Raw genomic sequence first — 57671 nt, forward strand, 5'->3', positions numbered from 1 at the left:
GATCGTCGGTTCGTCATTGTGAAGATCTAGTTTGGTGTGTAGCGATGGAGCAATATAGATTCCAATGGCAATTCCGAGCGCTATCCCGACGAGAAAACTACGGCCGAACACGGTCAGTATCCATTATCTTTAAGATATTGATCAATGGCATCACGAAGAATGACCGTCATCTTCAGACCATTGTCATGAGCAGCGTTCTCAAGCCGGCGTTTGGTTTCATAATCAAGCGAAACATTGACGAAATGTTTGCTTTCGCGTTCACGGGCTTTGCGAAGTTCGCGCAGTCGGTTACGGGAGTCTTCTCGACGGTTGGCATTTTCAATTGCACTTGCGCGGTGTTGTTCCGGCGTTGTCTCTAGATGCTTATCCTGCTTTTTCTGACTTGCTGTCGCGCGCGCCGATTCATTTCCAACGTTTGCAGCGCCATCTTCTTGCACGTGAGAAATAGGCGGGATGGCAGTGTCTTTATCCAGATCAACTGAACGTTTTCGACGTTCCGCGACAGGGAAATCAGAAAGAGAGATTTTTCCCTTAGCCATTGATAGTCTCCCCGCGGTTTTCGTTTTTAAGTTGCTCCAACTCCTCGACGAATGCATTCACCTCCGCTCTGGCCTTGAGAACCGGTTCACTCGGTTCCAGCATTTGTAGTGTGCCAAGACCGCTGCGGATTTCTCTATAGCAATTTCGTTCGATTAATTCCGTATCGAGAAGTACGGAATTGTATCCGTGTTCGCTTAAATTTTGGACGAAAGGGCGAATGATCCGGTATTCTTCGAGGTGCCGGTTGACGATGGTGATGCGCGTTCGCAGAACTGCTTGAGGGATACTACGGTCAAGAAGGTCCGTTCGTGTCGCAATTGCCTCTGCTGCTTCACCAACTGCTTTAATCTCATCCTGGGCGGGCTGAATGGGCGTGATGACGATATCTGAATGGTCGATTATCGTATCCATCACAACACTATCGACGCCCGGCGCGTCGATCAAAATGGCGTCATAGTTGTCCTCCTGTGACGACATTAACTTTTCTATATTGTTCTGACGAAGTGCCGTCGCCAGTGAAATCGACGCCGGTACATTGTCCTTAGCCTCGCACCGCTTCCACCACTCGGCTAAGTTCTGTCGTGGATCGGCATCTATTAGCAATACCCGTCGATTTTTGAGTGCGAGTTCACCTGCAGTCAAAATGACCGCGGTCGTCTTCCCCGCTCCGCCTTTGCCGCTTACCGAAGATATTCGCAGTGTCACGCTGGCCCTCCAGTACCTGGATAATGCTGGTTATCTTTGTGTCGATTTATTGCCCGAAGCGTCGGCAAATGCAGCCCACACGGCGCAAGAATAGATGTTAAGATAAGGTAATTTCACACGATGTGACAACACTCAATGTAGCATGTGACACACCATGTGTTCACATCAAATTATCACATCACTCGATGACTGGAGTTTGGGAACATATTTCTCCCAATCGAGTGTGAACCCCGGAGCCGCGCAAGAGCCGTCTGTGCCGCTCGCACGCAGTCCGGCAAGGGCGAAGAGCGAAGCGTCCCTTGCTGGCGAGTACGAGGGGTGCAGAAAGGCGATAAAGCGGTCTGGAGGTGAACCTTGGTGAGCGTGTTTCCTTTGAAACGCCGGGGCGTAGCCTCGGCGTAAGGGGTGAGCGGAGCGAGGCCAAGTTAGACGAATATTAAATGGTTCTGCTCGTAATTGGTTAGGCAGGATACGGAAAAATGTGCTACACTTTTCCTAATCAATCGCGAAACACGTCCGCGATCATCGATTGCTGCGCTGAATTGGAGCTAACAACGCCTATGAATGAAGCAATTTCAGAGGATATGAGGGGCGCTAAACCCAAGCCGCAAACCATTCATAGCCGTGTTTCGGCGGACGAATATGACGCGATCGACGACGCCACGAAGGCGGCTGACATGACGATGAGCGCATTTTTCAAGGTCGTTTTGCTGCAAGGGGCGGGGACAAAGCCGATCTTCAATGACGAAGATAGGGCGCTTTTGTCTCTCATGCTTGAGGATATGCGCATGATTGGCATCAATCTCAATCAGGTTGCTCGAGCACTGAATAGCGGCAAATCGGTTTCGGATGGCGAAATCCGCATGGTGGTGGGTGACGTGCAAAAGATGCAGGTTGCGGTTCTCAGTGAACTGAGACGCGTTACCAAGCGGTCAGGGTATAGGTACCGCAGCAAGGACTAGCGACCATGGAATTTTTTCTCGGGGCTTTTGAGAGTGAGTGGGAGCATCGCCGAGCGGCGTTGCTGCATGAGCTTTCGCTGGGTTCGAGTGCTGCAAGCAGCGCCGAGGAAGAAATGCGCCGGAGGTTGCGCGAATTACAGATCGCAGGTGGTGCCGCTGCAGCAAGTGGCGGTTCAGTGCCAAAAATGCGCACGCGATCCTCGAGAGCGCTGACAAGCGCAGGTAGTGCGTCAAACAAACAGGTTGCTATCGCGAGGCCGATGGAAACACGTTTGGCCGCAGTTGCAGCAGGTAGTCAACCGGCTGTAGTCAAAATGGCGTCGTATGGTGGCGGTGCGCGGTTCGGCGCGATGGTCAATTACGTATCGCGCAGCGGGGAAATTTGCGTCGAAAAGGAAAACGGTGAACGCCTTAAGGGTCGCGAGGAGCTGGCACGGTTGCGCGGTCATTGGGAGCCATTGTTTCAAAATCGGGCCGAGAGCAGGGATATTGGAACTTTCCGGGTGACGATCGAAGCTGCCGGGTTCGCAACAGAAGAAGCTTTGCACCAGCACGTGCGCGATAGTTTGACTAGCGCATTCGGTAATCGCAGCTTTGCTTATGCCGTTTCGCAACCATCACATGGCGTTTTAAAAGTTGACGGTGTGGTGGTGTTGCGCAGCATGGAAGGGGAACGGTTGACCGGCGACCCGAAGGCGGCGGACATTATTCAGAGGCGTTACAACGAAAGCGCAGCGTCCGAGCTCGGGAGGGCGCGGTTCCGTTTTACCGGGTATGGAAATGGCGTTGAATATGGCGCCGCCAAGCTGAGAAGTCTGGTCGAGGATCATAAGGGCGACGTTCGTGATGATAAGGGGCGCGTTGTCTCAGATGCGCGTTCCGCCGGCGAGCTGGTGCAAAAGCAGTGGCGTCGGGAGTTGCACAGCCGCAAGGGCAGGGATGTGATGCATGTCATCATGTCTGCCAAAGCTGGCACCAACGTTCAGGCTTTTGAAAGTGCTGTTCGGGATTTTCTGGCCGCGCAGTTCGAAGGGCATCGCTACATATTTGCGATGCATGATCCGTTCAGCGACCCGAAGGAGAGGGGGCAGGGTGGAAAGCGACCGCATATACATGCTCATGCCATTATCGCCATGCGTTCAGATGCCGGTGATCGGGTGGAAACCTCGCCACTGGTTTTTCGCCAGTGGCGCGAACTTATGGCCGAAAAGGCGCGCGAACACGGAATCGCAATGGAAATGACGGACAGGCGCGAGTTTGCAAATGCCCCAGCCTATACGCGCAATCAGGTGCGGCCGGTTAGTTGCGATGGACGAACGGAACATGAGGGGACGAGTGCAGCAGCTCAGTCGCGTTATGATGCCAAGCGGTCGGGTCGGCGGAGCATGGCGCGAAGCGTCCGAAGTCGTGAATATATCGTAAAGGTAACTCAGAGTTGGGAGAAAATCGCAATGGCTAGCGGCGATCACCAGATTGCCTCATACGCCATACAGCAAAGAGATATAGTTGTATCAACCAGTTCACCTCAATCGGAAGCTAAAACTTCTAACATCGTTCATGCAGATTTCGGGTCACATTACCACGCCAATTTGGTAAGGTTGCAGAACATCATTTTGGAGGGTGAAAAAATGCGCGAAATGTCGAGAAGCGATTTCGAGGCATATGAGAAAGAAGTTGAAAAAGCTTTGTTCCGGCTTGGCCGCAATCTCGGACCGGAGGAGAAAGCCGATCTGGATCAGATAGCGCAGTTTACGCGCGAGCACGTCAATCTAATGCGCGAGCATATGGAATTGACGGAACAGCGTGGAATGACCGCTGAAGCGCCTTCTCGTGAAAGCGAGCAGGATAGCCCGTCGATGCAGATCGCTCGGGAACCCGATTCAGAAATTGCAAAGCCAGCGCATGTTGTCGCGGAAGCGGAGCAGGGTCGGTCATCGGCTGATAATGCGAACGATCCTCATTCCAGCATGGATGACGAGGAGAAAGCGGCGGCAGCATCTTATCAGGCCGAAATGGATCGTTCATTCCCGAATGAAATCACGAGCCGATATTACATTCGTGAGGATCACGGGGGGACGCAGCGAGTCTTTGCCGATTCAAAGGGCGAGCGCGAAGTGTTCCAGGACAATGGAGAGAAGCTGCGCGCTAAATCGTTCGATGCTCAGGGCGTTCGATTGATGATCGAAACAGCAGTGCATCGAGGCTGGACGAGCATCGAGATCACGGGGAGCAAGGAGTTCCGCCGTGAAACCTGGCTGGAGGGCCAGGCCCACGGTATTTCGGTCAAGGGCTATCAGCCGACCGAACTGGATTGGCAAGATCTGGCTCGCCGGGAGCAGTCCTATTTGCGTAATGAAATTGTTCCAATCGAGGGAAGGGCACTGGATGCGGCTCACCGGGATCAGGAGCAATCTGCAGGTTCGGATCAGTCGAGCAAGGTCGATAAAGAGAAACAGAACGCAGATAATTTCGGAACGCCGCACACCAAAACCGTCGACTATAAGGAGGGTGTTCAGGGTATCCTCATCGAGACAGGCGAGAAGCCCTATCAGGATAATGAAAAAAATGAGCCTTCGCCATTTGTGGTTATTGAAACTACCAATGGCACTCGCACGGTATGGGGTGTCGGACTGCCGGATTCGTTGCATCGTGCTGGCGCTGAAATCGGCGATGAAATTCAATTGCGGTCCACTGGTACGGAACGCGTCCTGAAAACCGTTATACAGGAGATTGACGGTCAGAAGCACCGTGTCGAACAAATGGTCGATCGCCGGGCATGGGAAGCGAACGTGTTTGAAGGACGGGATCGGAAAGATGGAAAAGTTGACGGTGCCAAACAGCTCGACGATCAGGTTAATTTGGAAGTAAAGGGCGTCGTTCGGGACGGAGAGACAACCCGTGCAGATCTGCCTCAGCAACAGGTTCCACGATTGCAGGAACTAGAACAACAGCAGCAACAAAAGAAGGAACGCGACGAACACGAGCGTTAGAGGACGATGCGACACGATTATATCTATAATTCACCTCCCGATCCGAAGGCTGACGACGCTTTTGCAAAATTCTTTGCTGTTCTGTTCTGGCTCGTCCTTGGTTTGGTTGCGATCGTGTACGTTGCTACTGTTGTGAGAGCCTGGTTCAACGCAGCCGTTGCGTGGGCAACGGATATGTTCGCTTACGTTGCGAGCTTTTTGCCGTTTTGATGGGATCGTTAAAATGGCCGAAGCTTTGTAGTCGGCCGTATTTTAGGTTAATGCTTCGATGCAGCTAAATTTTTGCGCGCCGCTTGAGGGAAGTTTGGAGCAATTCGACTAGACCAGAGCGCTGATCAGGCTTGAGTTTGTCGAGATTGCGCTGCCGCCAGCGAATTGCGGGAAGCTCTGCGACATGACCGATCTTCAGCAAGGACCAATTTGGTTCACCACGCTCGAACTCGATCAGAAATTCGCGGTGCTCATCCGGCATTCCGCCGATCAGTTCCTGAATCATCTGCTGCTGCGTTTCGATCAGTTCTTCAATGTGAACCACCTCCTCGGTCATGCCTTCGAAACCATTGCGGTATTCATTCGCGAGGTCTTTGACGCGGCCCGAAAGTACCTCGCCCATGGGGCGATTGTGGCTGAGGAGATAAACAAGAAAAACTTCGCGCAACTCGTCGCTTAGCCCTTCATGGGCGAACAAACTGCGCACATCGAAGAGATCACGTGGATGCTGGCGATCAAGCGCTGCAACCAATTTTCCTGCAAACAGGTCTTCAAAGGAAACGACGCTGGTTTCGGCAAAACCGAAGACCTCTTCGACCGCTTCGGTAACAGGGATCACAGAAGGTTCGTGCACTACACCACGCAAGACAGGAGAGACCTCAATCTTCACCTGTGTTCCCTCGGCCATGATAAGAAGTCGCAAGATCGCGCCATCGTGGACGTTTTCGGCGACGCGAGCGCCAGGCACTTGCGCTAGAACTTCCGCTCTAATCCGCTTCATGGCTGTATCAATCTCGGCCAGTGCCTCTGGCCTGTCGTTGACAGGTAAATACATGAGGTCGATGTCAACGGAGAGGCGTGGCAGATTGCGTATAAATAAATTGATCGCAGTTCCACCCTTGAGCGCGAAACATGTCTCGCGCGCCACAATAGGAATCAGGCGCATAAGCAGCCTGACCTGGCTCTGGTACTGATCACGAAATGGCATCGATGTCCCCCGGTACGGTGATGAGATAGACGGGATCGAGCTTGCCACCGGGCACAAGCATGCGCTTACCCTTCCCGAGATCGATTGCGGTTTTGTCCAGTCGCTTAAGCCACGCATGGCCATGTCGATCAGCGAAATAAAAGAATAGACGTTTAACCTTCACGCTCGCGCAACTTAGAAGCAATTTTTGCAGCCGCCTCGGGCTGAAATTTGCCGCACTTTGCATAATCATATCCGCCTGGTGGAAACTCTCATGGCGCGGTAGTTCATCGAGCATTTCGAGATAAGCGCGCTCTGGCTGTGAAAGCGTCATAGGCCAGTCCCACTGCCCCCATGCGACGCTGCCAAGCCCTTGTGCGGTTGGTTCATTACGAAACAAGGTAGCGCTGTTATGATAGACAAAGCGCTGTGGCAGTTGCAGCTTGTTTAGCCATGCAGGCGGTTTTTCTGGTCCGTAAAGATGAACAATTCTTGTCTCGTTAGTAAGGTAATGCGCAAAGCCCTGCAATTCTAACGCCGTGCGTCCGCCGACATAGAGCGGTGCTCGTAAAAGCAGGGTCTGAAGCGATATGATGACTTGCTGCCAACTCAGAGTGCCGCGCGGTTTTTTATAGATGCTACGTACCGGCTGTTCCAGCCAGCCGTTCTTAACGTAGTAAGCGCGCAGGTTACTGGCTATGCCGCGCTCTTGCAGCCAGGCAGCATCCACGATCAACCCTTCTGGCAGGTCTCGCTCGAGTCGGTTTAACAGTGAGGTTGTTTGCTCAGCCATACTGAGTATAATAGACAACTCTTAAACCATTATCAAGTTTGAGTGCGCCATCATTTACTCAGCAGAATTGAGTAAATCCAGATAAATTCAAACCATTCCTTCAATCGTCCGTCGCTACCGAGTAAGCAGGGCTCATGTCACAAGTCAACCTTAGTTCTCCACCAGCATGGCCTGCAAATATCCATTCTACGCGGCAATGGCACAAAAAATGAGCTCATCATCGACAGTTCTCGCGCGGTTTGCAGACACCAGCCGGCCTCCTGCGCGCCGCGGTTATTTTCACAATGTGACATTGCTCATCAGTCCAACATCCTCCGGGTCCGGGACAGTAGCGTTGAATATGTCGAGATAACTTTTCCGCTTGCGAGGCGATGCGCCCGAGGCTTCGACTTTCTCATTAACAGCCTGCAATAATCGCTTTGCACTTGGTTTAAGCTGCGCTTCGACCTCTTGAAGACGATCATTGATTTCATCTGGTGAAATTGCTGTCTTCGTGTCTTGACCCATTGTTGGCAATTTGACGCTCAGATTGACCGTTCTGATATTTGCTTGCTTCGTGACAGCGGCTTCAGGAACTGGCGCGGAGTTCGCTGTGCTTGCTTCTTGCGAAGGTTCCTCATGCTGTTGAGGGCGATAGGGTAGGGGGCTACTGGTCTGCTCAATGACCGGTTGCCCGTCGTTCGCGTATTCGCTCGTCAGTGCTGGAACTGGCTTATGAGGTAGATATTCAATCACCGGCACATCAGGAACGTGCGATTGCGAATAAGCTTCAGCGGATTTAAAGGGTTGGGTGTTGAAAAATCTCAGCTTGTCGCCATAGATTGGGCGTTGTCCTTCAACGAGCAAGATCATCTTGTTTTCCGGCATTTGCCGCACTTCTTGCGGCATCATCAAATCGCGTTCTCGGATTTGCTCAACTTTTGTGCGCCGAGGTAAACCGAGAATCTCGATGGTGCGGGATTCCGACTTGTAGCGGATGGTTCTTTTTCCGAGTGCACGGGATGCATATTCCGCCGTGGCCTGATCGTTGGCGCCTAGCACCAGCTGATAACCACAGTTGCCGAGAAGGGAGTGGCGCGAAGTCTCGCCATAAATCTCGTCGAGATTTTTGACATCCTGAATAATGATAGCTAGCTTGATATTATAACCAGCCACATAGGGAAGCTTCGTCATAATCTCATCCATCTTTTTAAGCTGTCGAAATTCATCCAGCAAAAAATAGACGGGAATTGAATTGGGATCGTGTTCCAGAGTCAGAATGTTCATGACCTGCTGCACGAACAATGTGAGAAGTGGGCGCAGGATCGTAATATCGGTGATATTGGGTGCGAGATAAATCGAGATAGGCCGCCGTTTCATGGCGGCTATGTCCATGTCGGTTACTTCTGTCGCGGCTACAATACGTTCATTTCGGAAGGGTCTAAGCGCGTTCTGGATATCCAGCAGCGCGGATGCTGCCGTCCGCTCTGACAATGCAAGAAATGCGTTAAAGCTTTCGACCGTATATTTTGAAAGGTTCGGCTCTTTTTCCTTGATGAACTTGATCTGCGCCTGAAGATCAACACCACTGTTCACGAAGGAAACGACTTCGCCGAGGTTGCGCCGTCCGTGATAATAGGGGCTTTCCAGAACATAGCTGATAATCCCGGCTACGACTTGTTGTGCCAAACCCTGCCAAACTGAATTTTCAGAGCCCAGATTCTCAGGGACGAGAATGCTCGCAATATTCTGAATATCCATCGTACGATTGCCGCGCTCGGGGCGCACAAAATCGAGAGGATTATATCGATTTGTCCTCTCAGAGCCGGGGGCAAAGAGGAAGACCTGGCTACCGTTCTTCTTGCGATACCCTGCTGTGGCTTTGAAAATTTCGCCCTTCAAGTCGGATACGATCATTGACCCTTCATGCATGAGAGCGTTTGGAATGACATAACCCGCTCCCTTTCCCGATCGTGTAGGGCCGATTATCAGATGATGGCGACTGTCGGCCGCTCGTAGCACATTTCGGCCGAACCGACCGAATATGTGCCCTTTCTTGCGGAACCACTTGCTGCGACGAAGGCCCATGACGTCCTGGAAAGCTGCATCGCCCAAGGGGTTTTCGTAGCTTCTGAGACCAAGATAGCCAGCAAATACGGCGGCTGCGATGGCAGGCAACAGGGCCCCGATGGAAACGCGCTGCAGAGTGGGGTTTGATACATAGGCCCAGACTTGCTGAAGCGGAGCAAAAGGATTCTCGGTGATGGTAATATTCAAAATTCGGCTGTCTTTATAAATGACCCCGAGGACGACCCCATAAGCCAAGGTCCAGACCAAGAATGCGATGCCGGCACAGAATATCAGATAAACCGCTTTGTATCCCTTGCTCATGGCACCTCGTTTCGTGCAAAAGATATCTCCGATACGCCTCGTTTTCCGCCGTCTCGGCGTAACTGGATGACAATGGGGATGACCATTCGAATGTACGACATGAGGTCATGCTTCGAATATCCGCCCGATAGCCCGGCTTGTTGCATCATCATGGCAAGCTGTTCATAGGCTCCTTGCGGAGTATCAGCATGAACAGTCGACATAGAACCTGGATGACCGGTGTTAATGGCACGAAGAAATGAAAACGCTTCGGCGCCGCGGATCTCACCAACGAACAGACGGTCAGGACGCATTCGAAGGGACGATTCAAGCAAGTGTTGAATTGTAACATCAGCCGTGCCCTGCCCACCTTTCGAGGCTACCAGATGAACGCGGTTCTCCTGGGGCGGTAACAGCTCGCGGGTGTCTTCCAGCGTGATAATCCGTTCCTTTGGATGGACAGATTTCAGGCAGGCATTCAGAAAGGTTGTCTTTCCCGATGATGTACCGCCGCTAATCAGGATCGAAACCCGTTGCGTGATGGCGGTGTTGATGAAATCGAAAATTCTGTTTTGCTTCAGATGCTCGATCAGCAGTCGATCAATGTCACGAAGCCCACCAACAGCCACGGAAACCTTGTCCAGCGAACCGCTATCCCTGTATTCTTCCAAGCTGAAATTGCTAACGACCTGCCTGCGGATCGATATCGAGCCGCCATCCGGTGCAGCAGGTGGAAGAACCACCTGAATGCGCTCGCCAGTCGGGAGTGCTGCACTCAGGATTGGCGCGGATTTGCTGACGAATTGATCCGTTGCACCTGCGACGCGCTCACCGATATTTTGAATCTCTGCCGCTGTGAGCGCATGAATCTCGTGGAACTCCATGTGATCAGCACCTAGCCTCTCGATATAGACGTGGCCCGGTTTGTTGACCGCTATTTCTACGACCTTTGGATCGTTGAGAAATGGACGCAGTGGTTCAAGCGCCCGATCCAGAAAGTAATATCTGCTTTGTGTGGCCGTTGCCGCACTATTTGCCCCTGCGTTCACGTTGAATTTCCTTCATCGCCTCTGTTACGGGATCGTCGTACATCGCCGAAAAATCGAGGTCCTGACGCACGAATATGAAGATACGTTCGCCTTGATGGACGCTGATTGTTGGTTTGATACGCAAGTTCTCGCTCAGAGCGGTATTTGCCATTTGAGAGAATGTTTCGGCGATGGTTTCGCGGGCTAGTTCTTCACCCCGTTTCGCATCATCGTTGTTACGACCGAAGGCTTCCCCGCTGCCGAAACCAGTCAGATAGCTAGCGCCGGCGCCCACCACAGATAACATGATGGACGCGCCGAACCGTTCACGCCATTTTTTGTCGACGATGCCGGTCAGGCCGGAACGGCCAAGGCTGTCAGTTCCCACGGAGTTCAGGCGCACGCTTACACCATCATCCCTAAGCAAGCGGGTCCAGACTACGAAAACGCGGGTCTGGCCCGTCATGACGTCGCTTTGATATTCACCAATGAGGCGGGTGCCGGTCGGAATCAGAATGCGACGACCATCAAAACTGTAGACGTCTTCTGACGTGATGGCGCGAACCTGGCCTGGCAGATCGCTTACAATCGAGGTTTCAAGAATACCCGGGATCAATGTCCCTTCGGGAACGACCGCATCGATGCGCTTGATTTTCGTAGCCTTGGCATTACGGTCGGCCATTGCCGAGGCCGTCGCCAGAAACTTGCTGTTTCTGTCTTCGCCAGCAACAGTCGGTGTTCCTTCGCCACTATCGCCACCAAGTCCCCCATTTGCTCCGCCTGATCGCGCTTGATCCATCTCAATCAGTTTTGATTTGAACCGGTCTGGAAATTCTTCAACGATCTCCGGCGTGGGTGCCTGATCGGGTTCCTTCACCGCGACTGTCGGCGGAGGCGGGGGAGGGACATTAAATGTCGTGGTGTCGACTTTCTCCGGCTCCGGTGGCGGTGGCGGCGGCGGGATATTGATGATGTTGGGCTCGATTGCTGTAGGAGGCTGATCCTGGTCGCGCACGAAAGACGGCGGTCTGAACGATGTGGTGCTGAACTCCTCGTCACCGCGCACGAGATCGCGCGGTTTCTCCGTAGGTTGTTTGAGAACAAAATAAGCCATAGCAACACCTGCAAGCAGAAATACCGCCATCGCAGCCGTCTGATTCCGCTTTGCATTCTTGTTACTGACTCCGGTGTCATCGGCAGACGCCAGTGCTTCCAGTTCGGGAGACTGTTTCATCAGTTGCCGCTCCTTCTCCGCTTGGTTGCCACTTGATCAGGCGCAGGACCCATGATGTCGGGATCGGGTGCGCCAAAATCCGGCTTTCTAAGGTTGAAGATGCAGATCCACTGATCACCGTCGCGGAGGGTGTATTGAGTTGCCGTGCCATCCACGACCAGATATTCGCCTTCCTTGCGGAAGTTACGCAATGTTTCGGAAAAATCGCTGTTCACAGCAAAGATTGCTGGCGTCCGACCAGTGAATTTGAAGAAGGTTTTCTTGCCATCATCGAAAACCCTTGAGGGTTTGAGTTTCGTATCGCCCGTAAAGGAATAGTCGATATTGACGTTTGCCTTGTCGATTGTAGAGATATTCGGGTTGGCAGCGCGATATTCAGCCTCTTTGCGCATCGCTGCATTCAAATCCTTCTCGGGGTAAATGAAACGGACGCCAAAGACTTGTCTGCCCGCATCGGGCGCATAATCGTGCAGTTCCAAAAAATAGATGCGCTTGGTCGTGACAACGTTCATGTTTGTAACGACGTTTTTAGCCGTCGGCTTCACAAACAGAATGTTGCCTTTTTCGGTTGGAGCAACCTGCCAGCTCTCTGTATCGCCGAGTGAAATCGTCTCAAACTTTTCATCTTCATCGAAGATGATCATTGTCGATATGCCATAGGTTGCAGAAATTTTGACGACATTGTTGGGCTGATAGACGACACTGGTCACACGTGAATCCAATGAGCCAGCCCTAGGCGTCTGGGCAGCGTGGGCGTGCAAAAGGAGGACGGTCGAGAACGCCGCCGCGAAAGGCAAGCGGTTTCTCATCCCTTGCTCCCTTCCGTGACGGTTTCCTGATCCCGCCTGTAATTGTAAACCTGGAAGCCGAGGGGATTTTCAAACCGCCATTCATTGGTGGCGGGTTCGTCCGTGTAGCGATAGCGCACGACAGCTATGTAGTGTCTGGTAATGGCATCGGTATCGGATTTTTCAGTGGTTGAGAAACGAACAAGAGCGGTTGAATCGTTGGGGAAGGTGACAGACTTCACATCGACAAGCACACGCTTGTTTTTCCCGTAGATCTTTGCCGGATTGTTCGGATTCGCAGCGCTGTATTGCTCTTGCAATTCGCGAGCGGCATCACCTGTCGACAATAGTGCCGCCGTGCCAAAGTTTGTATCGATCGCGTAAGGATCATAGCCTTCGCGCGTCCTGATATACCGAACGACGTTGGCTTGCGTGATTGCGCGTGAATCGGTCAGATTTTGCGCTTTTGTCAGTCCGCTTTTGGTTTCGATGTAGCCGGTAGCCTTGTCTACGACGACAATCACAGGCTCGAAAGATTTTAGCGGAACCAGCATAACGAGCGCGAGCAATGCGAAAAGCGCGACGAGCCCGAATATGATGGTTACGAACCATGCCACGGCCTTTGAACGTTTTGCTTTCCGGACGATCTCGTTCTCCCAACGATCACCGTCCTGAAAATAGCTTCTCAATGCAGCTTCTCTGGAATCCGTCATTATCTGGCCTTTGACCTCTTATGAACCCGCAGCCTCAGCGAGGCAGGCTGTTGCTACTTATTCGGTTTTGCATTGCTTCTTTTGCGCCTTGGCTTGTTGAGGAAATTGAGCCCCCGCCGCCTCCGCCAAAACGATTATAAAGTGAACGCCCGCCACGGTAGCTCGCACCGATTCCCTTGAAGCCAGCTCGCGCAATCTGCATTGGAGCTGTCACACCCGCCATTCCAGCAATTCGTGTCGCGGCAGCACCAATGCCGAGGGCCAGCCCTCCAGCTATGCCTTGTGCAAGGACCTGAATATTCAAAAGGACAAATGCCCCTGCGAAACAAAGCAACAGGAAGGCGGAAATATCACTGAGAGTAAGGCGTCGTTCCGTAGCCGCCGCCGACACCTTCGTCAGTTCGGGGTCCATTGCGGCAATAAGGAATGCGGCCACAACAAACACGAATAACGGGATTAGTGCGTATAGCAGCACTTGTTGAAACCACGCCTGTCCAAGGCTGCGCGATTGTTCAAACAACATGCATGCGATGAAAATCGGCGCAGTCCCGATCAGGACCCACAGCATCACCTTGGCTAGTACGAGAATGGCGAGAGCTACGGCAATGAAGATTGCCACGCAGGCCATAATGAGAAAGCCGACCATAGAAGGCAAAACGGAAAAATAGCCCGATTGCTCTGCAAACGCGGAAGCCGCCTCGTTTGCAGTCTTCCAGATCATGGAAAGTCCATTTGTCGGTTCAGTAATTCCCGTCCCGGTGGCGGTCAGGATGGCGCGACCTACATCTTCAGGAGTATTGTTCAGCCACTTGTAGAAAAAATCGTTGAAATATCCCCAGTTGCTGATCAATGCCAGAATGAAGACCATGCGGAATACGCGTGTAACAATTTCGGCCACGCTAATCCGTGAAGTCCCCATTATTACCTGGATACCGTAATATCCAACATAGGCGATAAACATCACCTTGAGCAGCGGCGTGATTTCAGAGCCAATAATATTGTAAGCCTGCGATGAAAAATTCTCGCCGGAACTATCAATTCTCTCCAAAAGATCGCTCAAGAAATCATGCATAGCGGCCCCCGATTATTCCGTTGCTATTGAATTGATCGCAGCAATGGCAGTCGCTGGATCGCCATTAACAAAGGCCATAGGTCCGCAGTCTTGCCGAATGTCTTCGGCAAATGACGTGAGATTTGCGGGACGTTTGCAAGGAGCAGTCTTTTCCTTGACCGTTCCGCAGCCGGCAGCGCCGGCTGCGATGGCAGCAAAGATAAAACACTTCAGGAAGTTGTTAGCGATGTTAGTTTGCACTGTACGTCAACACCTTCTTGGAATTGGAAATGTCAGTGAGGCGGCGCTGATTGTCGGCCTGCAATGATGACACGGCACCGTTCATCACGCCGATCAGTTCGTTGATGGTCAGCCCTGCTTGGACTTGCAGCTGCGTGTTCTGGTCGATGGAACCTTTAATGTCCTTTGCCTGACCGATACTCTGCCCGGCCTGCTCAAAAGCGCTTCGGCGCGTCGTTACCGCCTGTTGCGAACCATTTACGAGTGCGGCGACACCAAGCACAGTGTTGACCATCTGTTCATAGGACTTGTCTCCGCTGAAGCTGCTATTTGCTTGCCCCGACAAGTTCTTAACGAGCTGAAGCCCGTTGATGAAAGTGGACGCCACCTTGGCGATGTCACCCCCCATGCTGCCAAAATTTGGCACTCCACCGGACATAAGGCTGTCAAAAGAGGGCATTGACGATACGCTAAAGCCATTCCCGACGGCCAGGTTTTGCATCTGGTTCGCATCGCCGCCGCGATCACCGGTAACGGCCTTCAATGTTTCCTCGACGGTTGTGAGAATTTCGTTGTTCGTCCCAAGGATTTTTTCCGTTGTTTCGGATGTTTGCTTGGCCACTTTATAATTTGTTTCATCGATTACCGGCACACCACCTGCAGCATAAGCTACAGTGGGAGTGAACGATGTTACAGCCAAGGCAATCGCTGACGCCGATATGATCAGTCGTTTCATATTAATCTCCCTCATTGCGGATCGAGGCGCAGTTTAATATTCGCCTCGCGTTCACGTCGTTGAACGCAAGTTTTTTCTTCCGAATTCCATTCGAGGCCGGAACGAGGATCGCAGACGCCGGTCGTTTCTCGTGGCTTATCGTCTTTCTTCTTGAACGAAGCCGATTGGGAAGCGCCCGAACTGGCGCTGGCTGAAACTGCATTGCGGCTGTTGAGCAGGTCGGCAAACGAATTGCCCAGCAAAATCGCCTGATTGACCATTTCGAGGTTCGCGTTTCGAGCGGCAGCGTTGTGATCCCAGCTGTCTTGAATGGTGTCGGACTGTACACCGCCGAGCTGCGTGAGCCATGAGGCGACGTTGGCGGAACTTTCCTGTGTTGCTTGCGTCGTTGCCATCGAAATGATGGTCGAATCCCGCATACCGGAATATGCGGTGTCACCGCCGCCGTAATTCATGGGCAGGTCCTTTGACCCACCGAACGCCGGTGTCCATTTCTGCGTGATATTCCGGACGTACCCCTGCGTTTCTTTGAACGGCGGAATGCCGCCGTATTTTTTAACGTTGCCAGCGCCAGCATTGTACGCTGCAAGGGCGAGGTTGGCGTTGCCGTTAAAACGCTTGAGCTGCTGTTTAAGATAACGAGCACCACCGCGGAGGTTCTGTTCAATGTTATGCGGATCTACGCCCAACTCTTTTGCGGTATCAGGCATCAACTGTGCCAAACCGATAGCCCCCACGCCCGATTTCGCGCATGGATTAATGCGGCTTTCCTGATAAACGAGCGCTAGAAACAGATTTTCGTCTACACCCTCTTCGCGTGCCACTCGTTTGACCAACCCGGAAATTTCCGGATTGGCTTTGGCGGCTGCAACGGGATCATCCTTGCGCCCCGGACGATAGACAGCGCAGGTCACACTTTTGTTGAGCGAAAACCGGTCTTTATCCGTTTTCTCGATTTCCGATGTTTTTTGATCCCGGACCGTTCGTTCGGACAAATTAGATCCGTCAATGACAGGAACGCCACCAGCCAATGCTGACAATGGCATGGTTGCTGACGCCAAAAATATGCATAATGCAGACTTCTTATGCATCATTCCTCTCCCATCCGCAGAATTCAGCCAACCAGTTTTCAGGCTCATCGCCATATCGTTCCCGCAGCGCAGCACATTCTTCGACGGTTTCTTTTCGACCCGACAGCACTTTGACGAGATCAGGCATTTTCGAGAGATCGAGACGGGCAATGACCGAGTCATTCCCGTGCTTGACGAGAAACGTGCGCTTTTCAGGCGGGGTGTTTTTGATGAAATTGAATTCTTTAACGCTCAATCCAAAGCGTTTGATGTAGCTCTCTTCGTCAGCACGCGGGTTCGGGAAATGGATATTCGTGGCCGATTGCTCGATAAGGGTGTGAGACGCTTTGGCTTTGGCAATATCGGCGGCTGATTGTGTTCCAAAGCCAACAATGCCGTTAAGCTTACGAATGGTTTTCATCTTATCGATGATGAAATGACTGAATGTTTCTTCGGTGAGCAGTTGCCAGCCTTCGTCCATGAAAAACATGACGGGATCGCCGTTTAGAAGCTCATCCAGACGGTGATAAAGGTACATCAATGCAGGGGTTCGAATATCCTCGTTGCCGAGGATGTTGGTCATATCGAAACCGAAGACACTATGTCCGGAGAATGAAAGCACATCATGTTGTGCATTGAACAGCCATGCTTTTTCGCCGTCGATCCAAGGACGCAGTCTTGATGCGAGGTCATTCGCATCTGCCCGCGATCTGCCTACCAGGAGGCCCGAAAGGTTTGGTAAATTGCGCTGAGCTGCCGGCTCTTTCATGATACGGGCAATCGCCCGTTCCAGCGTATCTGCGTCCTCCTGGCTGAATTCGCGGTGATCGCTTGATCGCAACATCGATTTCAAAAGGCGGAGCAGAAAGTCACGATTAGAGGCGGTATTTTCCAGCTGAAGCGGGTTGAAACCAGTAGGCGTTCCCGGTGAGAGGACTTCGTAAACTCCTCCCATCGCACGCACGAAAATCTCGGCACCTCTATCTTTGTCAAAAAAGACAGCTTTCGGCGTTGGGCTGACGCGCATTGCCTGTGCCAGAAGGAATGTCAGAGCAACGGTCTTGCCGGATCCAGTCGGCCCGGTGACCAAAAAATGGCCGATATCGCGACGGTGAAAATTGAACCAGTACGGAGTTTGCGAGGTGGTTTCTAGTATGGTGATAGGCAAGCCCCAATGAAGATTGTCCGATTGCCCGGTCGCGAAATTATGCATCGATGACAGGCCTGAGAAATTTGCCGATGACAGCATGGCCTTTCGCGCACGATAGCTATGATTGCCGGGCAATTGCGCCCAGTAGGAAGCTTCGAGGTTCATATCCTCGCGAAGCCAATTGATGTTCATATCGGTCAGGCAACTACCGAGTTCAGAAACTGACTTGCTCAAACCATCAAGGTCGCGCGATAGACAAAGCAACGAGAAATGGTGGATGCCAAAAACAGCCTCCTGGTTCATGAGACTATTTAGAGCAAAGTCGATATCGTTCTCGACTGCACTTCCGGATTCATCGGAGGCGGCAATCTGGCGCTGAAGTCGGGTGATACGCTCCTGCGCTATCGGTTTGTCGGAAATTGTGAAGCTCTGCGTGAGGATGAATTCATGGTTCACCTGCAGTAGTCCATCAAGCATTCCCGGACCGGTGTATGGCGGATACTCTTTGATGGAGAGCATCGCGCCATAGCGATTGTCTTCATCGATGGCAGCTTGCGTTTGCATTGCTCGCTTGCCGAAATGCAGGCGTGATGTTCCGACGTAATTTCGAATCCCCATCCGCGGCAGGCGCATTTTGCGCGGTACGCCGCAGGTCAGGATTGTGTTGATGAATTCGCACGATTCAGAATATGGCTCCCCATCGCGATAGGTTATGCCGAGCTCGCGCGCGCCATATTTTTGCAGCTCCCGCGTCATATTTGAAACGAGCTCTTCGAGTTCGGTTACCGCTTCACGCGTTTGCTGATCTCGGACGTCAGCGCCTCCAAAACGTGTGAATGCACGACCTACTATGTCGCTGAGGCCAAGGGCACCACGCATATTGGTTCGCACTATGGAGAAGTAGATTTCGTTGGCGAACATGCGCTTATGGCGCAACTGGCTCATATACCGGCTGTTTAGTTGATCGCAAAACGGGTCATCGAAAGCGCCACCAATTTCGGAATCGACCTGTCGGCGAATTACAGTCGACCAGACAGAAAAACGGCTCGATCCAAGCGCTCGAATGATCGTATTCTGAACATTCGAGCGCATATTGAGTTCGGCTTGATCTTCCGTTTGGAAAAAGAGGCCGTCGAGTTTGATGACCGACATTAGAGCGCCGTTTTCCAAGCCAATCACAGTATCGGACAGATGCCGCAGATATGGGATATGCGAAGCCATAGGCCGGTCGTTATGAGCGACCTTGCCAAATCCAAGTTCTTCTCTGACGATTTTCAACATTCGCTATGGTCCGTACGAGTTAGTTCCCCAAAAGGACTTGTTGCGTGTGCGGGACGTTTTTCGCGCCGTGACTTCGAGAACTTCGAGGATTTTGTTGTCCCAGGCGCAAAGGGAGAACAGAACCACATAGCTGATCGGAGCCAGAAGCAGCGTCCAGAACGACTTGCTGACCAGCCATGCTATGATTGTAATGCCGATAACACCGACGACTGCCATATACGGAACGCCCCACATGGTTGGAGATCGGGTCAGCCCGATTACCAACGGGGTCAGTTGCGGCTTTACATCCTCGTATTCAGCCATCGCTAGTTTCCGACCGTGCTGATTAATTCGTCGACTATCGAAGGAGCGCCGAAGACCAACCCAATGCCGAGGATTACACCGCCAGCGAGAAACCAGGAAAGGCGGCCAGCAAATGCGAGGAAACCGAGCGCCATCACGGCGATGATTGCAAACAAACGGCCAATAGGGCCGCTGATGAAATCGACGATAGCTTGAAATACTGTCTGAACCGGCGCGAAGGCACCACTAACGCCACCTGACTGTGCTAATGCCAAATCCGCACTGACAATTTGCGCGGCAGCGAGCAATCCAAGGAAAATTGCCAGCTTTGAAGCGCTGATATGCCAAACCTTATTCTGTGCATTGATCATCCTTCTCTCCTTAAAAATGCATCACGCCACCAACGAAGGTGCCGGATTTCTTGACTTCGATGACCCCGGATTGAGTTTTACTCGCTACCACCGGCGAGGATTTCCGACCACCACCAACGAGCTTCTTTCTCAGTGCTGGCATAGTTACTCCAAGCTGGTAATTGACGACCTTAGCGACGTATCCGACGGTTTCCTTGAACGGTGGAACGCCGCCGTACTCATAGATGCGGCCTTCGCCTGCGTTATAAGCAGCCGCAACAAGCAGGGGGTTTTGGAACTCGTCCAAAAGCACCCGGAGATACTTCACGCCGCCTTCAATATTTGACGCCGGATCGCAGACGTCGCGGACGCCGAAGCGCTCAGCGGTTCCCGGCATGAGCTGCATAGGCCCGCGTGCGCCTTTGTCTGAATTGCGAGAACGGTCGAATTGGCTTTCTGCCCAAGTAATGGCGGTAGCAAACAGAGCATCAACTTGATGTCGACGAGCAGCCTGTGCGACCAGAGTTTTGATTTCCTCTGGTGTTAGCGGGGATGGGCCGCATTCGGGAGATGCAGCGGCCTGCTTAGTGGAACGTAAATCACCTAAACGGGCAGATTCATTCAGAACCAAGTTAGCCGTATTGGTAATATCAGCTAATGAGCCCGTGGATATAGAGGCGCTCATTGTATTACCAATATGGTTATCTACTCTAGTATCGCTTTCACTTTTATCCTCAGCGGCAACGACGCCATCAGTACCCACGACAAATTCTTTGTTTTCGCTTGGCCAGCGGCGGTTAAATACTGTCACACCCGAATGCGAACCGGATAGGTTCTGGGTCGTGGAATTGCTGTCGCTATTATGGGAAAAAGGCGCAATATTAACTGTTTCATCTGCGCAAGCGGCGGTAATCCCAATTGGGGCGAACAGTGTGGCGCTTAGCAATAGCGCTTTGATTGATAATTTTTCCATTCTAGTCCCTTAGCGCCTGTCGCAGGCCTCAAAAACGCTGTTGAGGTCGCAGCGAAAACAGATTAAGTTCGCAAGAGTATAATACCGATTTGGCTAAGTGATACATTCTTTTTTGAAAATCATAAAGCCCTTATTAATAGGGTAAGAGAATTATCAATATGGTGAGGGTTAGAAATTGAAGAGAACCATCGCAATCGCAATGAGCAGTTGTATGCTGGCAACAGCCGCAATCGCAGCGCCAGCCATCAACAAGGATTACATCAAGTCGTTGGCGTCGCCGGGTAAGACCGTGCTTGTCATTGAATATTATGACGGGGACGGGAAGGTCACAGCTCGAAAGGGATTTGCATCAGCTTCCGGCTACAAGGCGACTTCGCCAACGGAATTCCGTGTTGATGACAAGACCGTACTTAATCTGTACGGGCTAGAAGCCTGCAAAGGCGACATGGTCAACCGCAAGGATGATTTTGCTGGTTCTTGCGCTGACTACGCCACGCAGCAGCTGCAGATCATGTTGCAGTCGCCGAAGGTTCTTTTTTGTCGGGCATTTGTAAGTGAAGAGCGCGCGCCCAAACAAAACGTCACGTGCTACGGATATTACAATTATCCCGGAAGCCTAGACACGGTTGATATGCTTGAGGAGCAGATGCTTTCTCTCGGCGCGCTCCGCATCGCAAAAACGAAAGATGGGAGGCTAGAGCGTCCGAATCTGGAGAAGGCGCAGAAGATCGGAGAAGACGGCTCTTATGGAATGTGGGCCGATCCGCGGGTGAAAGGCCAATGAGGCACGCGCTTATAACGCTAGGTCTGGCCCTATTCTCGCCAACGGCAATTGCTGCGCCAGAGGGATATTTCGACCTCCAACCGGGCGTTACATTAGAATCTGGCGATACATGGGTGGCAGAAGGTCAGCGCTATCGTCTCTACGGTGTTCAGTCATGCCTTCGGGGAACTACTTTCACCGACAGGACTGGGTATAAGAAGGACTGCGGTGCGGCGTCGCTTGCCGTATTCGCCGCTTATATCAAAGACACCACACCGGTGTGCGCTCCCGTAGCGCAAACTGCCGATACTTCTTATGTCATTTGCTACGCCACAATTGGCGGAAATCGTCTCGATCTAGCGACGGTGTTGATAACGAGCGGTTATGCCTTTGCCGCGCTGAAGGCGGGCGGTCTTCCCTATTATCCAGCATACGCAGTGGCCGAACAGGAAGCTCGTGAGAAGCGGGCAGGCCTCTGGCAATTCGAAGACGTTCAGCATCCTGCCATCCTGTTGAGCAAATCGGCAAACGAACGGACGAGGAATGCCCAACAATGAAATATCTGATTATAGCAATATCATTTGCCCTCGCATCGACACCAGCATTCGCAGCTGATGCTATTAAACGCGCGCCCGCTGCCAACTTACCGGTTCAACCTAGCCAGCCGGTACCGCTTCCAATCTTCAAAGGTCGTGTCGCGGTTATTGATGGTCGAACTCTTTGGTTTCCCACTTATGCCCAACGAGTTCGGCTCGCGGATATTGACGCGTGCGAATTGCCTCAATGGGCACTTGATCCGAAATGGACGAACAGGGAGGTCACGAAGGCACCGCCGCCTGTACCATGTGGCCCCTTTGCAAAAGCCTGGCTCAAAAGAACGATCGGATCTTCCGCCGTCACATGTGCCGTCGTCGGTTATGATGATGAAGCCATGCCGAGAGCCAGGTGCACGTCACGGGGACATGATCTGGCTCATGAAATGCTCCGCGTCGGTTGGGCACGGGTGGATTCGCCCTACCTCACTCATCCTCAATATATGGGCTATCAGCGTGCCGCTATGTCGGCGCGATATGGCATGTGGGCGACTTATGTTCTGGACATGAACGAATGGCGGCGAAAGGCCGTCGATAGGACGCTCGATCGTCAACCAATTGCGGATTTCAATTTGCTCGCCGAGCGCAAAAGCGAGATTTCCCCCCCTTTCGCCGATGCGCGCAGAAAGCCAAAAAGGACAGACCGATAGTTGTCGGAAATCGCTCATATTGCGCTCAATTTCGCGCGCGATCCCATGGCCTGTCTGTTGCTGGCCATCCTATTATCGTTTTTGCTTATCATCCCTTCGTCCAAAATCTGGTGGGTCCACGGCACAATCGCGGCGCTGTTACTGACGACGTCGCTCTTTTTCCACGAGCAGCGGCAAATGTCGTTCGACGCATTCTTGATCGGCGTTTTTGCTGATCCCGCGGTATGCCGCGACATTCCAAATCAGCTCCTGGTCTATCGCGTTGGAATCTACTGGTTCTGCGCATTCACACTTATCGCCCTGTGCAGTTATGCGGCCGGATATCTCGTCACAGGGTCGCCCTTACACGATCAAGCCATATTGCCCACTCGGCACAATTCAACCGCTACAGTATGAGGATGACCTGAAATGAAGCAGTTTCTGTTTGCACTCGCTGGCCTTGGCACTATCGCCGTGATGCCATCCGCTGCAATAGCGCAGGACACGGGAGGGACGCCATCTTGGGGCTGCCAGGTCCTTTTTTGCGCAGCATCATCAATCCCTTCGTGGCATGGTGTCCCTTATTGCGTCCCGCCAATGACAAAGTTGATCAAGGCCATGGCAAAACCGGGTTTCTCATGGCCCATTTGCCATGAAGCTAAGTCTGGCGAACCCGGATATCAGCCTTACGAGGATTGCCCATCTGGATTCAAGGAAGCCAGCAATATGAGCGATCGCGGCGCAATGCTGTCCAACCGCTGCGAAAAGACAATCAACACCTGCACCAACAAGATCAGGGAACAGAACAAAGAGCTTCAACAGTACAAGGATGTTCAATATCGAGACATTGGCAACTCGGATCGCGGAAATAGTTGTCGAAAGGTCGTCTCCATTGCTCGTCCAATGCGAAAAGACCCTTACTTTTTCGACATTCCCGATTATCAAGGTTTGAAGGGGCGCTATTGGTTCAATTTGAAACTTTAAGGAGCTCTAATGAATCAGAACGCACTTCTCGCACTGGCAGCAAGCGCCGGCATCGCTGTCGGCGCGGGCGGTACTTGGTTCGTAGTCTCCAACGCTTCGAGCAACCCAACAGCCATTGCAAAAGCCGATATCATTGCAGCGATCAAGGCCGACCCTACACTTTGTCCCGTTCCCGATGAGCCAGCGGCGAGCGCCAAACTCAATGTGCCAACTCAAGCTGAAGCACTGCTTGCCGTGAAGAAAATGGAAGAAAAAAATCCGCTCTTGTGGGACAGAAGTGAACTCGAAAACCTCTCTGTCACGTTGGCGAATTGTTGGCCAGTCGACGGTGCGACCGGCACGGTCGAATGCGTAACCAATGTCAAAGAAACCCCGTCGGCGCAAACTATCGCGAGAACGGTTGGATTTGCCAAGGATCAATCATCCGGCGAATGGATTGCGACAGACCGTAAATAGAAGAAGCCCGCTAGCGGGCTTCCAAAGCAATCATATTTTCTTATCGACGCTTTTCAAAACTGACGCCATTTCGCCCTGTGCGAGCGTAATCCGCCCGGAGATAAGAGAAGCGGCGAGATAGACCAGTTTTCCGATGGCGTCATCCACATCTTGCGGCTCATAATCTACGATCCGGCGCGGATCTTCCGCTAGCGATGACATATCCAGCAGTCGTTTTGTCGGGCCATTGTCGCCTAGGTCAACGACATTGGTTTCATCCCGCCAATCCAATGCATTTGCAATAGCATCCATAATGACCTCCGAAATTCATTTTCAGAAGATGGGTGATGCTCGTAAGTGCAATCCTCGAAACTGATGCCTAGTTGATAGCAGCACGATACACGATCATTAGTAGATCAATGCTTCTTACTGTCCGATGCACAGTTTCTCGCCTCCATACACCAATTTTCTGACGAAACAGTCATCCCAAAATCAAAGTGATAAAAATGTTGATTAAGGCATCCCACACGATAGGATAAGAAACACTGCGAAACGAAACGAAATCTGAGCCGCTAAGCTATTGACAAAGAACGGAAAGTTTTTTCTCCCGCCACCGAAGGATGGGAGCAACTTCAAAGAATTGTTCAAGCTCATTGTCGCCGCCGGTGCTGGTCGCCCGCTAGGATCCGATGGTCATACGGCAGGTCCATGGACGCCAGAGCTTCTGGCGGAGGCCATAACGCATGTAGATCCTAAGCGGATTGGCGTCGATCTTCGAACGGTTCAGCTCTGGTTTCAGGAGAATGAAAAAGGCATAAGCACGACTAACATCGGGTTGCTGGCAAGAGTTTTAAGTTGTGGTGATACGGTTGCTACAAGCGAATGGAGTATGGAACTCAGCGCTGCACACTCTCGGCTTGTCGCTAAAAGACGTGAGCAGAAGAAGACTGAAACAGCCGAACCATGGGAGCCAGCCCAAGTTGAACCCCGAATTGCAACATCGGACTCAGCAAACGATAACGATGGTAAGCGACGGAATCTGACTAGATGGTCAGAGAAGCTTTTCGGCGAAGGGTCTCCACTGAATCTGTCTGCCTCGGTTTTTGCTGGAATGTCGGCTCTCGGGTTCCTTTCGTACATCATTGGCATTCACAACGTAACATTCACTCGATCGGATGGCGTGATCAAGCAGGTCGGATTCCTTTGGGCGGCGAACTGGACCCTCGTGTTCATGGTGTTTCTTCCGGTCTTCCTGGCCTTCGTTTCCGAACTGGTGCATTCGTGGAAGCACGAAGAACGTCGTCGGTTTTTCGATGGCGCGCCCGAGGACAGCGACCGCGCATGGCGACATATTATTGACGCCTCATCGGGTTCGTTTTGGGCGGTATTACTGATTTGTTTGCTATTTGCCGGTGTGTTCCAGTGGATCGGCGTTTGTCTGGTCCCCCTTATTAATGGAGGAGGAAATTACGCAACCGATTGGGGCACAATCGCGATAGTCCGGCCCGAAATCGTCACGATACCTGTTGCGATCGGTTTTACGGCATTTGCCTATCTTTATATGAGCTTTTCATTTTATCTCTTCTTCGCAGGCCTCATTCTGCTTTACTCGGTCATCAACGACCTTCGAAAGTTAAGCGAAGGTGCAACAGCGCTGACGAACGCAGGTACGGGCTTTAGAAGCGAGACCGCAATCTGGGTTATGCAGGGGGTTTTTCGCTGCACGGTTTTAGGCATATTGATCGCTACCGTGATGAAGCTACAAAGCTCGTATTTAGCCTCTAACGGCGCGAGCATTGTAGCTTGGGTGATCAACGACCTTTCCTCTATTTTGTACGATCAAGCGACGGCCCAAAGCCGTATTAGCTATCGAATGCCCACACATTACAGCAGTCTGCTAATCGCAATATCTACCTGTTTTGTTTTCCTTTATGGAGTGACCCGCACTGGAGCGGGAAATCATTTTAAAGTCACATTGTGGAAAATGAGCGCCGTTGTGATGCTTCTATTTGCAAGCTATCTGTCAATCGACACGTTTTCTGGCTTTACGGCCTTGATGTTTGTCGGGCTCCTAATCGCTATTTATGGCTTAATTGATCCGGCCCTTGGGTCCCGGCACGCGAGTGAGGTGAGTAATCAAAGTGTTTCATAGTTGGCTTGATCAATGGGATGAGAAACGGGCACGACGCGGAGAAGACGCTAAAAAAGCAATGATCGTCAGCCTTGATGCAGAACGCGCGTTTCCGGGCGCTGCGAATGTTTCCAATATCGATGAATTCTGCCGGCTCGGGGTGCAGGCCGCTGCCACTCCATCGTACTTCAGAGCGCCACTCGGTAACGATAAAGATTTTGAGCGGGCAGGGGATTTCCTCAAATTTCCATCTGATATTTCGACAGACGTTGAAGAAAATAACCTGGTCTGGTCGAAGATCACCGATAGCGGCACGCGGGGCAAGGCACTGGTGCTCTTTCATCATTGGAATGCACGATCCCGCAATCGACAGATAGCAGGTTACTTGTCGAAAAGAGGCATTACGGTCGTCCAGATCGCTATGCCTTATCATTTCGAGCGGAGCCGTCCGGGGGCCGAATACGCCGATTATATGCTTAGCGCCAATCTCGGCCGAACGATTCAGTCGCTACGACAGGCCGTGTGGGATGGACAGAAGCTCATCCGCTGGCTGAAAAGCGAAGGGTATCGAGAAATATCTGTGCTCGGAATGAGCCTCGGTTCATGGGTCGCAGGACTGGTCGCCGCTCATGATACCAACGTTGAGAAAGCGTCGCTGTTCCTCACAGGCGGAAGTCTTGCCGGTATGGTTTGGACCGGGCGCGCAACGCGAGCCATACGCGAAAGCTTTGAGCCTACGATAGACCTGTCTCATCTGCACAGGGCTTGGGCACCGCTCGATCTCGGAAATTACGCCTACAGTCTCGCCCGACCGGCATTGGATATTCAGATTGTTTTGGCAAAAAGAGACAAGGTTGTACTGCCAGAATTGTCAAATGCTCTGTTGGAAAGTCTGAATAATGCTGGCGTAAATCCGAATGTTTTGCGATTAAACTGTGGTCACTATTCACTAGCAATTCCTCCGTACATTCTCAGGGCTGGAATCAAATTAAAGCGATTTGTTGCCTCAACATAGACCTGCGGGTTCCATAATTAGTATTATGCCGTCGGCGTGTATAACGGCAATATACAGATGCGACACATGGGCAATTTAGAGATGCGACATTTTTTGCATCACTTGCCCTTTTCAAATCGAACGCGGAAAGGAAGACTGGGCTTTCAGCAGCAAACAGCGGATGGGAGCCGTCATGTCTTGTTTGATCACGATGTCGCAGAAAGAACTCAACCGGCTGAAGACCGTTCAGCAAATCAGAGATAATCAGCTTCGTGTGGTGGAGGCAGCGGCGCTGCTTGGCCTCAGTCGCAGCCAGGTTCATCGGATGTTACAGGCATTTGATCGGCTTGGTGCAACGGGCCTTGTTTCGGGCAAGCGCGGTCGCCCGAGCAATCGCCGTTATGGAGAGGATTTCCGGAATAATGTTCTGGATATTGTACGGACGTATTATCGGGACTTTGGGCCGACACTGGCCTGTGAGAAGCTGATTGAACGCCATCAGCTTTCAGTCAGCAAGGAGACGCTGCGGCAATGGATGACAGCAGCGGGATTGTGGACATCGCGTCGCGAACGCAAGCGGCAACTGCATCAACCGCGCGGCCGGCGTGATTGCTTTGGTGAACTGATACAGATCGACGGTTCGCATCATTGGTGGTTCGAGGAGCGGGGTCCCAAATGCGCCCTCCTCGTTTATATCGACGATGCCACTGGCAAGCTCCTGCATTTGCGCTTTGCGGGCTCAGAGAACACGTTTGATTATTTTCAGGCGACGAAGGCATATCTCCAGCAATGGGGCAAACCACTAGCTTTCTATAGCGACAAACACGGCGTTTTTCGTTCGCTTCATCCGTCGAAGCAAGACCGAACAAGCGGCCTGACACAGTTTGGTCGGGCACTTTATGAGCTCAACATCGACATTATCTGTGCCAATACTCCACAGGCCAAAGGCCGTGTTGAGCGGGCAAACAGGACTTTGCAGGATCGTCTGGTCAAGGAATTGCGGCTGCGCGGCATCGATACGATCGAAGCAGCCAATGCATATGCGCCGGAATATATTGCAGATTTCAATGCCCGTTTTGGCAAGGAGCCACGCAATCCCAAGGACATGCATCGACCACTGGCCGCGCCTGAGAACATTGATGGTGCGCTGTGCCGGAAGGAAGTACGAACGCTGTCACAAACACTGACACTACGCTATGATAAAGTGCTGTTCATTCTGGAGCCGACCGAAGTTGCAAAGCGGCTTGCGCGTCAGAAGGTCGTTGTCTGCGACTATCCCGACGGACGTCTGGAGATCATGCACGGTACGGACACCCTGCCCTATACGACATTCGACAAGCTTCGTTCCATTCATCGCTCGCCTGTTGTCGAGAACAAGCGACTGGATGACATGTTGTCGATCGTCGCTGAGATGCAGGCGGGACGGGAACAGCAACGTAGTAAACATGGTCTGCGTCGCACCGGTCAGACCAACCATATGTTTGGTATCCCTGATGGCAGCACTGCCAATGGCTATCAGAAGCGAGAGCGTAAATCGCGTACAGCTTACATGAACGACCCTGCCGTCATTGCCCGGCGAGAGCAAGCTTTATTGAGACAGCCAGCGCCGGAATAGAGGGAGTCAATGAATGCCGATATCGCTTTGCGTATCCGACTCCAATTGCAGGCAAGCGGTCCAGAGCGGTGTTTTGTGGAAGGTTCCGTCGTCAAGCAAGCAGAGCCCTTCTCTTGTCTCAAAAAGCAGGCCGAGCCAGCATAAGCGTCGCAGGACACCGTACTGAAGCTCGAATTTCAGGTCCCACGCATCGACGGTTATTTCAGTGTCGGACAGATGAGCGATATCCGGATAGAGTATCTTTACAATGTCCATCGCCGGCATTGCCAAGTTGTTTGATCTAGTTGTTTCCGGTATCGATGAGGCATGAAATTACCGAGTTCTTTTCCCCGGTTGAAGGGATTTCGTTTTCCGCGTGAGATTGTCGCTTATGCAGTATGGGCCTATTACAGGTTTGCGCTGAGCACGGCCGATGTGGAAGACCTGCTTGCCGAGCGCGGCGTCATTGTCAGCCGGGAAACCATTCGCCTCTGGATTAATCGCTTTGGTCGTCATTTTGCGGACTGTATCCGCAGGGATCGACCAAAGCCAAACGACAAATGGCACATTGATGAGGTCGTCATCACGATTGGGGGAAAGAAGTATTGGCTTTGGCGGGCCATTGACGCAGATGGCGATGTTCTTGATATTCTGGTTCAAACACGCCGTAACACAAAGGCTGCCAAGCGTTTTTTCACCAGACTGATCCGGCAATACGGTCAACCACGTGTCGTTGTGACGGATAAGCTGCGCAGCTATACCAAGCCAGTACAAAAAATCGCGCCAGATGCCGATCATCGTGCTCATAAAGGCCTGAACAACAGAATTGAAAACTCGCACCGCCTGAGCCGAAAACGGGAGAAAATCATGGGGCGGTTCAAATCGCCTCGTCAAGCCCAACGCTTCTTGTCAGCACACGATCAAATCAACACCATCTTCCGTCCTCGCCGCTATAATCTCACTGCTATCTCCTACCGCCATGCACGTACCGATGCATTTGCATTATGGCGTGACTACACGACGGAAATGACCGCTTGAAAAACACAGGCGAAAGCTGCTCAAAACCGTATTCAAACAACTTGGCAATGCCCTCCGCAGTCCTTGACGTATTGCCGCCTGGGGTAAGGACGATTAATGGAGCAGTCTTGCTTGACGGCAAACAGGTAAGCGCGAAAGAACTGCGCGGAAATCACGTTGCAAGCATCATGCAAAATCCGCGTAGTGCCTTTAATCCGGTACGTACGATGCGGCAGCATATTGCAGAAACGCTAACAGCACTCGGTCGCAATAGTCGTAATGAAAAGGCCGAGATCAAAGAGGCTTTGCTCGCCGTCGAACTTGATGATCCTGGTCGGATACTTGATCTTTATCCGTTCGAAATGAGCGGCGGCATGTTGCAGCGCATGATGATTGCAATCGCTTTGCTGAGCAAATCAGAGTTTCTTTTTGCTGATGAACCGACGACCGACTTAGACCTTGTAGTTCAGATAAAAATTCTGAAGCTTCTCGAAAAACTGGCGCGAGAAAAAGGCTTAGGGGTTCTGCTGATAACGCACGATATGGGCGTCGTTGCAAAAATAGCAGATGAGGTCTCTGTCATCGAAAATGGCATATTGGTTGAGCAAGAGCCAGTCGAGAAAATCTTTAACTCGCCCAAAGACCCCGTCACGCGAATGCTGGTGTCTGCCCACTTATCGTTATACGGCATGGAGTTGACTGTCTGATGCTCTTACAAGCGAAAAATATCAGTAAATCATACCAGACGCATTCTCTGATGGGATCGAGCCCTGCGCGCCTCATTCTTGATGATGTATCGTTGAGCATTCAAGAAGGTGAGACTATTGCCCTGTTGGGCCGCAGTGGCTGTGGTAAAAGCACACTTGCAAGGCAACTTTGCGGATTAGAACATCCTGAAACGGGCGAGGTGTTTTACCAGGGCACGTCGACCCGAAAGCTAACGCGCGAGCAAACACGCTTATTTCGCCGCGATGTACAAATGGTCTTTCAGGATTCACCCAGTGCCGTAGATCCACGTATGACGGTCGGGTCCATCATTGAAGAGCCGTTGAGGCACCTTACTGAACTCAAAGGAGAGCAGAGGCTCACGCGCATCGTTGACCTTCTTGTCATGGTCGAGTTGCCGAAAGACCTGCTCAATAAGCTACCTTCGCAGATTAGCGGTGGTCAGTTACAACGTGTCTGCATCGCTCGAGCGCTTGGGGCAAATCCTAAGCTCATCATTCTCGACGAGGCTGTTTCAAACCTTGATACGCACTTGCAAGCCTCTGCGCTAAAACTGCTCACAAAATTGCAAGACAGCCAGAAGGTTTCTTATCTCTTCGTCACGCACGATTTGAGGCTCGTTGAGCGCTTTGCAGACCGAATTCTCGTCATGGAAGATGGCCGTTTTGTAGAAGAGCAAAATAACGGCGATATACAGATGCTTTCTCATCCAGCATCTATCGAGCTCAAGAACGCAATCCTGCCCGCCCTACCCCAGCGAAAACTGATAATAGAACCAGCTTAAGCGAGCTTGTGAAGACTTGCGGCATCCCGACGAAATTACAAATAACCAGGAATTCGACTTAATGAGATAACTGATCTCATTAAGTCGCCCGTAAATTCAGTCCAAGTCCATCTACGAATTTTTCGGCAACGCGATTAAATCTCGCATTTTTTGCAGAGCGACATCGTGGTCTTCCTGATACTTTATTATATCATGAAAGCGGCCTCCCTTTTCTAACAGAAATATGGAGGCAGTGTGGTCCATTGTGTAATCACCGTCCTGAAGCGGTATTTTAGCAGCGTAAATTTTGTAACTCTTAATAGCGTCTTCAATGTTTTCTTCGGTACCGCTTACGCCCATAATATGCTTGGAAACATTGCTAACATAGGTTTTCATAATATCCGCTGTGTCACGGCGTGGGTCGACTGTGATGTAGTAGACCTTCAACTTGTCCCGATTAGCTCCCAAATCGTTCATTAAACCGTCGAGCTCGTACAACGTTGTTGGGCAAACCTCCGGACAATGTGTAAAGCCGAAAAACACCGCAGCTGGGGTCGATCTCAAATCCTGCTCTGTGAACGCGTCTCCATTCATGGTGACAAGTTTGAGAGGGCCACCAAATGGCTCTGTTGCAGCTTGTTTGTCTATATAGTGATTGATCGATGCAGCAGCCACTATGACTACCATCGATAATCCAATTAAGATCGGAAGTAGTTTTTTGATCATGATTTTAAGCCCGTAAGAAATAACAACATTCTGTTATTTCTGAAAACTTTGAAAGTTGCGGACATTCCAACGCGCTGATGGTTTCGTTTCAGCCTTGCGACGGCGGTTCGGATTTAAGTCCGTCCGAATGCCGCCGTGCGAATGTTAGAATGTCAGCTGATTAATCATTCAATGGGAAGAATGATCGTCCGAACTATGACCCGATTTGCTGTGATCATGTGCGTCACTCTTGGCACCGCCCATTGCGTTGACTGCATATTCAACGTCCACAGTGCCAGCTTTTTCGAAAGTCAGTGAGCCCTTGAACTTCTCACCCTCTTTGAGACCGTGTTTCAAATTCATGAACATGATGTGATACGAACCAGGCTTCAGCTCTGCCTTCCCATCTGCAGGAATTTCAAGACCATCGGGCAAAGGTCGCATGGTCATGACACCTTTATCATCGACCTTCATTTCATGTATTTCAGTTTTTCCCGCGATTTCGCCTGTGGCAGCGATTAGTCTATCTGCTTGCTTGCCGTGATTGTTGATCACGAGGTAACCGCCTGCGACCTGGGCTCCTTCAGGGGTTGCGCGCGACCAGGGATGAACGATCTCCAGTTCCCCTTTTTTGAACTCATGCGCAAATAAGGGCTGCGTGAAAACAAACAATGCAAGCAAGGCCAAGGAGGCAATACCAATTTTTTCTTCAACAGAACGGAAACGAAGTGCTGGGTGGGCTTCAAGAAAACGAGCGACTGGGTTTGAAAACGAACGTGACATATTGATTGCTCCGATTGAGCGCAGATCAAATTGAACTGCGCGTTCTATAATTAAGTCTGGCGATTTAACTTAAATATCGATTTGCGGAGGTGCTCGAGGACGACCGGGGTCGCGTGTGGTTGGATGACCAAAGAACCGTGTTTGATGAAAGGAAACGGCTGCGTCATCAAAACGAGCAGTAAGAGCAACTATCTGACCAATGTCTGGCGCGGGTAATAGGGGTGAAACGCTGCTACATCCAAAAGTGCAACAATTTGGCAGTTTCGAATGAACTGGCTCTTTGCCATCCGGATCTGTCGACGAGCTCGTTATACATAAGGGATTACCAAAAGCGTCCAATATTGGTTGGGAAGCAACGCCTGCACTCGCGTAAGCCGCGAAGAAAGACTGCAGAAAAAGTACGCAGGCAGCCATAAAAGCGACGTAAGCGCTTAGATGATGCTTCCTCCGTTTCATTGCTCCTCCACAACGCTCCGCATCAGCTATTAGCCACTGAACTGCGATTTTGTCGAGCAAACACTAACGTGAGAAAATCGCAACAGCAAGCAGAACTCGTCTACTTGTTTGTTCTGTCGCAGTGACATTATGTCGATACTGTGGCAGAGCGAACCTTATGCGAGCATTAAGGCATTCATTACGGGACAATCAGATAGCGACAACATTTGTCGCCATTATCTGCGCGTTCCTGATGCTCCAGGGCATGCTGTCTGGTTTCAGCCGGAGCGCAATGGCCAATACTGAGTATGAAAATATATTCGGAGTGATTTGCTCTACCGATGGAGCGGGGCACGCTATTACCCAAGGCGATGATGGCCAGTCTCCGCAAAAACTGGATGATTGCCCCTGCGCCTCCTTATGTCGATTGGCATCTGGAACATTGCAGGTTTTGCTTACGCCGGATTTCATTCCCATCGTACAACAGCCGCTGATTTCCTCGGGCGTCCGATATTCATTTAAAACAATTACTGCAGAGATATCGGAAAACCATCACTCCGAAGCGAGAGCACCACCATTTTTTCCTGAAGTTTAAATCACCTGGCGCGATGCGCCTCATGATGTTCAGGAGAATACTATGTCTGAAGCAACTCTTTCTAGAGAAGGTGCTGCACGTTCTGCGTCTGCATCATCTGATCTTTACCGCGCCGTTTGGCGTTGGCATTTTTACGCCGGCCTGCTTGTTCTGCCATTTATGATTACGCTTGCAATCACAGGCGCTCTTTATCTTTTTCGCGACGAACTTGATGCAATCATTCACGCCGATCTCAAACGCGTTGAAATTCAGGAAAACGTCGCAAAGGCCTCCCCATCTGCAATGGTTGAGGCAGCCTTGAAGGCAGTTCCGGGCACGGCGATCAAATTCACTGATCCAGCGACGCCCGACGCTTCTGCCGAAGTTACAGTCAACACGCCTGAAAGTGGAAAGATCGCAGTTTACGTGGATCCTTACACAGGAACCGTTCTCGGTTCTCTTCCAGATCGCGGAACAGTGATGTGGACCATCCGATACTTCCATAGTCTCAAATATTTTGGCTCCTATGCCCGCATGGCTATCGAAATTGCTGGCGGATGGGCAATACTTCTGGTCGGCACCGGCATTTATCTTTGGTGGCCACGGCAGCAAAACGGCGGCGTCGTCAGTGTACGCGGTACGCCATCAAAGCGGGTATTCTGGCGGGACACACATGCTGTAACTGGTCTCTTCGTCGGCTTTTTCATCGTTTTTCTGGCGATCACAGGCATGCCCTGGTCGGGTGTTTGGGGTGCAAAAGTCAACGAATGGGCCAATGGCAACAATTTTGGATACCCAGCGGGCGTTCGTGTTGCGGTGCCGATGTCAGATGAGCACCTTGATCATATCGCAAAGACAAGCTGGTCGCTTGAGCAAGCCAAAATACCGTTATCCCCTGAGAATAATCATGGTGCCACTTCGATCGGACTGAATAAAGCCGTTGAGGAGTTTGATAAACTCGGTCTTCACCACGGCTATGCGGTTAACATCCCTACGACGTCGACGGGTGTTTTTACGGGATCGGTCTACCCGGATGATTTATCGCAACAGCGCGTTGTTCATCTCGATCAGTATTCAGGAAATGTGCTTATTGATATGAGCTATGCGGATTATGGTCCTTTGGGCAAAGCGCTCGAATGGGGCATTAATACCCATATGGGACAGCAATTTGGTTTGGCTAATCAGATCGTTCTGGCAGTTGCCTGTGCAGGAATTGTTCTTCTGGCGGTTTCCGCCGCCATCATGTGGTGGAAACGCCGCCCTGCAGGATCTCTGGGCGTGCCTCCCATGCCTAGCGACAGACGCGTATTCAGGGGTCTTCTGCTGATCCTCATCATTGGTGGAATAATTTTTCCATTGGTGGGTGCCTCTCTGGTCGTGATGCTCGTTCTTGACTGGCTTTACACGCAGACGCGTGATCGAGCGCGGGCCAAACGTAAATCGCGGGCCTGAATCCAGTCCACCACGAGCTCTCTGGCACGGCAGAAATCTCTTCGAGAGTGAACCCTTCAGATAATCAGATCATCCACCTGCATTTCGCGCGTTTTACAAAGCGCTTTGAGGAACCACAACCATGCGACGGATTAAGTTTATACTCGCTGTATCAACAGCGCTCACCACACCTGTTTTTGCACAAGAGCAAGCAGAAACAATTTTAGAACCAATCATCATTGAGGCGACAGGCGGCAAAGGGGTAACGGAAACGACCGCCGGTGACGTTCAGGGTTATCGTGCTCTCACCGCGGCGTCTGCAACTAAGACAGCTACACCGATTGAGCGCATTCCACAGAACATTCAGGTCATTCCCAGAAAATTACTCGATGACCAGAGCGCTAATTCTGTGAGCGAAGCGCTCAAAAATGTTAGCAGCGTTCAGCCGCAAGATTCACGCAGTATAGGAAATGTTGAGCAAGTGCCAATGCGCATTCGCGGCTTTGGCGCGGAACGATTGACGGATGGATATCCGGGAAATCTATTCGGCGCCGGTGATCGGGACGGACTGGTCAACGTCGAGCGCATCGAAGTTCTAAAGGGCCCTAATGCGATCCTTTATGGCGGCGGCGCAGGAGCGCCCGTGGGTGGCGTCGTTAACGTTATTTCCAAGCTGCCTTCCAACACGGCAAGCTATGAAATTGGAGGCAGGATGGGTAGTTACGGTTATTGGAGCCCGTATTTTGATGTTAATCAGCCATTGTACAAAGACGGTACTGCGCTATTCCGTATGACGGGCGAATATACCGGAGCCGACAGCTTTATCGATGTCCTGGAGAGCAAGCGCTACAGCCTCAATCCCACACTGACACTGACAAACAATGACACGACTTCGCTGACAATCCAGGCATTCATGTCTAATCACAAGCAACAGGCATATCCAGGCGTACCCGTTTACGGAACAATCCTGGGCGATGTTCGCTTTAATGATCGGTTGTTTTTCGGAGATCCCGACATTGAGCCAAGCCACGCGAAGCAGCATGGTGTAACCGCAACGTTTGACCATGAATTCAACGACGTTTGGTCTACCAACATAAAAGCACGCTGGAGCAAGTCTGAGATTAATCAGCTGGCACAGGCAGCACTGATGGACCCGACTGGTACCGGGGGCTTTCCAGCGATTCCACCGTCGACATTTGACGTCAATAATATGGAGCATTTCGACGAGCAGCGGGAATTTAGCTTTAACCCCACAGTCCAGGCGAAGTTCAGTGCTGGACCAACTGAGAATGTGCTGCTGTTTGGTGCCGACTATGCACGTACAACCGACAAAGGCTTCATGACGATGGGGCTCGTACCGGGTGTTGTCGATCTGGAGAACCCAATCTTCCCGAGATATACGCGGCCGGTAATCGGTGTCGATGGAATGGCGTTCTTTGACTTTGACGTCAACTATGTCACCAAAGGCGTTTATGGTCAGCTTCAATCCTCAATCTATGACCGTGTGCACGTTCTGTTAGGCGGCCGATTTGGTTCATTGGATGTCAGCTATGATGAATTGTCGAGCGGCACGCCGGTCAACTACAAAACCGAAAAGACAAAGTTTCTTCCAAGAGCCGGCGTTATGGTTGACGTACTCGACGGGCTTTCGGTCTATGCCAATTACAGTGAGGGAATGAAATGGGTACCATTCTCAACCTTCGTCAGCCAGCCAGAACCTGAGCTTTCCAAAAGTCTTGAATCTGGAATTAAGTTTAATGTGAATGACGCGCTGACAGGCACTTTGGCTGTCTTCCAGATTGATCGTGAAAATGTTCCTTACCAGATTTCTCCCGGCGTTGGAGGAGTGTCAGAGCAAAGATCTCGTGGGTTTGAAGCGGATATCCTCTATCAGCACACCCCAAATTGGAGCATTCTCGCGAGCTATGGTTATACGAATGCGAAGTTCGTTGATGCGACCAGCACTGTGGCAGCAGATACGCGCGTTCCGATGGTGCCGGAACACTCCGGTCGGCTTTGGGTAAATTATGAGTTTGGTCCTAACTTCATGCCCGGTTGGAGCGCAGGTGCAGGAATCTATGCGGCCTCTGATCAGACCATTAACGCTCAATATGACTGGAAGACTGACGGCTATTTCACAATCGACGCCAAGATCGGATACGAGAACGAGAAAATGCGTGCCTCACTTTCCGTTCAGAACCTGACCGGTGAAAAATACTTCACTCCATACACCTGGTTTGGTGGTCAGGTTGCACCGGGCGCACCGCGCACAGTATACGCCCAACTTGGCTTTAAGCTCTGAGGAGTAAACCATGACTTTAACACGTCGACAATTTGCGGCAGCAACCCTGGCCGCAGCTTCGGCAATCGTTTCAACATCATCGGCATCTGCACAGGAGCTAGAAGCTACTCCCCACAGAGACAAGCAACCAGAACCAATTCCTCATGACATGTCTTCTATGCCTGATGGCTGGGTAAAGAACGATCAGATCGCAATTTTGATCTATCCAGCAATGACCGCTCTCGATATGGTCGCTCCGCACTACGCTTTCGCATCCCTCATGGGTGCGAAGGTGCATCTTGTTGCCAAAACACGTGATCCGATTGTGTCAGACAATGGTTTGACAATCATGCCAACGGCAACGTTTGATGAATGTCCACAAGATCTCGATGTAATATGCATTCCCGGTGGATCATCGGGAACACTCGCTGCGATGAAAGACGACAAGACGCTGGACTTCGTCGCAGACCGAGGAGAAAAAGCAAAATTTATAACGTCAGTCTGTACAGGCTCTCTGGTTCTTGGAGCTGCAGGCTTGCTCAAGGGTTATCGCGCAACGTCCCACTGGGGCGCACGGGAGCTATTAAAAGAGTTTGGAGCCGTACCAGTCGATAAGCGTGTCGTCATAGATCGCAACCGTTTAACGGGTGCAGGCGTCACGGCTGGAATGGATCTCGGTCTGACAGTCGTTGCGCAGCTTCGTGATGATTTCTATGCGCAAGGCGTGCAGCTGATGGCGGAATATGCACCAGAACCGCCCTATAATGCTGGGACGCCGGCTACCGCTCCTGAACCCGTCCATCAAATGATGGCAGACATGTTTGCTGGCTTCGTCAGTGAAACATCTCAAGCAGCTAAAGAGATTGTCGCGCGACGATTTTAACGAGAATTTTATAGTTATGAGTTGAATTCAAGACTGCTCCCTGTCTCAACAAAATGCAAACTATCCTTCAAAAGATAGCTCAGGCTCCCCTTACGAAGGGAGCCTTTCAAGTTGCGTATCATTTCTGGTTTTGTGATCGTTCAGCGATATCTTTGAAACGCGCATGCGCGCTTTTGGGCAACTTATCGGGAAGAGTTAAAGTTGCTATCGGGTGCTCACCCACCTGGATCAGCATCACCATACCCATATCGTAATGAGGAGTGCACTTTATCCCATAAAAGCCGCCTTCCGTGAAAACGACTTCGATTTCCTCGTTGATCTTTCCTTTAAACGGTTCAGCACTTTCCGGATAAAAATCTGCAATACTGGCAGCGTTATGTCCCCGCTGCGTTGCGACAAATTTCACACGGTCGCCTGGTGTAATGCGCAGGTAGTCCGGCTCGAAGACCATTCCGCCTGTGGCGTTTCCGTTTAACATTTTGACCTCGAAGGTCTCAGCCCCCGCAGAAAGTGCGCCGCAGGTAATGAGGATTGCTGCAAGTGACGCCTTAAACAATATCTGTTTCATGGGCGCATCAGTTAAGCTTTTCGATCGCGTCGGCGACTGCTTCAATGCCATCTGGTATCCGGATACCGGCATGAATTGCATGGGCATCCACAATAACAATCCTGTTATTCTTAACTGCATCCATTTCCCGCGCAACCGGATCGGTTTTCAGAAAATTGAGCCTCACCTCATAATCATCTGCCTCAAACCGGCGCCGGTCCATCCGTGCGAGAACGATGATTGAGGGGTTCGCCTTAGCAATTGTTTCCCAGCCCACCGATGGCCACTCCTCATCCGTTTCAACAACGTTGCGGATTCCAAGGGTCTTCATGATATAGCCCGGTATGCCTTTCTGACCGGCCACAAACGGATCGAGTTCAACGTCAGGGCTTGAGAACCAAAAAACTGCCGAGATATTCTTGCCCTCAGCAACTTTTGACTTCTCGCTCGCAGCAGCAATCCGATCCTGAAGTTGTTTCTTCAGCTCAGCGCCGCGCTCCTGAACGTTGAATATCTCCGACAACTCATCGATAGCCTGATAAACCGTCACGATATCAAAAGCCGTCTTTCGCGCGCCATCTCCACCGATTAGGTTGTCCTTGCCCACACAGTCAGCAGGCATCGCATAAACATTTATGCCGAGCTCATTAAACTGATCACGATTGCCAACCACACCCTGAGGACCAACATGCACTTCGAATTGTGTCGTTACGAGATCCGGCTTCCTGGAAACAACATTTTCGAAGCTCGGATGATTGTCGGCGAGACGTTCGACTTTGCTGTTAATCGCCTTGTAAGCAGGCAGAACTTCGTTAAACCAGACTGATGTTCCAATGACCTTGTCGCTAAGTCCGAGTGCATACAACAGCTCGGTGGTTGACTGCCCGACAGTCAGCACACGCTCAGGCGCAGCTGTAAAAGTTACATCCTGTCCGCAATTGCTTAGTTTGAGGGGATATTGTGTTTCATCTGCGTTCGCGTTCGATAACAGAATATAGACAGCTGCTGTGAAAAATGCTGCTAAACGTAATGACTTCATTGGCTCCAGTCCCGACCAGTTGAGCCGGAAGAGCGCAAAGAATGGTACGGGCCGGCGATCAGACCGATATGTCAGGTCTGGACAGGCCCTCCATCCCCCGGACACCCCGCCGACGGTAAGTGCAGTTCTGTCGGCAGGTCTCCTGACTGGCGGATCACTGTCCTGCTCTCCTTCCCAGGCTGTACAACCCAGTGGATACTGATCAGGACTAGCCGCTTACAGTTGCGGGGGCAGTTTCTTTAAGCAGCAATTACTGCTGTGAATTCCCTGTTCGTCCCATTTGGGAACCGACACGCTGAGGCTAGTTCATTCGCTCGCTACGGGCAACAGCCTGGTGCATTTCATTCGGGTTTGATCGCACTGAGAACGAAGAATTTAATCAGTTGGGTATCATCATCGTAGACTGGGCCATATGGATGTTGTGGAAAATGATCCTGCCAGGACTTTGTCTGGGCAAACCCGGCAAGAGAGAGCAGTTTGAGCGCATTATCCTCGGTAACGCCATTATAGAAAGGCAGTTTTGCACCAAACAGCTCGTAACTATTGTTCTCGCGATGCTCAAACCAGACGCCGTCAGATACAACGATTTTTCCGCCTGGGCGAAGAATCCGATGGGCGAGCGCAATGGCCCCTGCCGGGTTCTCCAGTGTCCACAGTACGTTCCGGAGGGTGACAATGTCCGCGCTTTCATCTGCAAGGGGAGCTTCATCCATTGTCGATTGAATGAACCAGATATCAAGCTCCTTGTCGTTAGCTGTTTCCGTCGCAAGGCGCAGCATCTCGCGCGAACCGTCCACTCCGGTAACCCGATGGCCAAGTTTTGCAAGTAAAAGCGAACAGGCACCGGTCCCGCATCCCAGATCAACAACATCGAGAGCATCTGCTCCGATTACATGTGAGAAAATATTTGTCCAGTCATCTTCCAGCCGGACATGCGATGCCGCGCCATTGAACCGATGCGCCCGGGTATTCCAGTGTTCTGACATTGCTTCCGCAACCGAAGGAGATGATGCGCGCATTGGTAAGCCTTATTCTGGTTAAGTGTGTTGGTCTGTCGTGCGATAAACATTATTGCGGAGGCGGATAAGACTGATGTTTCGGTTCTTTGAGATAAACGGTGCCGGGGGCGAACAATGCCAGGAGAGGTACCGTAAGAACAAGCAAGCCTGCCACAGTCAGCGTCTTACTCTCGCCGGCGAACGTTATGAAAGCAGGCATCAGTGCGAGTGCCAGAGGAGCGGCGGCGTAAGACACCAGAAAATCGATTGACGTAACACGTCCCAGCAATGGCCTCGGAATCTCTCTTTGAATCGCTGTAAACCAGGGAATATTGAACAGTTCGATGCCAAACCCACCCAGAAAATAAGCCCCTATGATGAGATAGTCAATTTGTGACAACAAAGCGAGCGGCACGAACCCATAAAGCGCGAGACCTGTGAAGGCCGATAACCCTGCATAATGTGGTCTCCATTTCGCCAGGATCAGACCACCAGACAGAGCGCCGATCGCGTAGGAGCCAAGGGCATATCCGATAAATGAATTCCCACCAAGTGCCTCGCGACTGATTACCGGAAGCAAAAGCTGCTGAACACTGCTACCCACACCCAGCCATATCAGCAAAGCGAGAATGCCCGCCAGAAACCATCGATGTTTCCGTGCCTCAGCGATACCCTCCGCGAGCGAAGAGAAGAAACTCTCTGAACGCGCGCTTTTTCCACCGCATACAGGCTGCGCAGGAACACACGTGAAAGCGATGATCGATGCAGCGATCCAGCAGATTGCGGCCAGCGTTATCACAATTCGGACACCGGTAGTGGCATAGAGCATAACAGCCACCATCGGGCCAGCCGTTTGTAAAATGCGGGCGCTCAATGTTGAGAGTGCGTTCCCGGACTGAAGGAGATCCTGATGGAGGATATCCGGCATAATCGACTGGTAAGCACTCCGGAATGCACCTTCACCACCGCCAGCCAGAAAAAGGCACGCTGTCACTGCCACAAGTTTATTTCCCGTCAGCCATGCAATAGTAAGGGCCGCGCAACCTCTGACGGCACAGGCAATGGCGAGCACATTGCGGCGATCAAACCGATCTGCCACGTTTCCGCCGATCAGTGCACCCGCCAGAAATCCGAACGTACGCCCAGATAAGGCTATCCCCAGCGCCCCAACGCCCTGGTTCCAGTCCAGGATCCATAGCGTTAAGACAGTTGGCAAAACTGTCGTGGCTGCGATCGAAAGGCTATAGGCGAGCCAGATAGAGGCGAAATCGCGATTTCGCAACGGACCGAGAATCGTCATCGTCCGGTTTCACCTCAGCAAGCAGACAAAAGCCTGCGGAAGACACGGACGCCAAACTTCAGTGCATCGACGGGAACGCGTTCATCGACAGCGTGGAACAGACCCCATACGTCGAAATCTGCGGGAACTTTCATTGGCACAAAACCGTATCCGTTGATCCCGATCTTTGAGAGAAGCTTGTTATCGGTTCCACCAGGCAGCAGATAAGGAATGATAGTGCCGTCAGGATCTTCCTGCTTAATAGCTGCGGCCATTTTTTCCATAAGCGGCGTGTCGACCGGTGATTCAATCGTCCAGCCAAATGTCCATTCGATATCGATGTCTGGTCCAACGAGTGCCTCGACTTCTTTCACAAAAGCGTCCTGTGCGCCAGGCAGAACACGGCCGTCGATCACGGCTTCAGCAGACGAAGGAATAACGTTTCGTTTGTAACCCGCATTTAGCATGGTGGGATTGGCGGTGTTTCGAAGTGATGCTCTTAAGGTTGACGCGAAAAAACCTAATGGTTCAAGCTGAGCGTCGATGTCATCGTCACTGAACTGCAACCCCAGGAGTTCACCCAGACCATCGAGCATTTTGTTGAGGTGCGGTGTGCGAACAATCGGGAAGACATGATTGCCAATCCGCGCCACAGTCTCGGTGAGCCTTGTAATAGCATTCTCAGTGTTCACCAGTGCCCCGTGCCCCGCCGTTCCGCGAGCGGTCAGTTTAACCCGGGCGACTCCCTTTTCGGCGGTTGCGAGCGGATAGGCCCGCTTCCCGTTCGGAAGGGTGATCGAGAAGCCGCCCACTTCACTGATAGCCTCAGAAGCGCCGTCAAACAGGTGAGTTTCTTTCTCAGTCAGCCATTGGGAGCCATAGACGCTGCCGTTTTCTTCATCGGAAAACCACATAAAAATGACATCCCGCTCGGGAATAATCGCTTCTCGTGCAAGATCGCGGGCGACGGCCAGCATCATCCCCGCCATGTTCTTCATATCGACCGCGCCACGGCCATAAAGCATTCCGTCGCGGATCTCGCCTGAAAAAGGTGGCACGGTCCATTCCTCATCATTGGCGGGCACGACATCAAGATGAGCATGCAGGATGAGGGCAGGAGCAGATTTATTGCTCCCTTCCACACGATAAACAAGATTGGCGCGTCCGGGCACAGGTTCGAGATAAGTCGACTGAAGTCCCAGTTCACCGAGCTTATCACGTATAAAGGCCGCGGCTACTGCTTCACCATCACCGACCGTTTCAGGGTTTCCAGTATTCTCAGACCTTATCCGGATGAGAGTTTGTACAAATTCAACAACTTCCCGCTCAAGAAGCTGCGTGCATTTTCCGTCGATGGCTTTCTGCATCGTTACATTCCCTGCAGTGTCAGATTTCTAAAGGACTCTCGAAAGAAAAGCCTGTGTCCGCGGGTTCTGAGGTTGATCCAGAACTTCGTGCGGAAGACCTCTTTCAACGATCCTGCCCTGATCCATAAACACCACCGTGTCAGCGACCTCTTTTGCGAAACCTATTTCGTGCGTGACCACGACCATGGTCATCCCGCTTTTCGCAAGATCTTTCATGACTTCCAGGACCTCGCCAACGAGTTCCGGATCGAGTGCAGAGGTGGGTTCGTCAAACAACATGAGATCGGGCTTCATTGCCAGTGCGCTCGCTATGGCGACGCGTTGTTGCTGACCACCTGACAACTGTGCCGGATATTTTAGAACCTGTTCACTCAGACCCACCCGATCGAGCAGGGATCTGGCGAGCGGTTCAACGTCGCGTCTCTTCAGCCCTTTCACGAGAAGCGGGCCCGACATCACGTTTTCAAGTGCGGTCATATGCGCGAAAAGGTTAAACCGTTGAAAAACCATTCCGATGTTGCGGCGCTGCGACGCTATTGCAGCTTCCGTCAAACAATAAAGGCGGCCGTTCTTTTCTTCGTACCCGATGACGTCGCCATTAACACTTATTGTCCCGGCGCCAATCGTTTCCAGATGATTGATGCATCGCAGAAGTGTGGACTTCCCCGAACCTGATGGACCCAGCACGACACAAACCTCGCCTTTACTGATGATGAGATCCACATCATGGAGAACCTGAAAGGCGCCGTAGAACTTATGGACACCCATAATCTTCACGCACGGGGTCGCGGATTTAGAAAGATCGGGGCTCATTGGCTTTCCTTCGCTGCTATTGTCGTTTGCGAACGGTCAACGCCTCGACCGAAATAGCGTTCAAGATACGACTGGCCCCACATCAGCAGCGACGTGATAGACAAGTACCAGATGCCTGCAACTATAAGCAGCGGTATGGGCATATAGAGTCTATTGGAGATGGTATTTGCTGCGAAAGTAAGATCATATGCAAAGGGTACAGCTAGAACCAGTGATGTGGTTTTCAACATGCCAATGGTTTCATTGCCAGTCGGTGGAATAATCATCCGCATTGCCTGTGGAATGAAGATGCGGAACATTGTTTTCATGCGTCGCATGCCAAGGGCTTTCGCGGCTTCTGTCTGCCGTTCGTCAACGGCCTTAAAACCAGCACGGAAAATCTCCGCCAGATATGCCGATTCATTGAAAGCCAGTCCTGCAATCGCCGCGATCGCCGGAGTAAAGACGTCTTTGGTCCTGACGTCGAAAATTGTCCCCACAAATGGCAGGTCTAATGAAAACCTTGGATAGAGCACAGCAAGCAGCCCCCAGAAGACAAGCTGGGTGTAAACCGGGGTTCCGCGGAAGAACCAAACCCACAGCCAGCTCAACGTGGATAGGACTGGATTGCCTGAACCCCGCATGATGACGAGGATGGCGGCGATGGCGATAGATACAGCCATCGCCACGACGGTCAGAACCAGGGTCCAGCCGACACCCCGCACAATCTGTGGATCGAAAAGATACTGCCCCACAATGTCCCAATGGAAGTTTTTATTCGTCGCCAGACTGCTTGCTATACCAACAGCTAACAATACCAGGACTGCGGTTAGTGCCCATCGTCCGTAATGCCTCACAGGCACAGGGCTATTAAGCACAATTTCCGGTCGCAAATGTGGAGAGGTCATTTCGATTCCTGCTTAACTGATCAAAGGTCTCGTTCGTCCGAACGGTTATTCGTCCACCTTCGGATTGACCTCGGCCTTCTCCAGAGCTGCGGCCTGAATGCCCCATTTTTCCATGACCTGACCGTACGTACCGTCCTTGATCAGCACGTTCAGCGTATCCGCGACCAGTCCGGCCCACTCAGTCTGGCCTTTCGCGACCGCAATCCCGTTGGGAGATGGATAAGTGATCTCACCGATGGTCTCGAGCTGCCCATTCGTCTGTTTGACGGCATATCCGATATTGGTGGAGCCGGCATAAATTGAGTCAACAGCGCCATTAATCAGTCGCGTTATGAGATCGGTCTGTTTGGGCATCGATACAATTTCGATTGTCGGCTTGTGTGCGTCTTCACATGTCTTCTGAAATTCTCGTACAGCTTTTTCACCGGTTGATCCCGTCTGTGTTCCAACAATCTTTCCACACGGATCGTCGGGATTAAATTTCGAAGGATTTCCTGCCTGTACAGCCCATTGCTTGCCTGCGTTGAAATAGCTCACAAAATCAACGGCATTATAGCGTTCGTTTGTAATCGTGAATGCGGAAATGCCCAGATCGTACCGCGGACCAATAGCTGGCAGGATGCTGTCAAAATGCGCGGTTAAAAACTCAAGCTTGACGCCCCATTTAGCTGCCATTGCTTTGGCAAGATCAACATCAATTCCTTCAGGCGTCTGGCCATCGGGACCGCCCAGGAATTCAGCTGGCGGATAAGTCGTATCTGAACCGATTGTCAGCGTACCTTTCGATTTGATTTCAGCAGGCAGCCTGCTTGCGAGTGCCTCGTCTTTATTTATTGAAGCTGCATCGAAATCAGCTTTTGCGACGATTACAGAAGCCATGACCGCGAGGCTTGCCAGCAGCGATGTAGAAACACACAGTTTTTGAATGCGTCTGATTGTGAACATTCAGTTCCCCTTTTTCTGTCACAGGCCAGCAGCGCGATACTCGTTTCGTCGGAACGCGTCTTAGGCATAATGAGATCGTAATTTTCGATCACATACAGAACAAGGGAACCTGCATCATAACTTCATGCTCAGATGTTATGATCTGTCTACCTGCTCTCCATGAGAGCCGTTATGAAATCGCGCACGAGCAAAGACTTCGGCTTTGCAGGCGGTAAAATCAGTAAGCTTTTAATCTGAACAGCTGGTTCGAAGGGTTTCAGAACCACTTTGTTCCTGTCAAGCGATCCGAGCACGTAGGGGCTGACCAGTCCGATCCCGACGCCCTCTGCGACCAGTGAACAGACCGTGGATGCATAAATAGTTTCAACGACAACATTCGGCTTAACGCCTTCACCGGCCAGGATCGCTTCAAAGCGTTGCCTCGCCCTGTCTTCAGCGACATAAGCAACGAAAGGATGCCCTGATATGTCTGTGGGGCGGATCGTCTCTCTGTTCGCAAGCGGATGATCCACAGGCATCGCAATCATGGTATTGGGGGATAAAAACAGTTGGTGTGCCACACCCGTAACGTCGATTTCATCCGCCGCCAGTCCGACGTCGAATTGTCCGGACGCAACCAGATCGCGCACATCCCGCGATCCTAGGACGTGGAGCGTTACATTGATATCCGGATGTCGCGCACGAAAACGCGCAATTGCTTTGGGAACCAGGGTTGATCCGAGCAGAGAAAGGGACGCGACCCTTAACCGACCAGAGCCCTGATCACGGATGCGGGCAGCTTCCGACTTAATGGTGTCCAGACCCCGAAAGGACGCATCCACGGACTTATAAAACTGCCACGCTTCAGGCGTTGGAATTAATCGCTGACGAACACGGTCGAAAAGCGTGAATCCCACATCAGTTTCGAGATCTGACAGGGCGCGACTTGCAGCGGGTTGTGTGATTCCAAGGAGTTCTGCGGCTTTTGAAGCAGTTCCTGCCCGCATCACGGCGGCGAAAATTTCGATCTGTCTAAAATTCATATTGCCCGACATTATCTCTTTGGCCCGGCCATTTCGATACAGGCAGCAATACCATGCGAGACTAGCCACAAAGCGAAAGATACCCGCTTTGTGTGTATATGCAAATTGTTATCGAAGTACACTTACTGGAGTTTTGAAAGCATCTCCGAAAGATCCTGCCAGAGCTCCTGTTCGTCTTCCAGGCCAATACTGATCCGCAAAACTGTGCCCTTTGACGTCCAGGGATTGACCGTGCGTTCTTCTTTAAGAGCGGTCGTCGCAATCAGACTTCTCGTTCCGCCCCAGGATGCACCAATTGCAAAGGTCTTAAGTTCGGTCATGGCGGATTCGAGATTTGCCTCTGCTCCTGATTTTAGCACAACACTAAACACACCAGCAGATCCTGCAAAGTCGCGCTTCCAGAATTCGTGGCCCGGGCAGGACGGCAGCGCGGGATGCAAAACGCGTTCAACCACACTGCTTTGCTGCAAAGCCTGCGCAAATTCCTCAGAGACCTTCCCAACATGCCGTAGACGAACGCCAAGTGTCTCAATGCCGCGCAAAGCGAGTGCAACCTCATCCGGAGACACCCCGATACCCATATCGCGCAGCACCAGCTTAATTTTTTGACGCAGTTCAATATCTGCCACAGTAATGGATCCGAGCAGCAGATCCGAGTGGCCACCAATATATTTGGTCAAAGCCTCAACCGCAAAATCTGCGCCATGGGACAGCGGCTTAAACAGCAATGGTGAAGCCCAGGTATTGTCACATGCTGTTAAAACCCCTCTGGATTTCGCAGCTTTGATAATTGCTGGAACATCCTGCACTTCCATCGTGCCCGAACCTGGCGATTCAATCCAGACGAGTTTCGTGCGATCGTCAATTTCGTCTGCGATCCCTGCGCCGATAAGTGGGTCATAGACGTCGTAGTCAATCCCGCGTGGCTTCAGATAATCCTCGCAGAAATAGCGCACAGGCGAATAGACGTGATCTGGAATGAGCACCCGGTCCCCGGGTAGCAGGAACGTCAGTAAAATCAGCGATGCGGCAGCTTGTCCGGATGGGACGAGAATTGAGCGGACTCCGCCATGCAGCAGCGTGAGCTGCTGCTCAAGCACACGGGCGGTCGGCGTTCCGTGCAGACCGTAGGTATAGCCGTCGAAGCCTCTTTTGCCGCGTGCAGAAAATGATTGAGCATCGGGGTAAACAATCGTGGATGCCCGATAAGTTGGCACTGCGAGGCTTTTGAAACCTTCGTGCGAAACTTCCGGATGATGAACGCAACGTGTTGAATCGTGCATGGAATTTCCTTCCTCAGTTGAGAAATATTTTAGGCGCTTCATAGCGTGTTCATCAATCCACGCTCAGGCATGACATCATAACCAAATCTTATATAAATAACCGTTCCGCTTAATCAGGACCAATCCCCTTGGATATCTGCCGACATGCAGATGAGAAGCTTAATCCGACGCAGGTGGATGGGCTCGTAAGATCTCAGAACCACAGTTCAATTGAGGGTTATTTTTTAGTAGCGGCGTCTTACATCAATAATTTCTTGCCGCTTTCAATATATGGTCGCTAAACTACCGTGATGGAGATTGACTGTACTCTTCGCCTAGGACAGCCAGTTAGCGGAGCAAAGCAGTTGGCTGCGCCGGATTTCAGGTAGTCGGAATTTTCAGCTTGATGTTCCCTATTCAGATTGTCGGAACTGTATTCTGGGTGTGTCCTCTTGAGCGATGCTAAAATGGTGTCCGTATTGCAAGGGCCGCATGCATCAGGAAAGCAAGCGCATCAGCAGACAAATCGGTTTGGCCGTGTCTGTGAAAAAAACGCAATGCCGCGCCCGATCTCTCGATAATCCCGGCAGACTTGATGGCCGGTTGATATTATTGACGTAGAGTCAAGAACATTCGTGCTTTAACACGCCAGCTTTTAAGCGGTTGTGGTTCCAGGCCACCAGTCAGAAATTTGCACCTCGTATCAGCCATTTTCGAATGACTGTTAGTTCATCGTTGCGACAAAGCACAATGAATGTATATGAATAGGCAATTCGTGTGTTTTGGATTACCAAACCGTCGGTCGTGTGAGGAGCTCTTACAACTTGGCTAAATATGAGTGCTCATAAATTCTGTCGCGACGTCTGTCTGGAGCGGGGTGAACCTATGCCAGGAGTTGGTGGGACCGCCCCACGTTACGCGCTCCTCCATTGGCCGCGACGCCACTGGCGTGTTCCAAGAACGAATGCGTTTGACATGCCTGAAGCACTTTCACAGGCAATGATAACGGCTAATCAGGCTGGTATCCATGTGGCGCTCGTAGAGGGAGATGAAATTGCTCTCTCATGCGACAACATTATTCTACGCACAGCAACGACTGACATTCTCACCGAGCAATTGCTGGTACTGGCCTCGGGAGGGGAACTCTGCGGAGAGCGCGATGAGCGCATTACCATCCTTTGCTGTACAGATGGAAAGCAGGACCCTTGCTGCGCACGTTATGGTTTTGCTACCTGGAAAGCGCTGCGTGATCAGGCCGACCCGACGGTTTTCCGGGTTCTACAGTCAACGCATATCGGCGGATGTCGCTTTGCCGCGTCGCTGCTCATTTTGCCACAGCGCGCCAGATATGGACGTCTCGAGCCAAAGGACGTTTCCGATTTCCTGTCCTGCCTTAGCAAAGGTGTTCCATTCCTGCCAGCGTACAGAGGCAATCCGGAAATCGACGCCTTAGAACAGGTCGCCGAGCACGCCGCACTTTCATTCTGGAATGATATTGGGCCACAGGAGAAAGTTGTTCTTGAGCGCAAAGCAGGGAACACGAATGAAATTGAAGCGGAGATTATTGCCTCCACTCAATCTCAACAGTTGCTCATCCAGTTGAAGCTGGATCAGTTTGACGTCAATACACGCTGCAGCACGCTAGAGCCAGACGGCGATAGGGATCAGGTTGAACGCTGGATCGCAGTTTCAATTACGCCGTTGACCTGACAACCTATTAAGGCTTCTGCCGGAGGATTTCTCGCTCGCCGATATGCGATAGAAGCAAAGTCGCAGAACCAATTAGGCCTTGCATCGTCTCGCCGTAACGACTGCGATTAAAATACAGAAATTGACGATTGCGAACAGCAAACAGATTGCGCCACTGGACAGTCGACCGGAAGGCGCGCATTTCCGCCTCCTCGTCCAGCATTTCTTCGTAAGTGTCGATGATGATATCACTGTCAAAGTCGGAAAGGCGTTCTAAGCTATAGGGTATATCGCTTTCGCTATTCTCATAAGCGGGAACATGACCAAGACCAAAATCCTTTATCACCTGTTCCATGCCACCACGCCCGATAATTCTGAAACCATCGCGATAAATCTCCATCGGTGTCACTGTGATTGAAGCTGGTTTCTCTACGCGCTTTCCGAATTCGCTGACTATATCCTGATACTCCCGATGCAATTCATCATAGCGATGACGTTTACCAACAAGATCAGCCAATTGCTCTGAATAGGTTAATATGCCTTCTTCACGTAAAGGCAGCAGCACAACAGGCGCAATTGCTGAAAGCTTATCGCGAAGCGCTGCGTGATAAGACAACCCCACGATCAGGTCTGGCTTCAATGCCGCAATTGTTTCAATATCAGGAGCCTGATGCGTTCCGATATACTGGATTTCTGACGTATCGTATCTCTGCGATGCACCCCTATAAATAGTGTCCGCAAGCAAGCGCTTGCGACCAGATGAACCACAAGGCACAACCCCTAATTCCAGCAATTGCGTTGTCAGACTGAAATCGTGCAATGACACCACACAGCGTGGGTGAACTGGCACCTCAACCGAGCCAAAACGATTGGTAAATGTTCTTGTTTCTTCTGCATAAGCACTAACAACAAAGCCGAAACTGCATATAAGAATAAGCAAAGCTGACGCTATTCTGGTCATCGGGTCGTTCCTTTTCGCGACAGCAGATAAAGAAGATAGGGCGCGCCGATCACTGCAACCACAAGTCCCGCCGGAATCTGAAGTGGAGCAAAAGCGGTTCGGCCGATTGTGTCACTGACAAGCACAATACTTGCACCAATCAATGCAGACAGAGGGAAAAGCAATCTATGCCTTTCCCCTACCAAAAGCCTTGCAGCATGAGGGGCTAAGAGACCAATAAAACTCATTGTACCAACGTTCGCGACCGCAGAAGCGGTAAGCATCACACTCAGCAAAAGTGCGATGATCTGAAAGCGCGCAACATTCAGGCCGCGACTTGCTGCAACCGCATTACCAAGCTGAAACAGGTCAAACTGGCAGGAAAACAACAATATGGGAACAGCGGCAAGAAGCAGCCACCAGAATTGCCCCCGCACATTTTCCCACCCTGCCCTATGCAGACTGCCTGCAAGCCAGAGCAAAGCCGATTCAACATGTTCGATCCGTCCGTAGGTGATAAGCAGGTCTGCCAATGCACTGAGTATCGCTGTTACACCAACACCCACCAGAATGAGACGCAAGGGCGAGACCCCTTTGTTCCAGGCAAGAGCGATAACAAACAATGCAACCAGCAGCCCACCAAGCAAAGCCGCAAGCGGATAAAGCTCAACAGCCAGCTCAGATGGCCAAAGAATGAGCGCAGTCAACACGGTGATACCAGCCCCTGCCTCAACACCCACCAATCCGGGTGCAGCCAGTGAATTGCGTGTCACTACCTGCAATATCACTCCGGCAAGAGCCATCGCCATACCAGAAAAAATGGCAAGCAATATGCGTGGAAGACGCGTGTCAAACACGATGCTACGCAAAATATTATCAGTGCTTTGGGGCGCTATGACCGCCTTAATAATTTCTGTTAGTGTAACAGGATAGCTGCCGAGCTTTATTGCCAATATTGCGGCTATAACAAGAAACACAGTAGCAGCAATCAGAATTATCCGACCATGAGAAAACCGATTGCGGGTGTGATTGGTGATATGGGTTTGCACTGCCATTATTTCACTCTCCCCAGAACGAGAGCGATGAAAATGGGGCCGCCGACGATAGCAGTCACAATACCCGTATTGATCTCCAGTGGACGTAATGCCGTGCGTGATACGATGTCACCAGTAACAATAAGCAGTGCACCTATCAGAGGCGCTGCGGGGACGAGGAACCGATAGTCATTACCGAGAAAAATACGCCCAATATGCGGAGCAATAAGACCGACAAAGCCAATAGGACCAGCTATTGCAACAGATGATCCGGCCAAAAGCACGATCGCCAAAAGTGATGAGAGCCGCATCCGCAATACGTTCAGCCCCATCAACGCCGCCGACTGCGATCCCAATCGGTGGAGATTAAGTGCGGGAATATTCGCTACTGCAATGCATCCAGCGAGAAGGATAAATGGAAAGGTCTGCCAGCGGGTTACTGAACTGTCAAAAGCAAGCGAACCAACAAGCCAGCGCCGCAGAGTTTCAAGCCCCTGCTGGTCAAGCAAAAGAACCATAGAGGTCAGGGCACTGAACAGGGCCGCAACCATCACACCGGATAAAACGAGGCGAACCGGATTGGGGTCCGATCCGCTGTTCAGAAGAACGATCGCTGCTGCAACAATTGCCCCCGCAAAGGCGAGAAGCGGTATCATGGCAAGCGTGTTACCGGGGAGCACAAGCAAACCGAAAACGACAAAGAAGGCAGCACCACTGTTCACCCCCATCAGCCCGGGATCTGCAAGCGGGTTTTCACTGACCGCCTGCATTAACGCGCCTGCAAGACCGAGGGTTGCACCGACGATGACAGCACTGATCAAACGAGGCATTCGCATTTCCATCACGATATTATGCAATGGGTCTGCCGGAACATAGGCGACAAGTGCTTGCCAGACCACGCTCCAGTCAAGCTGACGCGCTCCGAGCTTCAGATGAAGGATTGCAGCCACGATTAGCAGCACAAAAAGGGCGAAAAACTGAAAAGAACGCAGATAAACTGACAAAGGATGCACCCTTCACGCCCAGGAAGAAGCAATGCACATTGCAATTCCCGTTTCCGGATCATCAAGCATTCTTGATCGCACCGAAAACACATTATCGATATTAGGCACATTGAAGACCTGCTGTGTCGCGCCTTCGGCAACCACCCGCCCATCTTTCAGCATGACAAGTTGATCTGCATAACGCGCCGCCTGATTGAGGTCGTGAAGGATTGCAACCACTGTGCGTCCTGCATCGCGCAAGACCGACAGCAGATCAAGCAGGCTTAACTGGTTTGCAACGTCCAGAAATGTCGTAGGTTCGTCGAGCAGAATAACTGGTGTATCCTGAACCAAAGTCATTGCAATCCATGCACGCTGCAACTGACCACCTGAAAGGCTCTGCAATGGTCTGTCGATGAGTTGTTCAATGCCGCAAAGTGCAACGGCACGCGAGACAGCGTCTTCGTCTTCGCTTGACCAGCCACCGAGCCAGCTTCTCCACGGAAACCGTCCCTGTGCAAGTAGTTCACGCACACTCATTCCGACCGGCGTATGCACATGTTGCGGCAAGAATGCCATTTGCCGGGCCAGTTCGCGTCTCGAGTATGAAACAAGCTGCTTTGAACCAAGTTCAACATGACCGCTATATATCGCGACCGAGTTCGCCATGCTGCCCAGAAGCGTTGATTTGCCAGAGCCGTTCGGCCCGATCAAAGCGGTAAAACGCCCCGGAAGAATTTTCAGATCAATGTCATGGAGAATATGCTGGGTGCCACGATAAACGTTCACTCGCTTCATTTCGAACATAGCCAGCATCTCCGTGCACAATTGTAAGAAGCGGCTCTGATAGGCTCTTCCAATCGCGTCATATCATCCGCGCGTTAGTGAGCGCGCTGCAATAAGTGTGTTGTGACACTTTTTTAATTTATTCAAAGTGAATCACATGATAGCGAGAGCATATCTTTGTTGACTGTACTTGTCATGTTTATACGGTGGCCTGCCAGCCTCCACTAATTCATGCATCGCTATTGGGGAATTCTATGCCGGTAAACCATCTGAAATCGAATATCGGCAGCCTGCCCTACATGTCTGCATTGCCATATAGCATTCCACTCGCTTGCGCGATGATGGCGCTTGCGGTGAGCAGTGTTTCAGCACAGGAAACGAATGCTGGAATTCAGCTGCAAACGATTGTCGTGCAGGACAATGCCAGCTCAACGGAACCTGTTAAAGGATATGTAGCTAAGGTCAGCAGTAGTGGCACGAAAACGGATACACCTATCCTGCTTACGCCCCAATCAGTGTCGGTAGTCTCAGCTACCGAAATCAAAGATCGCGAAGCGCAAACTCTTGCTGACGTGCTTGCTTATACACCAAGTTTCACGGCACAGCCCGGCCCATTCTCGCGCGTCGCCGACCGGTTCAGAATTCGTGGATTCGACGTCGAATCGGGTACCGGTGGGATGCTGCGCGACGGGATGAGGCTGCAGAACAACTCTTATGATGGTACGCAGGAGCCATTTGGTCTTGAACGCGTCGATGTTGTACGCGGTGCGGCTTCGGTTCTTTATGGCCAGCTTTCGCCGGGCGGCTTTGTGAATGGCGTCAGCAAACGCCCGACATCCGAGACTCTGCGTGAAGTCTCGGTTCAGGGCGGGCTTCATAACCGTAAACAGCTTACTGCAGATTTCAGCGATGCCATAACCGACACATTGTCATATCGTTTGACTTTTCTTGGTCGCGACAGCGACACCAACGTTGATTACACGAACAATGACCGCATCTATATCGCCCCGGCTTTGGAATGGAAGCCTGATGAAGACACATCGCTGACCATGCTTGGCTTTTACCAGAAGACCAACACACGTTTCCCCGCTGCCTTACCCTACGAAATTGTGGAAGGCATCGGTAATGGCCCATTCATCCTCGGCCGCGACACTTTTATTGGCGAGCCGGACTATGATCGGATGAAAACTAATATGGGTGCGCTGGGTTACGAATTTACCCATCGTTTCGACAATGATGTGCGGTTCTCGGCAAAATCACGCTATTACGAATCCGATCTGGACTGGCGTTATATGATGGCCCAGACGAGCGCCGCTGCCGTTAATCAGGTCGCACAGACAGGCATACTGGCTCGCCAGTACAGCGACCGTCATGATGGCGCGAAGGGCTTCACACATGATATGAATGTTGCATTCGATGTGGATACAGGTCCACTCTCACATTCATTGCTCGTCGGTTATGACTTTTACGACACATCGTATGATTCAGATAATTTTCGCGCAGCTGCTCCATCAATCGACCTGAACAATCCCGTCTATGGTGCAAGCTTCACAGTAAATCGTGACCCTGCTCGTAACCGTGGTGCGAAAACAACAACCGTACAGCATGGTATTTATCTGCAAGACAAAATCACCTTTGATGAACGCTGGAACGTACTGCTTGGCGTAAGACACGACTGGGCTGATCAGGATTTCGGCTATCACGCGAACAACCAGTCGATCAGCCGCAATTCTGAAAAAACAACTTGGCGCGCTGGGGTGGTTTACGAAGCTGAGAATGGACTGGCTCCCTATGTGAGTTATGCACAATCCTTCTTCCCGATTTCTGTGGCTGAATATGTCGAAGACATGAATTTCTCTCCTATGACGGGAGAACAGATTGAGGCCGGCATTCGTTATCAGCCGCCCGGCACGAATATGTTGTTCAGCGCAGCCGTCTATCAGCTTGATCAGAACAATATCGTCACCCGTACACTCGCAGATGAGCTCACACAGATCGGTCAGCGGCGTGCGCGTGGATTTGAGCTTGAAGCCAAAGCCGAGCTGACTGATTATCTGACCATGGTGGCCTCATATTCATACACAGATGCCCGGATCACCAAGAGTGAAGAACTTTTGGAACTTGGCCAACGCAGTGAAAACACACCCTATCATCAGGCTGCTCTCTGGATGACTTATGATGTAACTCAGTTGGGCATCGACGGACTGATCGTTGGAGGTGGTGTACGATACACCGGATCGACCAGCGCATCAGGCATAGATAAGCCAATACCAGGCTACACGCTTGTCGATGCAATGGTTCGCTATGAAGTGACCAAAAACATTACCTTGTCATTGAATGCCACAAACCTCTTCAAGGAAGAATACGCTATTTGCGAATTTGCAAAGTGTCTTTACGGAGATGGCAGAGAGGTTATGGTATCTTCCAGCTTTAAATGGTGAGACCGATTTAAGGGCTGTTAGGAATTACAGAGTAACGTCTATTTCTAAGAATGATCCCCTATTTTCAACCGCGAGAGCAATGTTAGACCTGTGGTGAGGTCTTCCATACCAAGCCCGCCCAGACATAGCCGGATACCCGTCGCATTATCGTTTCGATCAGCGCGCACGGCGTCCGGCTCTGTAACAACAACGCCAAGCGTAGCCGCTGCCTTTTCGAAGGCTTCGGCTTCCGTATGAGGCATTGGCAGCCACGCATGAAAAGCACAGTCATCGGTCATGATTGTCCTGTTATCGAAGAATGACCGGGACAGTTTTGCTCTTTGCCGCGCCTCGGCACGCAAAGTGCCCCTCACCGTTTCCATAACACCACTGGTAAACCACTCTTCAAGAAGCGCATAGTCTACTGGCGAAGAAGACAGTGGCAGCGCACGTAAGGCTTCCTCGGCATATTCCTCCCAGCCTGAAGGCAACACCAGAACGCCCAGTCGCAATCCTGGACTGAGTGACTTGGAGAGGCTCGTTACATGAAAGACGCGATCCGGTGCCAGGGTGACGAGTGGAGGAAGATTGGGAGAGGCGCCCAGTGTATAGACACCATCTTCGACAATCGGGACGTTTCGCTTGTTGCAGACGTCCACAATTTCCTTTCGCCGGTTTGCTCCCATAGAAATCGTCGTAGGATTATGGAGCGTAGGGGTTAGATAAACAAGGCGACGGCGCCCGCTGTTCTCTTCTTCGCATAGCACACGATCGAGATCATCCGGCACCATACCCTGGTCATCAATATTAACGCTCCGCATTGGATGGCCGCGATAGCGCGCAAGTGCAATAGCTCCCGAATAGCTGAGACGTTCTGTGACAATCAATCCATTGCCACCGCACAGAATATCGAAAGCAAGCCACAGTGCCTGCTGCCCGCTTCCAGCTAATATGATCCTCTTTGCTTCCGCCTCAATGCTCAGGGTTTCGAGCCAGCGTGCCAACAAACGCCGATGCTCATCGTGGCCTGCAGGTGGGGGATAAAGATTGACGTGGGCTGAATTTATTTTTCTTGAAATTGCAGAAAGTGTACCAGCCAACAGTCTATCACTTAACATAACGGGCAAGCGATTGACCGAGAAATCAATTGCAGGGCCCTTTCGTGGTTCAAAGACGGCGACGAATGTACCACTGCCCTTTATACTGCGCGCCAATCCGCGCCGCTCAAGCATCGCATAGGCTTTCGTGACTGTGCCTACTCCGAGGTTCAGTTTCCAGGCCAAATCCCGATGGGCAGGAAGTCTGTCGCCGCCAAGCAAATGCCCCGAGAGAATGTCTTCTGACAAAGCTTCTACCAGCCTGTTTGCGGGGGTATTGCCATTATCTGAAAGACGAGGAGTCCATGGAGACTGAAGGCGCATGCGTATAACCCATCAGATTGCTCGATATAACACACCTAGTACAGCCACAAGACATCATTGGAAACCCGCTTTAGCCTCGGTCGAGTATGGAAAAGCCTCTAATTCT

At 51.5% G+C, this 57671-nt stretch carries 57 protein-coding genes, 2 pseudogenes and 1 riboswitch (1 of these 60 running past the window's edge); of the genes and pseudogenes, 22 read left to right on the forward strand and 37 right to left on the reverse strand.

Going from position 1 to position 57671, the window contains the following annotated elements; genetic code table 11:
* Positions 1-113 precede the first annotated feature (113 nt).
* Entirely contained in the window at positions 114-539 is a 426-nt protein-coding gene (locus VBH83_RS12575; protein WP_396997981.1) for a hypothetical protein, read from the reverse strand.
* Positions 532-1245, reverse strand: coding sequence for a ParA family protein (locus tag VBH83_RS12580; protein WP_396997983.1), 714 nt, complete (start codon positions 1243-1245; stop codon positions 532-534). The genes VBH83_RS12575 and VBH83_RS12580 overlap by 8 nt, the downstream gene beginning before the upstream one ends.
* Positions 1246-1805: 560 nt before the next feature.
* Between VBH83_RS12580 and VBH83_RS12585 the strand changes: the two genes are divergently transcribed.
* Genes VBH83_RS12585 through VBH83_RS12595 form a run of 3 tightly spaced genes read left to right on the forward strand, consistent with a single transcriptional unit; the run spans position 1806 to position 5407 of the window.
* Complete coding sequence (locus tag VBH83_RS12585; protein ID WP_396997985.1) at positions 1806-2207, forward strand: plasmid mobilization protein; 402 nt, start codon at positions 1806-1808, stop codon at positions 2205-2207.
* Positions 2208-2212: 5 nt separating this feature from the next.
* Positions 2213-5197, forward strand: coding sequence for an LPD7 domain-containing protein (locus VBH83_RS12590; RefSeq protein ID WP_396997987.1), 2985 nt, complete (start codon positions 2213-2215; stop codon positions 5195-5197).
* A gap of 6 nt (positions 5198-5203) precedes the next feature.
* Entirely contained in the window at positions 5204-5407 is a 204-nt protein-coding gene (locus VBH83_RS12595; protein ID WP_396997989.1) for a hypothetical protein, read from the forward strand.
* A 64-nt stretch (positions 5408-5471) separates the two neighbouring features.
* Here the strand turns inward: VBH83_RS12595 and VBH83_RS12600 are convergent, their stop codons facing one another.
* The 15 genes from VBH83_RS12600 to VBH83_RS12670 all read right to left on the reverse strand — a co-directional run bounded on the left by VBH83_RS12600 (position 5472) and on the right by VBH83_RS12670 (position 20412).
* The gene (locus VBH83_RS12600) at positions 5472-6395 is read right to left on the reverse strand and encodes a nucleotidyl transferase AbiEii/AbiGii toxin family protein (protein WP_396997991.1); all 924 of its coding nucleotides are present in this window, start codon (positions 6393-6395) and stop codon (positions 5472-5474) included.
* Positions 6382-7167 carry a type IV toxin-antitoxin system AbiEi family antitoxin domain-containing protein gene (locus tag VBH83_RS12605; protein WP_396997993.1) on the reverse strand — a complete coding sequence of 262 codons (786 nt, stop codon included), beginning with the start codon at positions 7165-7167 and terminating at the stop codon, positions 6382-6384. The genes VBH83_RS12600 and VBH83_RS12605 overlap by 14 nt, the downstream gene beginning before the upstream one ends.
* Positions 7168-7446: 279 nt before the next feature.
* Positions 7447-9537, reverse strand: a complete 2091-nt coding sequence (locus VBH83_RS12610) for a type IV secretory system conjugative DNA transfer family protein (RefSeq protein ID WP_396997995.1) — start codon at positions 9535-9537, stop codon at positions 7447-7449.
* Complete coding sequence (virB11, locus tag VBH83_RS12615) at positions 9534-10565, reverse strand: P-type DNA transfer ATPase VirB11 (RefSeq protein WP_396997997.1); 1032 nt, start codon at positions 10563-10565, stop codon at positions 9534-9536. Before virB11 ends, VBH83_RS12610 begins: the two co-directional genes overlap by 4 nt.
* Positions 10546-11778, reverse strand: a complete 1233-nt coding sequence (virB10, locus tag VBH83_RS12620; RefSeq protein WP_396997999.1) for a type IV secretion system protein VirB10 — start codon at positions 11776-11778, stop codon at positions 10546-10548. Before virB10 ends, virB11 begins: the two co-directional genes overlap by 20 nt.
* On the reverse strand, positions 11778-12587 hold the full coding sequence (locus VBH83_RS12625) for a TrbG/VirB9 family P-type conjugative transfer protein (RefSeq protein ID WP_396998001.1): 810 nt from the start codon (positions 12585-12587) through the stop codon (positions 11778-11780). The genes virB10 and VBH83_RS12625 overlap by 1 nt, the downstream gene beginning before the upstream one ends.
* A complete protein-coding gene (locus VBH83_RS12630) occupies positions 12584-13279 on the reverse strand; it encodes a virB8 family protein (RefSeq protein ID WP_396998003.1) in 696 nt (231 codons plus the stop codon). Before VBH83_RS12630 ends, VBH83_RS12625 begins: the two co-directional genes overlap by 4 nt.
* A 34-nt stretch (positions 13280-13313) precedes the next feature.
* Complete coding sequence (locus VBH83_RS12635; RefSeq protein WP_396998005.1) at positions 13314-14351, reverse strand: type IV secretion system protein; 1038 nt, start codon at positions 14349-14351, stop codon at positions 13314-13316.
* A gap of 12 nt (positions 14352-14363) precedes the next feature.
* Positions 14364-14579: a hypothetical protein gene (locus VBH83_RS12640; protein WP_396998085.1), complete on the reverse strand. Its 216-nt coding sequence runs from the start codon at positions 14577-14579 to the stop codon at positions 14364-14366.
* Between the two features lies 1 nt (position 14580).
* Entirely contained in the window at positions 14581-15306 is a 726-nt protein-coding gene (locus VBH83_RS12645) for a type IV secretion system protein (protein WP_396998007.1), read from the reverse strand.
* Positions 15307-15317: 11 nt separating this feature from the next.
* A complete protein-coding gene (locus VBH83_RS12650) occupies positions 15318-16352 on the reverse strand; it encodes a lytic transglycosylase domain-containing protein (RefSeq protein WP_396998087.1) in 1035 nt (344 codons plus the stop codon).
* A 37-nt stretch (positions 16353-16389) separates the two neighbouring features.
* A complete protein-coding gene (locus VBH83_RS12655; RefSeq protein WP_396998009.1) occupies positions 16390-18807 on the reverse strand; it encodes a VirB4 family type IV secretion/conjugal transfer ATPase in 2418 nt (805 codons plus the stop codon).
* Between the two features lie 3 nt (positions 18808-18810).
* A complete protein-coding gene (locus VBH83_RS12660) occupies positions 18811-19110 on the reverse strand; it encodes a type IV secretion system protein VirB3 (protein WP_396998011.1) in 300 nt (99 codons plus the stop codon).
* Positions 19111-19112: 2 nt separating this feature from the next.
* Positions 19113-19460 carry a TrbC/VirB2 family protein gene (locus VBH83_RS12665; protein ID WP_265986556.1) on the reverse strand — a complete coding sequence of 116 codons (348 nt, stop codon included), beginning with the start codon at positions 19458-19460 and terminating at the stop codon, positions 19113-19115.
* Positions 19461-19470: 10 nt separating this feature from the next.
* A complete protein-coding gene (locus tag VBH83_RS12670) occupies positions 19471-20412 on the reverse strand; it encodes a lytic transglycosylase domain-containing protein (protein ID WP_396998013.1) in 942 nt (313 codons plus the stop codon).
* A gap of 175 nt (positions 20413-20587) precedes the next feature.
* Between VBH83_RS12670 and VBH83_RS12675 the strand changes: the two genes are divergently transcribed.
* The 6 genes from VBH83_RS12675 to VBH83_RS12700 are packed head-to-tail and all read left to right on the forward strand — an operon-like array spanning position 20588 to position 23837.
* Positions 20588-21196 carry a hypothetical protein gene (locus VBH83_RS12675; protein WP_396998015.1) on the forward strand — a complete coding sequence of 203 codons (609 nt, stop codon included), beginning with the start codon at positions 20588-20590 and terminating at the stop codon, positions 21194-21196.
* The gene (locus VBH83_RS12680) at positions 21193-21732 is read left to right on the forward strand and encodes a thermonuclease family protein (protein ID WP_396998017.1); all 540 of its coding nucleotides are present in this window, start codon (positions 21193-21195) and stop codon (positions 21730-21732) included. The genes VBH83_RS12675 and VBH83_RS12680 overlap by 4 nt, the downstream gene beginning before the upstream one ends.
* A complete protein-coding gene (locus VBH83_RS12685; protein WP_396998019.1) occupies positions 21729-22418 on the forward strand; it encodes a thermonuclease family protein in 690 nt (229 codons plus the stop codon). The genes VBH83_RS12680 and VBH83_RS12685 overlap by 4 nt, the downstream gene beginning before the upstream one ends.
* The gene (locus VBH83_RS12690) at positions 22419-22814 is read left to right on the forward strand and encodes a hypothetical protein (protein WP_396998021.1); all 396 of its coding nucleotides are present in this window, start codon (positions 22419-22421) and stop codon (positions 22812-22814) included.
* 12 nt (positions 22815-22826) lie between these two features.
* Complete coding sequence (locus tag VBH83_RS12695) at positions 22827-23381, forward strand: hypothetical protein (protein ID WP_396998023.1); 555 nt, start codon at positions 22827-22829, stop codon at positions 23379-23381.
* Between the two features lie 9 nt (positions 23382-23390).
* Positions 23391-23837 (forward strand): hypothetical protein, encoded by a 447-nt coding sequence (locus VBH83_RS12700; protein ID WP_396998025.1) that lies wholly within the window; start codon positions 23391-23393, stop codon positions 23835-23837.
* A 30-nt stretch (positions 23838-23867) separates the two neighbouring features.
* On the opposite strand, the gene VBH83_RS12705 is transcribed toward VBH83_RS12700, so the two are convergent.
* Positions 23868-24128 (reverse strand): hypothetical protein, encoded by a 261-nt coding sequence (locus VBH83_RS12705; protein WP_396998027.1) that lies wholly within the window; start codon positions 24126-24128, stop codon positions 23868-23870.
* Between the two features lie 268 nt (positions 24129-24396).
* Between VBH83_RS12705 and VBH83_RS12710 the strand changes: the two genes are divergently transcribed.
* The 3 genes from VBH83_RS12710 to VBH83_RS12720 all read left to right on the forward strand — a co-directional run bounded on the left by VBH83_RS12710 (position 24397) and on the right by VBH83_RS12720 (position 28556).
* A complete protein-coding gene (locus VBH83_RS12710; RefSeq protein ID WP_396998029.1) occupies positions 24397-25968 on the forward strand; it encodes an RcgA family putative transporter in 1572 nt (523 codons plus the stop codon).
* On the forward strand, positions 25958-26962 hold the full coding sequence (locus VBH83_RS12715) for an alpha/beta fold hydrolase (protein ID WP_396998031.1): 1005 nt from the start codon (positions 25958-25960) through the stop codon (positions 26960-26962). The genes VBH83_RS12710 and VBH83_RS12715 overlap by 11 nt, the downstream gene beginning before the upstream one ends.
* A gap of 172 nt (positions 26963-27134) precedes the next feature.
* Entirely contained in the window at positions 27135-28556 is a 1422-nt protein-coding gene (locus VBH83_RS12720) for an ISNCY family transposase (protein ID WP_396998033.1), read from the forward strand.
* Positions 28557-28562: 6 nt separating this feature from the next.
* Here the strand turns inward: VBH83_RS12720 and VBH83_RS12725 are convergent.
* Positions 28563-28811, reverse strand: a pseudogene (locus VBH83_RS12725) (hypothetical protein); the annotation flags it as partial.
* Between the two features lie 51 nt (positions 28812-28862).
* Here VBH83_RS12725 and VBH83_RS12730 point away from each other — a divergent pair.
* The 3 genes and pseudogenes from VBH83_RS12730 (at position 28863) to nikE (ending at position 31062) form a co-directional block, all read left to right on the forward strand.
* The gene (locus tag VBH83_RS12730) at positions 28863-29573 is read left to right on the forward strand and encodes an IS6 family transposase (protein ID WP_109989827.1); all 711 of its coding nucleotides are present in this window, start codon (positions 28863-28865) and stop codon (positions 29571-29573) included.
* 53 nt (positions 29574-29626) lie between these two features.
* Positions 29627-30259 (forward strand): annotated as a pseudogene (locus VBH83_RS12735) (ATP-binding cassette domain-containing protein); the annotation flags it as partial.
* A complete protein-coding gene (gene nikE, locus VBH83_RS12740) occupies positions 30256-31062 on the forward strand; it encodes a nickel import ATP-binding protein NikE (protein WP_396998089.1) in 807 nt (268 codons plus the stop codon). The pseudogene VBH83_RS12735 and the gene nikE, both read left to right, overlap by 4 nt.
* Positions 31063-31173: 111 nt before the next feature.
* On the opposite strand, the gene VBH83_RS12745 is transcribed toward nikE, so the two are convergent.
* The 3 genes from VBH83_RS12745 to VBH83_RS12755 form a co-directional block, all read right to left on the reverse strand.
* Positions 31174-31764, reverse strand: a complete 591-nt coding sequence (locus VBH83_RS12745) for an SCO family protein (RefSeq protein WP_396998091.1) — start codon at positions 31762-31764, stop codon at positions 31174-31176.
* A gap of 171 nt (positions 31765-31935) precedes the next feature.
* Entirely contained in the window at positions 31936-32529 is a 594-nt protein-coding gene (locus tag VBH83_RS12750; RefSeq protein WP_396998035.1) for a copper chaperone PCu(A)C, read from the reverse strand.
* A gap of 69 nt (positions 32530-32598) precedes the next feature.
* Positions 32599-32985: a DUF2946 family protein gene (locus VBH83_RS12755; RefSeq protein WP_396998037.1), complete on the reverse strand. Its 387-nt coding sequence runs from the start codon at positions 32983-32985 to the stop codon at positions 32599-32601.
* 157 nt (positions 32986-33142) lie between these two features.
* On the opposite strand from VBH83_RS12755, the gene VBH83_RS12760 reads away from it, so the two are divergent.
* From VBH83_RS12760 to VBH83_RS12775, 4 genes are all read left to right on the forward strand, one after another.
* Positions 33143-33559: a DUF2946 family protein gene (locus tag VBH83_RS12760; protein ID WP_396998039.1), complete on the forward strand. Its 417-nt coding sequence runs from the start codon at positions 33143-33145 to the stop codon at positions 33557-33559.
* A gap of 42 nt (positions 33560-33601) precedes the next feature.
* A complete protein-coding gene (locus VBH83_RS12765; RefSeq protein ID WP_396998041.1) occupies positions 33602-34990 on the forward strand; it encodes a PepSY-associated TM helix domain-containing protein in 1389 nt (462 codons plus the stop codon).
* A 121-nt stretch (positions 34991-35111) separates the two neighbouring features.
* Positions 35112-37271, forward strand: coding sequence for a TonB-dependent siderophore receptor (locus VBH83_RS12770; protein WP_396998043.1), 2160 nt, complete (start codon positions 35112-35114; stop codon positions 37269-37271).
* A gap of 10 nt (positions 37272-37281) precedes the next feature.
* A complete protein-coding gene (locus tag VBH83_RS12775; RefSeq protein ID WP_396998045.1) occupies positions 37282-38133 on the forward strand; it encodes a DJ-1/PfpI family protein in 852 nt (283 codons plus the stop codon).
* A gap of 118 nt (positions 38134-38251) precedes the next feature.
* Here VBH83_RS12775 and VBH83_RS12780 read toward each other — a convergent pair whose 3' ends face one another.
* From VBH83_RS12780 to metC, 10 genes are all read right to left on the reverse strand, one after another.
* Entirely contained in the window at positions 38252-38752 is a 501-nt protein-coding gene (locus tag VBH83_RS12780; RefSeq protein ID WP_396998047.1) for a pseudoazurin, read from the reverse strand.
* Positions 38709-39719, reverse strand: coding sequence for an ABC transporter substrate-binding protein (locus VBH83_RS12785; protein ID WP_396998049.1), 1011 nt, complete (start codon positions 39717-39719; stop codon positions 38709-38711). Before VBH83_RS12785 ends, VBH83_RS12780 begins: the two co-directional genes overlap by 44 nt.
* A gap of 114 nt (positions 39720-39833) precedes the next feature.
* A riboswitch (cobalamin riboswitch) is annotated at positions 39834-40026 on the reverse strand.
* 34 nt (positions 40027-40060) lie between these two features.
* Positions 40061-40738 carry a class I SAM-dependent methyltransferase gene (locus VBH83_RS12790; protein WP_396998051.1) on the reverse strand — a complete coding sequence of 226 codons (678 nt, stop codon included), beginning with the start codon at positions 40736-40738 and terminating at the stop codon, positions 40061-40063.
* Positions 40739-40787: 49 nt separating this feature from the next.
* On the reverse strand, positions 40788-42017 hold the full coding sequence (locus tag VBH83_RS12795; protein WP_396998053.1) for an MFS transporter: 1230 nt from the start codon (positions 42015-42017) through the stop codon (positions 40788-40790).
* A 14-nt stretch (positions 42018-42031) separates the two neighbouring features.
* Positions 42032-43363, reverse strand: a complete 1332-nt coding sequence (locus tag VBH83_RS12800; RefSeq protein WP_396998055.1) for a M20/M25/M40 family metallo-hydrolase — start codon at positions 43361-43363, stop codon at positions 42032-42034.
* 27 nt (positions 43364-43390) lie between these two features.
* The gene (locus VBH83_RS12805) at positions 43391-44176 is read right to left on the reverse strand and encodes an amino acid ABC transporter ATP-binding protein (protein WP_396998057.1); all 786 of its coding nucleotides are present in this window, start codon (positions 44174-44176) and stop codon (positions 43391-43393) included.
* Positions 44173-45063, reverse strand: coding sequence for an amino acid ABC transporter permease (locus tag VBH83_RS12810; RefSeq protein WP_396998059.1), 891 nt, complete (start codon positions 45061-45063; stop codon positions 44173-44175). The genes VBH83_RS12805 and VBH83_RS12810 overlap by 4 nt, the downstream gene beginning before the upstream one ends.
* Positions 45064-45108: 45 nt before the next feature.
* On the reverse strand, positions 45109-46008 hold the full coding sequence (locus VBH83_RS12815) for an ABC transporter substrate-binding protein (protein ID WP_396998061.1): 900 nt from the start codon (positions 46006-46008) through the stop codon (positions 45109-45111).
* A 146-nt stretch (positions 46009-46154) separates the two neighbouring features.
* The gene (locus tag VBH83_RS12820) at positions 46155-47030 is read right to left on the reverse strand and encodes a LysR substrate-binding domain-containing protein (protein ID WP_396998063.1); all 876 of its coding nucleotides are present in this window, start codon (positions 47028-47030) and stop codon (positions 46155-46157) included.
* Positions 47031-47152: 122 nt separating this feature from the next.
* Positions 47153-48313: a cystathionine beta-lyase gene (gene metC, locus VBH83_RS12825; protein ID WP_396998064.1), complete on the reverse strand. Its 1161-nt coding sequence runs from the start codon at positions 48311-48313 to the stop codon at positions 47153-47155.
* 954 nt (positions 48314-49267) lie between these two features.
* Here metC and VBH83_RS12830 point away from each other — a divergent pair.
* Positions 49268-50002 carry a sucrase ferredoxin gene (locus VBH83_RS12830; RefSeq protein WP_396998065.1) on the forward strand — a complete coding sequence of 245 codons (735 nt, stop codon included), beginning with the start codon at positions 49268-49270 and terminating at the stop codon, positions 50000-50002.
* Positions 50003-50009: 7 nt separating this feature from the next.
* On the opposite strand, the gene VBH83_RS12835 is transcribed toward VBH83_RS12830, so the two are convergent.
* The 4 genes from VBH83_RS12835 to VBH83_RS12850 are packed head-to-tail and all read right to left on the reverse strand — an operon-like array spanning position 50010 to position 53745.
* Positions 50010-50942 (reverse strand): ABC transporter substrate-binding protein, encoded by a 933-nt coding sequence (locus VBH83_RS12835; protein WP_396998067.1) that lies wholly within the window; start codon positions 50940-50942, stop codon positions 50010-50012.
* On the reverse strand, positions 50939-51976 hold the full coding sequence (locus VBH83_RS12840) for a FecCD family ABC transporter permease (protein WP_396998069.1): 1038 nt from the start codon (positions 51974-51976) through the stop codon (positions 50939-50941). Before VBH83_RS12840 ends, VBH83_RS12835 begins: the two co-directional genes overlap by 4 nt.
* Entirely contained in the window at positions 51976-52959 is a 984-nt protein-coding gene (locus VBH83_RS12845) for a FecCD family ABC transporter permease (RefSeq protein WP_396998071.1), read from the reverse strand. The genes VBH83_RS12840 and VBH83_RS12845 overlap by 1 nt, the downstream gene beginning before the upstream one ends.
* Positions 52960-52971: 12 nt before the next feature.
* Complete coding sequence (locus VBH83_RS12850; protein WP_396998073.1) at positions 52972-53745, reverse strand: ABC transporter ATP-binding protein; 774 nt, start codon at positions 53743-53745, stop codon at positions 52972-52974.
* Positions 53746-53978: 233 nt separating this feature from the next.
* Between VBH83_RS12850 and VBH83_RS12855 the strand changes: the two genes are divergently transcribed.
* Positions 53979-56165 (forward strand): TonB-dependent siderophore receptor, encoded by a 2187-nt coding sequence (locus tag VBH83_RS12855; protein WP_396998075.1) that lies wholly within the window; start codon positions 53979-53981, stop codon positions 56163-56165.
* Between the two features lie 44 nt (positions 56166-56209).
* On the opposite strand, the gene VBH83_RS12860 is transcribed toward VBH83_RS12855, so the two are convergent.
* Positions 56210-57565 carry a PLP-dependent aminotransferase family protein gene (locus tag VBH83_RS12860; RefSeq protein ID WP_396998077.1) on the reverse strand — a complete coding sequence of 452 codons (1356 nt, stop codon included), beginning with the start codon at positions 57563-57565 and terminating at the stop codon, positions 56210-56212.
* A gap of 86 nt (positions 57566-57651) precedes the next feature.
* On the opposite strand from VBH83_RS12860, the gene VBH83_RS12865 reads away from it, so the two are divergent.
* A protein-coding gene (locus tag VBH83_RS12865; protein WP_396998079.1) for a CcdB family protein crosses the window boundary here: on the forward strand, positions 57652-57671 show its beginning. 190 nt of this gene lie beyond the right edge of the window; the window shows 20 of its 210 coding nt (coding positions 1-20); the start codon lies at positions 57652-57654; its stop codon lies off the right edge, out of view.

Source organism: Ochrobactrum sp. S1502_03, assembly GCF_044435015.1.
Classification (GTDB): Bacteria; Pseudomonadota; Alphaproteobacteria; order Rhizobiales; family Rhizobiaceae; genus Brucella; species Brucella chromiisoli.

What these genes read in the sequence shown, in the direction of transcription:
- VBH83_RS12575 (WP_396997981.1), bottom strand. Translation starts at nt 539, where the DNA reads ATGGCTAAGGGAAAAATCTCTCTTTCTGATTTCCCTGTCGCGGAACGT.
- VBH83_RS12585 (WP_396997985.1), top strand. Translation starts at nt 1,806, where the DNA reads ATGAATGAAGCAATTTCAGAGGATATGAGGGGCGCTAAACCCAAGCCG.
- VBH83_RS12590 (WP_396997987.1), top strand. Translation starts at nt 2,213, where the DNA reads ATGGAATTTTTTCTCGGGGCTTTTGAGAGTGAGTGGGAGCATCGCCGA.
- VBH83_RS12595 (WP_396997989.1), top strand. Translation starts at nt 5,204, where the DNA reads ATGCGACACGATTATATCTATAATTCACCTCCCGATCCGAAGGCTGAC.
- VBH83_RS12600 (WP_396997991.1), bottom strand. Translation starts at nt 6,395, where the DNA reads ATGCCATTTCGTGATCAGTACCAGAGCCAGGTCAGGCTGCTTATGCGC.
- VBH83_RS12605 (WP_396997993.1), bottom strand. Translation starts at nt 7,167, where the DNA reads ATGGCTGAGCAAACAACCTCACTGTTAAACCGACTCGAGCGAGACCTG.
- VBH83_RS12610 (WP_396997995.1), bottom strand. Translation starts at nt 9,537, where the DNA reads ATGAGCAAGGGATACAAAGCGGTTTATCTGATATTCTGTGCCGGCATC.
- virB10 (WP_396997999.1), bottom strand. Translation starts at nt 11,778, where the DNA reads ATGAAACAGTCTCCCGAACTGGAAGCACTGGCGTCTGCCGATGACACC.
- VBH83_RS12625 (WP_396998001.1), bottom strand. Translation starts at nt 12,587, where the DNA reads ATGAGAAACCGCTTGCCTTTCGCGGCGGCGTTCTCGACCGTCCTCCTT.
- VBH83_RS12630 (WP_396998003.1), bottom strand. Translation starts at nt 13,279, where the DNA reads ATGACGGATTCCAGAGAAGCTGCATTGAGAAGCTATTTTCAGGACGGT.
- VBH83_RS12635 (WP_396998005.1), bottom strand. Translation starts at nt 14,351, where the DNA reads ATGCATGATTTCTTGAGCGATCTTTTGGAGAGAATTGATAGTTCCGGC.
- VBH83_RS12645 (WP_396998007.1), bottom strand. Translation starts at nt 15,306, where the DNA reads ATGAAACGACTGATCATATCGGCGTCAGCGATTGCCTTGGCTGTAACA.
- VBH83_RS12650 (WP_396998087.1), bottom strand. Translation starts at nt 16,352, where the DNA reads ATGCCATTGTCAGCATTGGCTGGTGGCGTTCCTGTCATTGACGGATCT.
- VBH83_RS12655 (WP_396998009.1), bottom strand. Translation starts at nt 18,807, where the DNA reads ATGTTGAAAATCGTCAGAGAAGAACTTGGATTTGGCAAGGTCGCTCAT.
- VBH83_RS12660 (WP_396998011.1), bottom strand. Translation starts at nt 19,110, where the DNA reads ATGGCTGAATACGAGGATGTAAAGCCGCAACTGACCCCGTTGGTAATC.
- VBH83_RS12665 (WP_265986556.1), bottom strand. Translation starts at nt 19,460, where the DNA reads ATGATCAATGCACAGAATAAGGTTTGGCATATCAGCGCTTCAAAGCTG.
- VBH83_RS12670 (WP_396998013.1), bottom strand. Translation starts at nt 20,412, where the DNA reads ATGGAAAAATTATCAATCAAAGCGCTATTGCTAAGCGCCACACTGTTC.
- VBH83_RS12680 (WP_396998017.1), top strand. Translation starts at nt 21,193, where the DNA reads ATGAGGCACGCGCTTATAACGCTAGGTCTGGCCCTATTCTCGCCAACG.
- VBH83_RS12685 (WP_396998019.1), top strand. Translation starts at nt 21,729, where the DNA reads ATGAAATATCTGATTATAGCAATATCATTTGCCCTCGCATCGACACCA.
- VBH83_RS12695 (WP_396998023.1), top strand. Translation starts at nt 22,827, where the DNA reads ATGAAGCAGTTTCTGTTTGCACTCGCTGGCCTTGGCACTATCGCCGTG.
- VBH83_RS12700 (WP_396998025.1), top strand. Translation starts at nt 23,391, where the DNA reads ATGAATCAGAACGCACTTCTCGCACTGGCAGCAAGCGCCGGCATCGCT.
- VBH83_RS12705 (WP_396998027.1), bottom strand. Translation starts at nt 24,128, where the DNA reads ATGGATGCTATTGCAAATGCATTGGATTGGCGGGATGAAACCAATGTC.
- VBH83_RS12720 (WP_396998033.1), top strand. Translation starts at nt 27,135, where the DNA reads ATGTCTTGTTTGATCACGATGTCGCAGAAAGAACTCAACCGGCTGAAG.
- VBH83_RS12730 (WP_109989827.1), top strand. Translation starts at nt 28,863, where the DNA reads ATGAAATTACCGAGTTCTTTTCCCCGGTTGAAGGGATTTCGTTTTCCG.
- VBH83_RS12750 (WP_396998035.1), bottom strand. Translation starts at nt 32,529, where the DNA reads ATGTCACGTTCGTTTTCAAACCCAGTCGCTCGTTTTCTTGAAGCCCAC.
- VBH83_RS12755 (WP_396998037.1), bottom strand. Translation starts at nt 32,985, where the DNA reads ATGAAACGGAGGAAGCATCATCTAAGCGCTTACGTCGCTTTTATGGCT.
- VBH83_RS12760 (WP_396998039.1), top strand. Translation starts at nt 33,143, where the DNA reads ATGCGAGCATTAAGGCATTCATTACGGGACAATCAGATAGCGACAACA.
- VBH83_RS12765 (WP_396998041.1), top strand. Translation starts at nt 33,602, where the DNA reads ATGTCTGAAGCAACTCTTTCTAGAGAAGGTGCTGCACGTTCTGCGTCT.
- VBH83_RS12770 (WP_396998043.1), top strand. Translation starts at nt 35,112, where the DNA reads ATGCGACGGATTAAGTTTATACTCGCTGTATCAACAGCGCTCACCACA.
- VBH83_RS12775 (WP_396998045.1), top strand. Translation starts at nt 37,282, where the DNA reads ATGACTTTAACACGTCGACAATTTGCGGCAGCAACCCTGGCCGCAGCT.
- VBH83_RS12780 (WP_396998047.1), bottom strand. Translation starts at nt 38,752, where the DNA reads ATGGCATTGAAGCAGTCGCCGACGCGATCGAAAAGCTTAACTGATGCG.
- VBH83_RS12785 (WP_396998049.1), bottom strand. Translation starts at nt 39,719, where the DNA reads ATGAAGTCATTACGTTTAGCAGCATTTTTCACAGCAGCTGTCTATATT.
- VBH83_RS12790 (WP_396998051.1), bottom strand. Translation starts at nt 40,738, where the DNA reads ATGCGCGCATCATCTCCTTCGGTTGCGGAAGCAATGTCAGAACACTGG.
- VBH83_RS12795 (WP_396998053.1), bottom strand. Translation starts at nt 42,017, where the DNA reads ATGACGATTCTCGGTCCGTTGCGAAATCGCGATTTCGCCTCTATCTGG.
- VBH83_RS12800 (WP_396998055.1), bottom strand. Translation starts at nt 43,363, where the DNA reads ATGCAGAAAGCCATCGACGGAAAATGCACGCAGCTTCTTGAGCGGGAA.
- VBH83_RS12805 (WP_396998057.1), bottom strand. Translation starts at nt 44,176, where the DNA reads ATGAGCCCCGATCTTTCTAAATCCGCGACCCCGTGCGTGAAGATTATG.
- VBH83_RS12810 (WP_396998059.1), bottom strand. Translation starts at nt 45,063, where the DNA reads ATGACCTCTCCACATTTGCGACCGGAAATTGTGCTTAATAGCCCTGTG.
- VBH83_RS12815 (WP_396998061.1), bottom strand. Translation starts at nt 46,008, where the DNA reads ATGTTCACAATCAGACGCATTCAAAAACTGTGTGTTTCTACATCGCTG.
- VBH83_RS12820 (WP_396998063.1), bottom strand. Translation starts at nt 47,030, where the DNA reads ATGAATTTTAGACAGATCGAAATTTTCGCCGCCGTGATGCGGGCAGGA.
- metC (WP_396998064.1), bottom strand. Translation starts at nt 48,313, where the DNA reads ATGCACGATTCAACACGTTGCGTTCATCATCCGGAAGTTTCGCACGAA.
- VBH83_RS12830 (WP_396998065.1), top strand. Translation starts at nt 49,268, where the DNA reads ATGCCTGAAGCACTTTCACAGGCAATGATAACGGCTAATCAGGCTGGT.
- VBH83_RS12835 (WP_396998067.1), bottom strand. Translation starts at nt 50,942, where the DNA reads ATGACCAGAATAGCGTCAGCTTTGCTTATTCTTATATGCAGTTTCGGC.
- VBH83_RS12840 (WP_396998069.1), bottom strand. Translation starts at nt 51,976, where the DNA reads ATGGCAGTGCAAACCCATATCACCAATCACACCCGCAATCGGTTTTCT.
- VBH83_RS12850 (WP_396998073.1), bottom strand. Translation starts at nt 53,745, where the DNA reads ATGTTCGAAATGAAGCGAGTGAACGTTTATCGTGGCACCCAGCATATT.
- VBH83_RS12855 (WP_396998075.1), top strand. Translation starts at nt 53,979, where the DNA reads ATGCCGGTAAACCATCTGAAATCGAATATCGGCAGCCTGCCCTACATG.
- VBH83_RS12860 (WP_396998077.1), bottom strand. Translation starts at nt 57,565, where the DNA reads ATGCGCCTTCAGTCTCCATGGACTCCTCGTCTTTCAGATAATGGCAAT.